Source organism: Streptomyces sp. NPDC001532 (assembly GCF_040298625.1).
GTDB lineage: Bacteria > Actinomycetota > Actinomycetes > Streptomycetales > Streptomycetaceae > Streptomyces.
On sequence record NZ_JBEPAL010000020.1, the window covers coordinates 1 to 55,777 of the forward strand.

A 55,777-nucleotide genomic window follows, 5' to 3' on the forward strand; every position below is an offset into this window, starting at 1 on the left:
CCCGGCCAGGCCCGGCCCGCCCGCCCAGGACCGCAGCGCGGGGCGGCGCCCGCGCGGCGGCCCGCTCCCCCACCGGCGCGGCCGGGCGGACGGCTGCCCGGTCCACGGCTCACCGGTCTGGGCTGCGGGCTGTTCTGCGGGACCCTGATGCTGGTCCTGGGGTTCCTGGACCGGCTGCTCCTCGGCGGCTCGCAGCTGGTGTACGGAGTGCTGTTCCTGCCGGTGTGCGTGGTCACCGCCGCCTGGGTGCGCCGGGGCGACCTGGCGTGCGCGCCGATCGTGGTCCCGATCGCCTTCGCGCTGGGCCTGCTGCCGGTGGTCGAGGCCGACGGACTCGGCTCCCGGCTGATGGCCCTGTTCACGGCCCTGGCGACGCAGGCCGGATGGCTGTACGGCGGAACCCTGCTGACCGGCACGATCGTGATCGTGCGCAGGCTGCGCATGATGGCCCAGCGGGCGGCGGCGGCCCGCCGCCGCGCGCCCGCCGACAGCTGACGATCCGGCCGCTCAGCCCGCGCTGCCGTTCCCGCCGTCCGTCGCCGCGTGCATGGCCGCGCCGACGATGCCCGCGTTGTTCTGGAGCTGGGCCGGCACGATCTCGGCCTTGATGCCCTCGATGTAGTGCAGGAACTTGTGGGCCTTGCGGCTGACGCCGCCGCCGATGATGAACAGCTCCGGGGAGAACAGCATCTCGACGTGCGCGAGGTACTTCTGCACCCGCTGGGACCAGTCCTGCCAGGACAGGTCGTGGTCCTCCTTGGCCTTGCTGGAGGCCCGCTTCTCCGCGTCGTGCCCGTGCAGCTCCAGATGACCGAGCTCGGTGTTGGGCAGCAGCGTCCCGTCGACGAAGACCGCGCTGCCGATGCCGGTGCCGAAGGTCAGCAGGACGACCGTGCCCTTGCGGCCCTTCCCGGCGCCGAAGGCGACCTCGGCGACGCCCGCCGCGTCCGCGTCGTTCACGACGGTCACCGGCAGGCCGCCGAGACGGCTGGAGAACAGCACACGCGCGTCGGTGTCGATCCAGCTCTTGTCGACGTTGGCCGCCGTACGCACCGTCGACCCGCCCGTCACCACGCCCGGGAAGGTCAGCCCGACCGGTCCCGTCCAGCCGAAGTGGTCGACGACCTGCTTGACGCCGTCGGCCACTCCCTCCGGGGTCGCCGGGTGCGGGGTGAGCACCTTGAAGCGCTCCTCCGCGAGCTCGCCCCTGTCCAGGTCCACGGGAGCGCCCTTGATTCCGGATCCACCGATGTCCACGCCGAAGATCTGCATGGCTCTACGTTACGACGGAGGACTGACCGTCACTCCGCGTCGTCGCTCGTCGCACCGGACCCGCCGCGGGCCGCGACCAGCGCCGCCGCCTCCTCGCGCAGGTCGCGGCGCAGCTCCTTGGGTAGCGAGAAGGTGATGGACTCCTCGGCGGCCTTGACGATCTCGACGTCGCCGTAGCCGCGCGCGGCCAGCCACTCCAGGACCTCCTCGACCAGCACCTCCGGCACCGAGGCGCCCGAGGTGACACCGACCGTGGTGACGCCCTCCAGCCAGGCCTCGTCGATCTCGCTGGCGAAGTCCACCAGGTACGCCTCGCGGGAGCCGGCCAGCTTGGCGACCTCGACGAGCCGCTTGGAGTTGGAGGAGTTCCGGGAGCCGACGACGATCACCAGCTCGGCCTCCGCGCCCATCTGCTTCACCGCGAGCTGACGGTTCTGCGTGGCGTAGCAGATGTCGTCGCTGGGCGGGGAGATCAGCTGCGGGAACCGCTCCTTGAGCGCGTCGACGGTCTCCATCGTCTCGTCGACGGAGAGGGTGGTCTGGGACAGCCACACGATCTTCGACGGGTCGCGCACCTCGACCTTCGCCACGTCGGCGGGGCCGTCGACGAGCTGGATGTGGTCCGGGGCCTCGCCGGAGGTGCCGATGACCTCCTCGTGGCCCTCGTGGCCGATCAGGAGGATGTCGTAGTCCTCGTTCGCGAAGCGGACGGCTTCCTTGTGGACCTTGGTGACCAGCGGGCAGGTCGCGTCGATGGTGGCGAGCCGGCCGCGGGCGGCCTCCTCGTGGACGACCGGGGCGACGCCGTGCGCGGAGAACATCACGATGTTGCCCGGCGGCACCTCCTCCGTCCGCTCGACGAAGATCGCGCCCTTCTTCTCCAGGGTCTGCACGACGTACTTGTTGTGGACGATCTCGTGGCGGACGTACACCGGAGCGCCGTACTGCTCCAGGGCTTTCTCGACGGCGATCACGGCGCGGTCCACACCCGCGCAGTAGCCCCGGGGGGCGGCGAGCAGGACACGGCGGCCAGGCGAAGCAGTCATGGCACCCATCGTAAGGCCGCGTCCGGCGCGTCGAAGATCGCCTCCCTGTCGCGTCCCCGGCGACACTGGCCCTGAGCTGGGCGGGGCGGGACGGGAGCCGGGGGCGCGACGCACGGAGGAACTGATGTCCGACACCGGCACGGCGGTCCCCCGGGCCGGCGACCACCGCGAGCTGCGGCGCAGCCTCGGCTTCCGCGACCTCGTCGTCTACGGGCTGCTGTTCATCGCCCCCATGGCCCCGGTGGGGGTCTACGGCACCCTGGACGCCCGCTCGCACGGCGCGGTGGCGCTGGTGTACGTGGTCGCGACGGTGGCGATGGCGTTCACCGCGTTCAGCTACGCCCAGATGGTGCGGGTCGTCCCGCGCGCGGGGTCCGTGTTCGCCTACGCGAGCGCGGCGCTCGGCAGGGGGACGGGTTTCGTCGCCGGCTGGATGGCGATGCTGGACTACCTGCTCATCCCGGCGGTCGCCTACCTGTTCTCCGGGATCGCCATGGAGGCGCTGGTCCCGGAGGTGTCGCGCTGGGTGTGGACGGCGCTCGCGGTGGTCGTCACCACCCTGCTGAACCTGTGGGGCGTACGGGTCGCCGCACGCGTGGGCTTCCTCGTGCTGGCGATGGAGATCGTGGTCCTGCTGGTGTTCACGGTCGCCGCGAGCGTCGTCCTCGCGCGGGACGGCGGCCGGCGGGACTGGCTGTCGCCGCTGTCCGGGGACGGCACCCAGGGCGCCTTCGCGCTGTCGGCGGTGATCGGCGCGGTGTCCGTCGCGGTGCTGTCCTACCTGGGCTTCGACGCGATCGCCTCCTTCGCGGAGGAGGTCACGGGCGGCTCGGCGAAGGTGGCCCGCGCGGTGCTGTTCTGCCTCGCCCTCGCGGGTGTGCTGTTCGTCGCGCAGACGTATCTGGTGTCCCTGCTGGAGCCGCTGTCCTCGGCGGAACTGGCCGCCGACCCGGTCCGCCAGGGCTCCGCCTTCTACGACGCCGTGGACGCCTCGGTCGGGACCTGGCTGCACGATCTGGTGGCCGTCAGCAAGGCGATCGGGGCCGCGTTCGCCGCGCTGGCGGGGCAGGCGGCGGCGGGGCGGCTGCTGTTCGCGATGGGCCGCGACCGGCGCCTGCCGAAGGCGCTGGCGCGGACGGACGCCGGTGTACCGCGGGTGGCGCTGCTGTGCGCGGCGCTCGTCACGCTGGTCGCGGCGGTGTGGGCGGCCCGGCGGGACGACGGCATGGACCATCTGGTGTCGGTCGTGGACATCGGCGCGCTGACCGCGTTCACGCTGCTGCACGCGAGCGTCGTCGGCTGGTTCGCGGTCCGGCGGCGGGGCGGGCCGGTGAGCTGGTGGCGGCACGTTCTGGTGCCGGTGCTGGGCGCGGCGATCACCGTCGCCGTGATCGTGGAGGCGTCCGGGGCCGCGCAGGTCGTGGGCGCGGTGTGGCTGGCCGTCGGCCTGGTGGTGCTGACCGTCCAGCGGAGCCGGGGCTCCGCCGGAACGGACTGAACCGGACGGGGACGGCGCTCAGGCCTGGGTCCGGTCACGGCGCCGGCGGGCCGCCCACACGGTCGCGGCGGCACCGATGCCGGTGAGACCCGCGGCGATCGCCGCGAGCGGGCCCACGGGCAGGTCTTCCCCGGTGTCGGCCAGCTCGGGGCGGTGGTGACCGGGCGGGGAGCTGTGCGGCGGCTCGTGGTGGGAGTAGCCGGGGTGGGGGTGGGAGTCACCGGGGTGCGGGTGGGAGTACGAGGGCGAGGGGTGGGACGGCGAGGAGTGGGACGGCGAGGGCTGGGGGTGCGAGTGGCTCGGGTGCGGGTGGGAGCCGGTGGGCTCGGGCTCGGTCGGCTCGGGCTTCGTGGGCTCGGGCTTGGTGGGGCCGGGGTGGGTCGGCTCCGAATGGCTCGGCTCGGGCTCGCTCGGATGCGGCGAGGTCGGCTCCGAGTGGGAGGGCTCCGGGTGGGAGGGCTCGGGTTCCGAAGGGCCGTAGCCGTCCCCGTACCCCGGGGACTCGTGGCCGTCGTCCGAGGGGCCGTATCCGGACGGCTCGGGGTCGGGAGAGCCGTGGTCCGTCGGCTCCGGGTCCGGGTCGCCGTACCCGCTCGGCTCCTGGTCTTCGTCGCCGTAGCCCGTGGGCTCGGGCTCTTCGTCGCCGTAGCCCGTCGGCTCGGGGTCCTCGTCGCCGTAGCCGGTCGGCTCCGGGTCCTCGTCGCCGTAACCGGTCGGCTCCGGGTCTTCGTCTCCGTAACCCGTCGGCTCGGGGTCCTCGTCGCCGTAACCGGTCGGCTCCGGGTCCTCGTCGCCGTACCCCGTCGGCTCCGGGTCCTCGGGTCCGTACCCCGTCGGCTCCGGGCCCGGGAAGCCGTACGCCGCCGGGGCGACGCCCGGCCGCTCGGCGGCCGCGGGGGCGATTCCCGTGCGGGTGCCCTCGGCGCCGGCACCCAGGGCGCTGCCGGCGGCGACCGTGGCACGCGCGGGGACGGCCGTGGTCGACGTGGGGACGATGGCCAGGGCCGCGCCGGCGAACGTCATGATGCAGGCGGTGCCTGCCAGGGCGGGCCAGGTGGCACGGAGTCGCCCGGCTCCACGCCGATTATTCCGTTTTGCATCTTTTGCCATGATATGGACGTTAGATCGACAACCCCGCCACCGCAGGGCGCCACGCGCGCACGACGCGTCGATGTCAGTCGCGCCGACTACGCTCACCGGCATGGCTGTGAACACGTCCCCGGAATCCCCGCTCCCCGTCGGTGAGGTGTCGCGGCTCATCGGGGGCTGGATCGACCGGCTCGGCGCGGTGTGGGTCGAGGGGCAGATCACCCAGTTGTCGCGGCGTCCGGGGGCCGGTGTGGTCTTCCTGACCCTGCGGGACCCGTCGTACGACATCTCGGTGAGCGTGACCTGCTACCGGCAGGTGTTCGACGCGGTGGCCGACGTGGTGAGCGAGGGCGCCCGCGTGGTCGTCCTCGCCAAGCCCGAGTGGTACGCGCCGCGGGGCCAGCTGTCGCTGCGCGCGGCCGAGATAAAGCCGGTGGGCGTCGGCGAGCTGCTGGCGCGGCTGGAGCAGCTGAAGAAGTCGCTGGCGGCCGAGGGGCTGTTCGCGCCGGAGCGCAAGAAGCCGCTGCCGTTCCTGCCGCAGCTGATCGGCCTGATCTGCGGCCGGGCCTCCGCCGCCGAGCGCGATGTGCTGGAGAACGCCCGGCACCGCTGGCCGGCCGTCCGCTTCGAGGTGCGCAATGTCGCCGTGCAGGGGGTGCACGCCGTCCCGCAGGTCGTCCAGGCGGTGAAGGAGCTGGACGACATCCCCGAGGTCGACGTGATCGTCGTCGCGCGCGGCGGCGGCAGCGTCGAGGATCTGCTGCCGTTCTCCGACGAGCAGCTGGTGCGGGCGGTCGCCGCCTGCCGTACACCGGTGGTGTCGGCCATCGGCCACGAGCCGGACAACCCGCTGCTTGACCATGTCGCCGACCTGCGCGCCTCCACCCCTACGGACGCCGCCAAGAAGGTGGTGCCGGACGTCGGTGAGGAGTTCGAGCGGGTCCGCCAGCTGCGGGGCCGCGCCCGGCGCTGCATGGAGGCGTTCGTCGACCGGGAGGAGCGCGGGCTGGCGCACGCGCTGGCCAGGCCGGCGATGGAGAACCCGCACCGGATGATCGGTGAGCGCGCCGACCAGGTGGACTCGCTGACCGAGCGGAGCCGGCGCTGCCTCGGCCACCTCCTGGACCGCGCCGAGTCGGAGCTGACCCACACCCACGCGCGCGTGGTGGCCCTCTCGCCCGCCGCCACCCTCCAGCGCGGATACGCCGTGCTCCAGAAGGCCGACGGCCATGTGGTCCGCAATCCGGGCGAGGTCACGGCGGCGGAGGAACTGCGCGCGCGGGTGGCCGAGGGCGAGTTCTCCGTACGAGTCGAAAGGGTGAGTGAATGACCAGCAAGGTGGACGAGGCGCTCGGGTACGAGCAGGCCCGCGACGAGCTGATCGAGGTCGTACGACGGCTGGAGGCCGGTGGTACGACGCTGGAGGAGTCCCTGGCGCTCTGGGAGCGCGGCGAGGAGCTGGCGAAGGTGTGCCGGCGCTGGCTGGAGGGCGCGCGGGAGCGGCTGGACGCGGCGCTGGCGGAGGAGGCGGCGGCCGAGGAGGCCGAGGCGGAGGCCGGCGAGCGCTGAGCCGGCGGTGAACCTGTGAAGCGGATCACCACGCCCCACTTTTGGTTGAACGTTGAACTTCACTGGCGTACTGTCGAGATCGTTCAGCACGACGTCCGAAAAGGTTCAGCCATGTCACTCGTTCTTGACCCCGCCGCCCAGGACCTGCTCTTCCGCGAGGCCCGCACCGCGAACACCTTCACCGACGAGCCCGTCACCGACGAGCAGGTCCAGGCGATCTACGACCTGGTCAAGTACGGCCCGACCGCGTTCAACCAGACCCCGCTGCGCATCACCCTGGTCCGCTCCCCCGAGGCCCGCGAGCGCCTGGTGAAGCACATGGCCGAGGGCAACCAGCCCAAGACGGCCGCCGCCCCGCTGGTCGCGATCCTCTCCGCGGACAACGAGTTCCACGAGGAGCTGCCGGCCCTCCTGCCGCACTTCCCGCAGGCCAAGGACCTCTTCTTCGGCGAGCGCCCGGTGCGCGAGAACTCGGCGCTGCTGAACGCCGCGCTCCAGGCCGCGTACTTCATCGTCGGTGTGCGCGCCGCCGGTCTGGCCGCGGGCCCGATGACCGGTCTGGACTTCGAGGGCGTCCGCAAGGAGTTCCTGGACGACGACCACACCCCGCTGATGGTGGTCAACATCGGCAAGCCGGGCGCCGACGCCTGGTTCCCGCGCTCGCCGCGGCTGTCGTACGAGCAGGTCGTCACGACCGTCTGACGGACGCGGCGGCCACGCGGCCACCCGCACGATCACGAGGAAGGGCCCCGGCATCCGCCGGGGCCCTTCCTCGTGATCCTCATGTCCGCCGGGCGGTCCGCGGGACGCTCAGGCCGGCTTCAGCGCCGCCGCCATCCGCGCCAGCTGCTCGAACGAGGCCGTACCGGCCACCACGGTGGTGGAGCCCTTGGCGTCGGCGTCCTGGTTCAGCACCAGCGCGTCGTACCGGCCGCCCGTGTAGCGCGTCCAGGTGCGGCCGCCGATCTCCTCGGCGGTCTTGGTCGCGTGCGAGCCGTGGGTGGTCTCGTCGATGAACTTCGACCGCTGCGCCATGGACTGCTTGACCACCACGTACTCGCCGTCCGGTGCGAGGAAGCCCAGGTGCCAGGTGTCGTTCTCGACACCCTGGAAGCGCACGGACGTCGCCTTCCAGTCCTTCGACAGCCCTTCCGGCGCGGCCACCGGGTAGGACGCCGCGCGACGGGCCGTGATCAGCTCGACCCGGTAGTCGACCGGCTTGACCGCCGGCTCGCTGTCGTCGTGCGGGACGAAGAGGTACATGACCCCGCCCGCGAGCAACGTCACGCCCAGGGAGAGCACCATGCTCCGGGCCGTCTTCTGCTTGCCGTTCGTACCTGCCACGCCCCTATCGTCGCAGGTGCCCTGGTCCGCTCATCCGTGGGGTGCCCTGCTCAATTTGTCACTCTGCCGATAGAGTCATGGCCAACACCCTCATCCGGCCGTCGTCGTATCAGAAAGGTGCGCTCCGATGACCGAGCATCATCTGCCGTCCGAACTCGATGTCCCCTCCGAGGCCCCCGACCGCAACCTCGCCCTGGAACTGGTCCGCGTGACCGAGGCCGCCGCGATGGCCGCCGGCCGCTGGGTGGGGCGCGGTGACAAGAACGGCGCCGACGGTGCCGCGGTGCGCGCCATGCGCACCCTCGTCTCCACCGTCTCCATGAACGGCGTCGTCGTCATCGGGGAGGGCGAGAAGGACGAGGCCCCGATGCTCTTCAACGGAGAGCGGGTCGGCGACGGCACCGGGCCCGAGTGCGACATCGCCGTCGACCCGATCGACGGCACCACCCTCACCGCCAAGGGCATGCCGAACGCCATCGCCGTGCTCGCCGCGGCGGAGCGCGGGTCCATGTTCGACCCGTCCGCCGTGTTCTACATGGACAAGCTGGTCACCGGCCCCGAGGCCGCCGACTTCGTCGACATCGACGCCCCGGTCTCGGTGAACATCCGCCGGGTCGCCAAGGCCAAGCGGGCCACGCCGGAAGACGTCACCGTGGTCATCCTCGACCGGCCGCGGCACGAAGGGATCATCCAGGAGATCCGCGAGACCGGCGCGCGCATCAAGCTGATCTCCGACGGCGACGTCGCGGGATCCATCCTCGCGCTGCGCGAGGGCACCGGCGTCGACCTGCTGCTCGGCATCGGCGGCACGCCGGAGGGCATCATCTCGGCCTGCGCGGTGAAGTGCCTGGGCGGCACCATCCAGGGCAAGCTGTGGCCGAAGGACGACGAGGAGAAGCAGCGGGCGATCGACGCCGGGCACGACCTCGACCGGGTGCTGACCACGGAGGACCTGGTCACCGGGGAGAACGTGTTCTTCGTGGCGACCGGCATCACCGACGGGGAACTGCTGCGGGGTGTGCGGTACCGGTCGGAGACGGCGACGACGGACTCGATCGTCATGCGGTCGAAGTCGGGCACGGTCCGCCGGATCGACTCGGAGCACCGGCTGAGCAAGCTGCGGGCCTACAGCGCGATCGACTTCGACCGGGCCAAGTAGGTCCCGCCCGGCATGACGGAGGGGCGCCTTCCTGTGCGGAGGGGGCGCCCCTTCTGCCTGTCCGCGGTCAGCCCGCCGCCGCTATGCGGCCCGTGGCCCTGGCCGCCTTCTTCAGTTCCAAGTCCCGCCGGCGGCGACGGGCCAGGACCACGCGGCGCTCGGCCGCGGTGAGGCCGCCCCAGACGCCGTACGGCTCGGGCTGGAGCAGCGCGTGCTCACGGCACTCGACCATCACCGGGCAGCGCGCACAGACCCGCTTGGCGGCCTCCTCGCGGGAGAGCCGCGCCGCGGTGGGCTCCTTGGAGGGGGCGAAGAACAGGCCGGCCTCGTCGCGCCGGCACACCGCCTCGGTGTGCCAGGGGGAGTCCTGGTCCCTTTCCCGCGCTGGCACCCGCTGGGCCGGAACGGCAGCTACCTGCAGGGACGAATGCGGCGGTTGCAGCACGGTCTACTCCTGACGACGGCTTCGCGAGCGAGAGACGATGCAGCAAGGTCTACCCGCTGTACGCGCGCCTATGCAGGGAGTCCCCGACCGCTGGACCGGGGCCCGCCGCGAGCGGCGCCGGCCGGGCCGCGCGGGCGGACCGGATCACTCCGGTCGCGGTCGGATTCACAACCGTCAATGCCCCAGGTGCTTGCGCAAACTCCGGTCGACCTTGCGGTGGACGCGGTCGAGGATGTCCGCGACGATCTTGCCGCGCTTGGCGCGCGCCTCCACATTGCCGAGGACCGCCCAGCCGTCGATGAAGACGACCGGCGCGTTCGGATCGCCCGAATCGAGCGGGTCCACCTCGAAGTTGCCGAGGACTCCGCCGCCGGTGCCGCGCAGCGAGACGTTCTCCGGGACGCGGACCTCGACGTTGCCGAAGACCGCGAAGGCCTTCACCACGACCTGCTGGTACTCGAACAGGGCCTCGCTGAGGTCGATCTCCACACTGCCGAAGATCGCGTACGCGTGGATGCGGCGTCCCGCACGCCAGCGGCCCTTGCGCATGGCGCTGCTGAACACCGCGACCACGTTGTCGTCGGGGTCGACCGGGATCGCGCCGGCGGTGGGGCGGCTCGGGGCGTGCGCGGCGGACGGGGTCGCGCGGTGCTGGTGCGCGCCGGGCAGATCGCGGACGAGGGGGTCCAGCTCGCCGACCGTCTTCGCCCGGTACACGTCCTCGACCCGCTCGGCGTGCTCGTCGGCGGTGAGGCGGCCCTCGGCGAGGGCCTCGCGCAGGATGTCCGCGACGCGGTCGCGGTCGGCGTCGGAGGCGCGGAGTTCGGAGGCGCGGAGTTCGGAGGCGGCGGGCGCGCTCGGCTTCTCAAGGTCCACGACGGCAGCGTACCGAAACACGATAGATCGCGATAGCCCCGAAGGAAATCCAACTGAGCCTTACCTCACAGGCTCTCCGTTCCGTACAGGTCCTACGCTGGTGGACGCTGCCAACGGAGGCCAGCCGCTGTCTGTCGTGAGTGAGGAATGGGCGAGATGCCTGAGTTCGCGTACACCGATCTGCTCCCCATGGGAGAGGACACCACCCCGTACCGGCTGGTGACCTCCGAGGGTGTCTCCACCTTCGAGGCCGACGGGCGGACGTTCCTCAAGGTCGAGCCGGAGGCGTTGCGCAAGCTGGCCGAGGAGGCGATCCACGACATCCAGCACTATCTGCGGCCCGCCCACCTGGCGCAGCTGCGGCGCATCATCGACGACCCCGAGGCGTCGAACAACGACAAGTTCGTGGCGCTGGACCTGCTGAAGAACGCCAACATCGCGGCGGCGGGCGTGCTGCCGATGTGCCAGGACACCGGCACCGCGATCGTCATGGGCAAGCGCGGGCAGAACGTGCTGACCGAGGGCGGTGACGAGGAGGCCCTGTCCCGGGGCATCTACGACGCCTACCTGAACCTCAACCTGCGGTACTCGCAGATGGCTCCGCTCACCATGTGGGAGGAGAAGAACACCGGCTCCAACCTCCCGGCGCAGATCGAGCTGTACGCCACGGACGGCGGCGCCTACAAGTTCCTCTTCATGGCCAAGGGCGGCGGCTCGGCCAACAAGTCGTTCCTGTACCAGGAGACGAAGGCCGTCCTGAACGAGGCCTCCATGATGAAGTTCCTGGAGGAGAAGATCCGCTCGCTCGGCACGGCCGCCTGCCCGCCGTACCACCTGGCGATCGTCGTCGGCGGTACGTCCGCCGAGTACGCGCTGAAGACCGCGAAGTACGCCTCCGCGCACTACCTGGACGAGATCCCCGCCGAGGGCTCGCCGCTCGGGCACGGGTTCCGGGACAAGGAGCTGGAGGAGAAGGTCTTCGAGCTGACCCAGAAGATCGGCATCGGCGCGCAGTTCGGCGGCAAGTACTTCTGCCACGACGTGCGGGTGGTGCGGCTGCCGCGGCACGGGGCCTCCTGCCCGGTGGCCATCGCCGTCTCCTGCTCCGCCGACCGCCAGGCCGTCGCGAAGATCACCGCCGAGGGCGTCTTCCTGGAGCAGCTGGAGACGGACCCGGCGCGGTTCCTGCCCGACACCACCGACGAGCACCTGGAGCAGGACGGCGACGTCGTCAAGATCGACCTGAACCAGCCGATGGACGACATCCTGGCCGAGCTGACGAAGTACCCGGTCAAGACCCGGCTCTCGCTCTCCGGCCCGCTGGTCGTCGCCCGTGACATCGCGCACGCCAAGATCAAGGAGCGGCTGGACGCCGGCGAGGAGATGCCGCAGTACCTGAAGGACCACCCGGTGTACTACGCCGGCCCGGCGAAGACCCCCGAGGGGTACGCGTCCGGCTCCTTCGGCCCGACCACGGCCGGCCGTATGGACTCCTACGTCGAGCAGTTCCAGGCGGCGGGCGGCTCCAAGGTGATGCTGGCCAAGGGCAACCGCAGCAAGCAGGTCACCGACGCCTGCGGCACCCACGGCGGCTTCTACCTCGGCTCCATCGGCGGACCCGCCGCGCGGCTCGCCCAGGACTGCATCAAGAAGGTCGAGGTCGTCGAGTACGAGGAGCTCGGCATGGAGGCGGTCTGGAAGATCGAGGTCGAGGACTTCCCCGCGTTCATCGTCGTCGACGACAAGGGCAACGACTTCTTCACTTCGCAGGAACCCGCTCAGCCGACCTTCACCAGCATCCCCGTCCGGGGGCCTGGCCTGGCGTGACGCACCCCTGATGCGTGCAGAGAGCCCCTGGCCGCCGGTCGGGGGCTCTTCCCGTTCCCACCCTTCACGCGGCGCTGTCCAGCACTGCCCGAACCTCTGGTACGTCCGCGTACTCGGCGAGCCGGTCAAGCACGACCCGCACCCGCTCAGCCGTCCGTTCGCTGGCTACGTCCGCCGACAGGCTGATGACCCTCTCGGCCACCTCCGCCGCTTCCTCGGGCTCGTTGGCGTCGGCGTAGGCCACAGCCAGCCAAGAGAGGTAGAGGGCCATTTCGCGAGTATGAGTCGCGTCGTATCCCTTCAGCACTTCTCGCAGCAAAGGAACGGCCCGCAGGGGTCGGCGCAGTTCCGTATAGACGCGGCTTTCCATGACTCGAAGTTCCCCCGCGTCGACCCAATACAGGTAGGTGGGCGATTCCGTGCCGGGGGTGTCTGCGGCCAAGGCTTCCCCGGCCTCTCCGAGTGCGCGCATGGCGGGCTGCGGCTGGTTCGCCTTCGTGTGTGCCCAAGCCACTCGATCGAGGTACAGGGCGCGGGCCTTCGGGGGCGCGTCCGCCGCGTCATGCAGGGCGGCTTGCGCAAGGGTGACCCCTTCGGCTTCCCGGCCCGTGTTGCTGAACTGATAGGCCAGGGAACCGGCGATGTTCCCGGCCAGGGTGAAATCCTCGGCCTGCCTGGCGGCACTGATCCCTAGCCGGTAGATCCGTTCCGCCTCTTCGTGCTGGCCCGCGTCGCTGGCAATCCACCCCGCGATCTGAGCCAACTCGCCGATCTGCCGCAACAGTTCGCGGCCGATCTCGTCGGTGTGCGTGTGTTCCCGGTAGAGCTTCACGGCACGTCGCAGCTCCCGCAGCGCGGGCCGAATGAGATCGCCCCCGGCTAGGAAGTCGTCGGCGAGGCGCAGGCCGTGAATCCGTTGCTGTAGGTCGGTGATCTGCCCCGAACCGATACGGCGACCCTCACGGGCGCTCAGGGGGGCCAGGGGATCACCCTCGGGCAGGAAGTCGGCCAGGGTCGGCAGCGGCGGCTTAGCGGGCGACTCGGAGGCTTTCAGCACGTCCACGGTGACGCCGAGGGCGGCGGCCAGGAACGGGAGCCATTCACGGGGCGTGCGCTTCCCCGTCTCCCATCGACTGATCTCCTGTCGCCCGACTGGTTCCCCCTGGACGCCAGCGGCGCGGCAGACTTCGCCAGCTAAACGCGCCTGGCTCCAGCCGAGCCGTTCGCGCTCCCGTCGGATGTTGGCCCCGATGCTGCTCCCCATAGGGCAAGTCTGGCCGACAGTTGGCCTACAAGAGGCCACTAGTCCGGACTTCCGCACGGCGGGACGATCTCTCTCGACCGAGACGAGGAGACGGCGACGATGGCAAGCCAGACGAGGGCGGGCACCGACGCACGGCAATCCGAGTACGTGACCTACGCGCCCAAGGGCTACCGCTGCCCCGACTGCAAACAGCCGATCAAGAGCCTTGAGCGGGCGATCCGAGGCAGCGCCCCCATGTCGGCCGGTGCGCCCGCCGTGACCTATCGGCACGTTGAGTGTCCCCAGGTGAAACCGTGACGGCCCCAGCAAAGCGCGCGAGTGCCCGCGTGAGCGCCTTACCCGAGCCGGAACTAGTCAGCCTTGTGGATGGCCCCCAGCGGCCCTCAGAGGGTTACTGGTGGACTGAATACGGCGGGACTCATGACCCCGTGTCCGGCGTGATCTCCTTTCCGCCGAATGCGCTGCCTCCGTGCTCGGTACCGAACTGTCAACGCTGCGCCCAGCGGGAGGGGGCGTGAAGGTCGATGGCCAATGGCTCAGGGAACCAAGGGGCGGGCCGGTCGACCCTGGCAGATGCATCGTGTGCGCAACGCTGCAAGGCAGTGCCCGCGCTGCTGCCCGAACAGACGATCTCCAATTGGCCCTGGCCACTGTGTCAGCCATGCGGGTGCACAAGCGGTTCGGTCATCAAGGGTGGGTGCAGGCCCCCAAGGCTGCCGAGCGTCCCGCATGACGCGCTTGTGGCGCCTCGGCGCATTCCTGATCTGGGCGCTCGCCGGCTTCCTGCTGGCCCTGCCTCAATGAACTCCGCCTCTGCCGGATAGATCAATTCCGGCCCCCCTCTCTTGCCGGATGCGACTTCGGCAGGGGCGGTGCAAGACACCGTTTCGCAGACGGCGCGACGGATGAACAGGCACCATCCATTCCATGGGAGGTAACCAAATGCGTAAGCCGTGGCTCACGATGACGGACGGCGGCAACCCGCAGGACGACAGCGACAGCGGCAACAAGCACGGTGGCGGCGGCTCGGATGAGGGCGGAAACACGAACGACGGCCAGGGCCCGGCGGACGGCCGCTGAATGAGCGAGCAGCACGTAGCGGACGCCAGCCCCGAGGGGTTGGCGTCCGCGCTGATGGAGAAGGGCGCGCTTACGTCCGATTGGCTTCCGGCCTTCAGGCGGGCGCCACGGCATATGTTCGTTCCGGATGCCATCTGGCCGGGCATGGCGGGCGGCAACCGCCAACAGAACCGGATCATCCGATCCGAGGAACCCCGCGCATGGCGGGAGGCCGTTTACATGGATGCGCCGATCACGACGCAATGGGATGACGGCGCCTACACCGGTCCGGACAAGGGCAAGATCCCTTCATCTTCGAACTCCATGCCCACCATGGTCTTTTCGATGCTCGCCGCACTGAGCATCCATGAAGGCCATACGGTTATGGAGATCGGAACGGGTACCGGCTGGAATGCCGCGCTTCTCTCGCACCGCGTCGGTCCCGAGAACGTCGTCACAGTGGAAGTGGACGAAGCCGTCTCGGCGGACGCAAGGAAGCGGCTCCAAGACGCGGGCTTCCTGCCCCTAGCCGTAGTCGGCGACGGCGCCGAGGGCTACCCGCCGGGGGCGCCCTATGACCGGGTGATTGCTACCTGTTCGATCGGTCGGGTGCCCTATGCATGGGTTGAGCAGACGAAGCCGGGCGGGATCATCGTGACCCCGTGGGGGCCGACCTACGGCGGGGAAGCCATCTCTCGGCTTACCGTCGGGCCCGACGGCTCGGCGTCGGGGAAGTTTCTCGGTTCCTCGGCATTCATGCGCCTCCGTGATCAGCGTGTGAAACGGAAACACGTCCGCGAATACTTGGACGGCAAGCCGTGGCCAGCCGACGGCGTCAAATCGACCACGGCTCTCTCCCCGGATGACGTGGGCGACTGGCACGTCATGTTCGCGATCGGTGTTCAGGTGCCCGAGGCGTTCCCGTGGATGGAGTCGTACTCGGACGGCTCCTACACCCTGTGGCTCCGGGACACGGCCGTCACGTCCTGGGCCACGGCTGACTTCGAGAAGGGGCGGGCGGAGTTCGAAGTCGTTCAGTCCGGCCCTCGGAAGCTGTGGGATGAAGTCGAAAAGGCGTACGGCTGGTGGGACGCACAAGGGCGCCCCGGATTCGAGAGGTTCGGGCTCACGGTGACCGCCGAGGGCGAAACGGTCTGGCTCGATGAGCCGGCGAATCCCGTTCCGCTGGCTCTCGGCTGAAAACACAAAAGAGGGGCACCCGACATTAGTCGGGTGCCCCTTCAATATGAGATTTTAGCTACTAGCTGGCTGCCGCCTTGATCACCTGCACGGCCGACGGCGAATCGACCACAAGACCCGCGATTCGATAGGTCGCGCGGAAAGCTGTCAGGTCCTGCTTGAATCCATAATCTTCAGAAACAGCGATCCGCACATCTGAACGCACACCGACGTGGATGCGAGTCGGGTCGGCAACAATCACGGTGCGCACGGGCAGGCTCGCGCTGACGTAGATGGGAAGACCGAGGCCGCGAGAGGCGACCGAGTCCGTGACCTGCCCCGCTAGGTAGCCGCCGTTTGTGCCGTTCTCCCGAGCCTTGCGAAGGCCCTTCGCCTGATCCGGCGAGGCCCAGATGACGGCCGGGGCGCCACCTGCACCCTCAATATCCGAATAGGCGTCAATGACGGAATCCCAGGGAACTTGGGTGCTGCCCGAGGGCAGATTCACGGCGGTGCCCACGCCTGCCTTCGTGAGCCCGGAAAGCGAGGCAGTTCCAGTCCCCTGGAAGGCGTCCTTGTCGACCTGTGTGGCGATGTTGCGCAGCATCACCTTAGCGATCAGGTCGCGCATGTCGAAAGCAGCGTCATCCAAGATTTCGTTCGAAGCCTCGTACAGATCCGCATACTTCATAGGCGCGAAGGACAGGGCGCCGAAATTAGCTGTCGCGCCCGGAATCGTTGAACCCTCGGCCACGACACCTGGATTCGTAGTGCTCACGAGATTGGGAAGAACGAAAGTTCCGCCGGTGAACCGATGGATGTTGATTCCCGGAACTCGCTTAAAAACAGACTGCGCACGCAGGAACTCAACGGCTCGGTTGGCTACCTCTGTCGGGACGGCGTACCCGCCCGAGCCGGGCGAGCCCTCCTGCACAAGAGCGCGGTACTCATTAGCCGAAGGCAGAATGGAACGCCAGATGCCTTCCTGAAAGTCAATGGTGCTGCCACTGCGAGGCGTGAGAAGCGAACCGACCTGTGCCGCGTGGCGGCGGGTCTCCGCCTCACGCTCGCCCCGCTCGACCGCGTCTCGCGCCTCGGCCTCTAGCTCGCGCATCTCGCGGTCTATGCGGTCGACGAGGGCATTCCGGGCCTCGGGCTTCAGACTGTTATCGGCTTCAACTCCGCGCAGTTCCTTAACGAGCTTGGCACGCTTTTCTAGCGCGGCCTGTGCTTGCCGTGCGTGAATGTTGTCGCAAGTAGTCGTAAGCATCGCTTTCCTTCGATGATCGGGCCGGAAGCGGCCATGAAAAAACCGCCCTGCACCGATGGGTGGGGCGGTTTGAATTAAGGGCGGCTGTTATTGCTCTTCGGCCAACATGGCGCGAAGGCTTCTGATGTGATCGAGCCATTCAGCTCGGGCCAAGGGATGGCTACAAGAATCGGCTCTTCGTTGGCACTCGGCGATCCGTCTCTCTAGAGCAGATCGCAGATCCTCTGAGTTGAGGATGAGGAAGAAGGAGTAGCCCGAATCGTGAGCCTTGGGCCGCTCACGCTCGAATGCTGTCGTCACCGCCTACCGAGCGACCAAGGGCCTCAGCGCGTGCTGCGCGCTGCTCTTCAATGCGTTGCATAAATCGCAGGCGACGTGCAGTGCGCCGGGCCGCATTCTTACAAGACGGCCCACAGTAACGGCGATATGGGCCGGGGCCGAAAGTGATACTGAACGGCTGTCCGCATGCCCAGCAGTCGATTTCTACGATGCGGTCCACGTCTCATGTCTTTTCGATATGGCTTGCGGGAGCGCACCTTTCAGTGGCGGCGAATTAAGACGGCCCGACCCCACGGCCAGCATTTGGAGAGATGCCGTGAAGCCGGGCCGCCGTCGTTCGCGCCGCCCTGTGGCGCGCCCTCCCCCCGATCCCGCCCTGAAAGGGATCGAAGTTGTTGTTGCATGAGGGAAAGAACTGTTAGATAGCGTGAAACCACACGCGCACTGCGGCGCGAGTTACCGTCCGATGGATGGAGCCTGGGTCGGGATGCAGACCGCATACCTCGCCCACCAATCCCGGCTAATTCGCGCGCGTTCGCATGAAGGGAAGGGCGCAGGTGCGGAGAAGGGCGCTGGGAAAGTTTGAGACTCCCCCTCCCCTTGTGGTCGGGGCTGCCTTGGCCGATAGAAGGGCCGTGAGCGGCCCTGTGGCCGCCGTGGAGATCCATTGAGCTACCTCGGCCCAGAAGGCCGAGAGCGTTCGTCCTACGCCGTTCGGTTGCCTCTGCCGAAGTTGCACGGCCCGCAAGCCGGGCGAAGGTTCTCTATGTTGTTCGTTCCGCCTCGGCTGAGCGGAACAATGTGGTCGGCCGTGGTGGCCGGCCGTGCATTGCAGAGAGAGCAGACAGGGTTAGCCGCGAGGATCGCGGCCCTAGCTTTGAGGTATTCAGTGTTGTATCCACGCGCCCAGGGCGAGGGGCGCGTGTGCTTTCTCTTCTGCTCCCGTCGCCTCGCTCCGGCCAAGGAACACGGCTCGCAGCGCGAGCCGAGCGAATAGAGCCGCTTACAGCGGCTGCACATAGACATAGGCATAGCTACTCCGATAGAGAGCGCCCCTCCGAGGGGGCGCTTCTTAGCTAGAAACAGTTAGGGCACCCTCGACGGGGTGCCCGTAGTAGTACTCTCTGCCTGGCCTCCATTCCTCGGCCAGGGGATGACTTAAAGAGATAGAGAGGCAGCAAAGGTTTCCGCAGGTCAGTGCAGAATGCGTAACCCTCGCAGGGCTACTCGGTAGCCACCACGGGGTTACGCGGCAGTCCGTAGGGAGTGCACGCGGCAGGACGCCGACCCGAGCCCGTTCTTCTGGAAGTGGTGGGACGGCAGGACGAGGCACCGTGCGCCCGACTCAGGGGCGACCAGGCCCATGCCCCTCGCGGCGGCTATGCCCTTCTGTACGGCCTGTCTGGTGAGCGCCTGGCCGTTCTCCCCGGAGAGGATGGAAGCTAGGGCGCCTTCGGCGAATTCGGCGTGCCCCACCTGATTACCCCAGCCGAGGGCGGCGAAGTACACGCGAAACGCGAGCGGCTTGATTAGCGGGCTACGGGCTTTCGCTCGACAGTCGAGCTGAGAAATGGCGCCCCACGGGGCGCCGGGTCCGAATCCAATGGTCACTTGTTCCTTCGGGGCGTTCGGTGATGCAGCGGGGGGGCCTCTGTCTACAGCCGCACCCCTGGCGGAATCAAGGAAGAGCGTTTAAACGGCCAGGGCGAGAGCGTGTAAACGGCGCGCTCTCTGAAGGAACATGAGAATGCCCCGCCGCATCCAACGCGACGGGGGCATTCTGACAACTCTGGAACTTACTTCCGCTTGTACGCCTTGCGCGCCGGAAGAATGAACTCCGACTCGGGGGCGATCAGCCAGTACCCCTCGGGCACATGCAACCCGGTCTCATTGGCGATCTCTGCAAGTTCCGGCATCTTGCACACGACTCGGCGGCTTTGGTCTTCATTGATTCCAACGCTCACCGTTATGCCGTGCCGCTGAAGAAAGACGCGCCTCTGTTCGTCGTCCTTAGCCGCCCATTCCTCGGCATAGGTTCGGCCGGTCTCCTTCCATGCAGGAGCGGCCTCAGCCGCCTTGATTTCCTCACGGAGCCTTTCAACCTTCGCGGACTGGAATTCGTGCTGGCCCCAGTATCGTTCGACCTGAACGTCGGTCTTGAAACGTCCGGCGAGATAATCACGCTCCAGGCGGTCAAGCGTCGACTCAGCCTCGGCAAGCTCCGTCTTGGCTTGACTGATGGAGTTACCGGCACGCTCCATCACGGCGAGCGATCCGAGCGTCACGTTTACGAACGAGCCGACCACCCCGTCTAGGTCATCCCGGCGGATTCGGGCGGGGCTGGTGCACGTTCCCGTGTTCACGTTGTTGCAGGCGTAGTAGTGATGCACTCGGCCGTTCGACTTGACCTTTTTGTTGGAAGACATGCGGCCCTCACACGCCTGGCAGATGGCCACGCCTCCAAGCATGGACCGCGAAGGAGTGGCCCGCCGAGCGGGGCGGTCGCTCTTCATCACCGCAACGAACTCCGACCACTCGGCGAAGTCCATCAAAGGGCTTTCAGTGATCTGAACGTGCTCGCCGTTCTCGTCAACAACGTTCTCACCCTTATGGGTGTAGAGGCCGGCCACCGTGGGGTTCATGACGATGGCCCGAATCGCGTTGGCCGTCCAAGCAACGCCCCTCGGTTCTTCACCCTTCACAATGCGGAGATGATCCCGCCACGTAGGAACACCACGCTTGTTCAAGTCAAGCGCAATTCTGTAAGCCGATCCATCGGCCTTCAGCCGCTCGATAATTTCTCCAAACAGCTTCGCATAGGCAGGGTCTTGAACGAGCTTCTTCCCGCCCCCTTCCTGCCGCTCGAAGTGGTAGCCGAACGGCTCCACTCCGCCAATCCACACACCCTTGGACTTACGCGCAGCCGAGCCGGAAAGAGCGCGGGCGCGAATGGTGTCCAACTCGCCTTCGGCAAAGGCGGCGATGATCTGAGCGAACATCTTGCCCATGGGGGTGGACATGTCGATGCCCTCGGTCACGGAGACGATCGTCTTTCCGTGCTTTTGGCACCACTCGAAAACCTCGGCGAAGTGGCCAGCCTTTCGGCTGAGTCGGTCGAGCTTCCAGACGGCCAATACGTCCCAGTCGTCGGCGCGCTCGTTGAACCAGGGGCCGAGCCCCGGTCTCTTGAAGGGGTGCATGGCGCCGGACACGTCGAGGTCTTCGGCCCAGCCAGCTATCCGGCCGTCGACGGCCGGGCCAGCGGCCCAGTGCTCTACGGCCTGCCTCTGCTTCTCGGGGCTGGTCGTGTCGTCCTTCAGGATCGACAGGCGGACAGCTCCCAGAACCCTCGGATGCGTGATCATGCCGGGGATCGTATGGGGGTCCATGCAAGATGAACAAGCCGAACGACTTCTTCCAGAACCCGGCTCCCGAGCCGACGTTCACGCACATCCCGGTGCGCGGCCCGGGACTGGTCTAGCGGGGCCTTCCGGGGGGCGTGCGGCGCCCCCCGGAACATCACGAAGCCCTCGATCGCTTAAGCGGGTATGAGCGAATACCGCATCGAGCATGACTCCATGGGCGAGGTCCGGGTTCCCGCGGACGCCAAGTGGCGGGCGCAGACGCAGCGGGCGGTGGAGAACTTCCCGATCTCCGGGCAGCGGATCGAGCGGGCGCACATCGAGGCGCTGGCGCGGATCAAGGCGGCGGCGGCGAAGGTGAACGCGCGGCTGGGCGTGCTGGACGAGGACGTCGCCGAGGCGATCCAGGAGGCCGCCGCCGAGGTCGCGGAGGGGCGCTGGGACGAGCACTTCCCGGTGGACGTGTTCCAGACGGGTTCCGGCACCTCGTCCAACATGAACACCAACGAGGTCATCGCCACGCTCGCAAGTGAGCGCCTGGGCCGGAGCGTGCACCCCAACGACCACGTCAACGCCTCGCAGTCCTCCAACGACGTCTTCCCCTCCTCCATCCACATCGCCGCCACCGCCGCCGTCACCCGCGACCTGGTCCCCGCCCTCGACCACCTCGCCGCCGCGCTCTCCCGCAAGGCCGAGGAGTTCGCGGACGTCGTGAAGTCGGGGCGGACGCATCTCATGGACGCCACCCCGGTGACGCTGGGCCAGGAGTTCGCCGGCTACGCCGCCCAGGTGCGGTACGGCGTGGAGCGGCTGGAGGCCTCGCTGCCGCGGCTGGCCGAGCTGCCGCTCGGCGGGACCGCGGTCGGCACCGGCATCAACACGCCGCCCGGCTTCTCCGCCGCCGTCATCGAGGAGGTCGCGCGGACCACCGGGCTGCCGCTCACCGAGGCCCGCGACCACTTCGAGGCGCAGGGCGCCCGCGACGGGATCGTGGAGACCAGCGGACAACTGCGCACGATCGCCGTGTCCCTGACGAAGATCGCCAACGATCTGCGGTGGATGTCCTCCGGCCCCCGCACCGGTCTCGCCGAGATCGCCCTGCCCGACCTCCAGCCCGGCTCCTCGATCATGCCGGGCAAGGTCAACCCGGTCGTCCCGGAGGCCGCCCTCATGGTCGCCGCGCAGGTCGTCGGCAACGACGCGACCATCGCCACCGCGGGCGCGGCCGGCAACTTCGAGCTGAACGTCATGCTGCCGGTCATCGCGAAGAACGTGCTCGAGTCGATCCGGCTGCTCGCCAACGTCTCCCGGCTGCTCGCCGACCGGACCGTCGACGGCATCACCGCGAACCGCGAACGCGCCCGCGAGTACGCCGAGTCGTCCCCCTCCGTCGTCACCCCGCTCAACAAGTACATCGGCTACGAGGAGGCCGCGAAGGTCGCCAAGAAGGCGCTGGCCGAGCGCAGCACCATCCGCCAGGTGGTGCTGGACGGCGGTTACGTGGAGCGCGGCGACCTCACCCTGGAGCAGCTGGACGAGGCCCTGGACGTCCTGCGGATGACGCGCCCGTGACCGGCCGTTCGGCGCGTGTGAACCGTGACGCGCACCGCAGCGTCGTATGACAGTGACACCTAATATCTGTTCATGGCAGACGACGGAGCGGTGAGAGAAGTGGAAGCGGGCGGAGCGACGGCGTTCTGGGCGCCCGGGAGTCAGATCCTGTGGCGGTACCGGGAGAACGCGGGCGACCGCTTCCACATCGTGCGCCCCGTCACCGTCGCGCGGGACGACGAGGACGTGCTGGCCGTCTGGCTGGCCCCCGGCACCGAGTGTGTGAAGCCGGTGCTGGCCGACGGCACGTCCGTGCACCTGGAGCCGCTGGAGACCCGCTACACCAAGCCGCGCACCGTGCAGCGCGACCGCTGGTTCGGCACCGGTGTGCTGAAGCTGGCCCGGCCCGGCGAGCCGTGGTCGGTGTGGCTGTTCTGGGAACCGGGCTGGCGGTTCAAGAACTGGTACGTCAATCTGGAGGAGCCGCTGGCGCGTTGGGAGGGCGGCGTCGACTCCGAGGACCACTTCCTGGACATCTCCGTGCACCCGGACCGCAGTTGGCGCTGGCGCGACGAGGACGAGTTCGCCCAGGCCCAGCGGGACGGCCTGATGGACGCCCGGCTCGCCGAACGGGTGCGGGCGGCGGGGCGGGACGCGGTGGAGGTGATCCGCGCCTGGGGCCCGCCGTTCTCGGACGGCTGGCAGCACTGGCGCCCGGATCCGTCCTGGTCCGTCCCGGCGCTGCCGGAGGACTGGGATCGCACGCCCGCGCACGTGTCCTCATGAGACCCTTGATGCGCCCCCGGGCAAGAAACGTAGGATCGTCCTCCGCAAGGGCGCGCGGCGGCAACTCCCGGGGCGCGCAACGGGCCTGACCACATGTCACCGAGGGGCGGCAGGACGTGAGCGAGGGGTACGAGCGCAACACGCGTGCGGGCCGCGACGGGTCCGCAGGTGGCACAGGAACAACCTCTGACCACGCGGGAAATCCGTTCCCTGGACACGTATTCGGGGTATCGGCCTTCCTGCGGGACGAACTGCAACGGCGCACGCGGTACACGCGGCGCGCAGCCCCGGACGGATGGACTCGACACGCGTGACGGAGCAGCCGACCTCCTTCGAGCGCCCCCAGGCGGGCGCCGACCCCGTGGATCCCCGCGGGGCGCTCCTGCGTTCCCCGGGGCAGCAGCGCGCCACGCCCGGCGGCTCCGGGTTACCCCAGGCCCAGGCCCGTGGCACCGGTGAGACGCCCCCGGGCCCGCCGGTGACCGCCGCCGACGGCACCGGCCCCGAGCACTCCCAGCCGGTCACCGCCGAGCCCGACCCGCACCGCCCGCGCCCCGCGGCGGAGGCCATCCCGGCCCAGCCCGGCCTGGAGCAGGAGCGGCGGACCGGTCAGGGGCTGCCGCTCGGCCGCCCCGCCCCGATGCGCCGGGACGGCGACCGGCTGCGCTTCGTGGGCGCCGCGACCCGGCGGATCGCCCGCGGAATCGACCTGGACGAGATCGTGATGGGGTTGTGCCGGGCGACCGTGCCGACCTTCTCCGACGCGATCCTGGTCTATCTGCGCGACCCGCTGCCGGTCGGCGACGAGCGGCCCACCGGCCCGGTGGTGCTGCGGCTGCGCCGCACCGACCGGATCCCGGAGGAGCGGGACACCGAGGGCGGGTTCCTGCCCGTCTTCCAGCCGGAGCCGTCCGAGCTGGCCGCGCTCACCGCGGAACTGTGCGAGGTGCGCCCCGGCGGCGCCCTCAACGAGGTGCTGCGCGGCGTCCGGCCGGTCTTCGCCGACGCGCCCGCGGCCCGCGCCGCGCTGCCCGAACTCCTGGGCGAGGAGGGCGAGGCGATCATCCCGAACGGCCAGCGGGCCATCCTGGCGCCGCTGCGCGGCCGGCGCCGGGTGATCGGCGCCGCGGTCTTCCTGCGCCGTCCGGAGCGGATCGCCTTCGAGGCCGACGACCTCCTCGTCGCCGCCCAGCTGGCCACCCACAGCGCGCTCGGCATCGACAAGGCGGTGCTGTACGGCCGCGAGGCGTACATCGCCGACGAGTTGCAGCGCACCATGCTCCCCGAGACCCTGCCGCAGCCCACGGGTGTGCGGCTGGCCTCCCGCTATCTGCCGGCCGCCGAGACGGCGCGGGTGGGCGGCGACTGGTACGACGCGATCCCGCTGCCGGGCAGCCGGGTCGCCCTCGTCGTCGGGGACGTCATGGGCCACTCCATGACCTCCGCCGCGATCATGGGCCAGCTGCGGACCACGGCGCAGACCCTCGCCGGGCTGGACCTGCCGCCCCAGGAGGTGCTGCACCACCTCGACGAACAGGCCCAGCGGCTGGGCACCGACCGTATGGCGACCTGCCTCTACGCGGTCTACGACCCGGTCTCGCACCGCATCACCATCGCCAACGCCGGCCATCCGCCGCCCGTGCTGCTGCACCTGGGCGGGCGGGCCGAGGTGCTGCGGGTGCCCGCTGGCGCGCCGATCGGCGTCGGCGGCGTGGACTTCGAGGCCGTGGAGCTGGACGCGCCCGCCGGGGCGACCCTGCTGCTGTACACCGACGGCCTGGTGGAGTCGCGGCTGCGGGACGTGTGGACCGGGATAGAGCAGCTGCGCGAGAAGCTGGCCGCCACCGCGCAGCTGACCGGCCCGGACCATCCGCCGCCGCTGGAGGCGCTCTGCGACGAGGTGCTCGACATGCTCGGGCCGGGCGACCGGGACGACGACATCGCGCTGCTCGCGGCCCGGTTCGACGGGATCGCGCCGAGCGATGTCGCCTACTGGTTCCTGGAGCCGGAGGACGCGGCGCCCGGCCGTGCCCGGCGGCTCGCCCGGCGGGCCCTGGCCCGGTGGGGTCTGGAGGAGCTGACCGATTCGGTGGAGCTGCTGGTCAGCGAGGTCGTCACCAACGCGGTGCGGTATGCCTCGCGGCCCGTCACGCTGCGGCTCTTGCGGACGGATGTGCTGCGCTGCGAGGTCGGGGACGACGTACCGCAGCTGCCGCGGCTGCGGCAGGCGCGGGCCACCGACGAGGGCGGTCGCGGGCTGTATCTCGTCAACCGGATGGCCCGGCGGTGGGGGGCGACGCGGCTCAGCACCGGGAAGGTCGTCTGGTTCGAGCTCAACCGGATATAGCCGAACCGGGTATATCCGAACCGGACACAGCGGCGCACCCGCCGCGGGGGTTCTCCCCGCGGCGGGTGCGGAATCGTCACTGTCGCCCGGTCACTCGTCCTCTTCCGGTTCGAACGGGTTCTCCGGGAGGCCGCCGCCCTCGTCCGCCGGGGGCGTGGTCGTCGGCGTCTGGCTCGGGGTCTGCGTCGGCGTCTGGGTGGGCGTCTGGGTCGGGGTCTCGGTGGGCGTCCGGCTGGGGCTCTCCGTGACCGGCGGGGACGAGGAGGGCTCCTCCGTCGTCGGCTCCTCCGTCGGGGTCCGGGTCACGGTGGGGGTCCAGGTCGGCTCGACCGCGGCGCCCTGGTCGGTGTCCAGGTCGAACTCGGTGACCTTGCCCATCGCGCCGAAGGTGTACTGCGCCCAGATCTGCGCCGGGAAGCCACCGCCGTTGACGCGCGGCTCACCGCCCGCCTTGTACATCGGGACCTGCGGGTGCGGGGCCTTGTCGTCCTCGCCGAACAGGCCGACCGAGGTGACCAGGTCGGGCGTGTAGCCGGTGAACCAGGCCGACTTGTTGTTGTCGGACGTACCGGTCTTGCCGGCGACCTGCTGGCCGTCGCGGTTCGGGTTGTCGCGGACGGAGCGGCGGGCCGTACCGTCGTCGACCACGCCGGTGAGCACCGAGGTGACGGTGTCGGCGGCCTCGCGGCTGATGACCTGCTCGCCGATCGCGTCGGGCAGCTCGACGGTGGTGTCCTTGTGCTCGGCGGAGGCGAGCAGCGTCGGCGTGACCTGCTTGCCGTGGTTGGCGAGGGTGGCGTAGGCCGCGGCCATCTCCAGCGGGCTGGCGCCCATGGAACCCAGGGTCTGCGCGGGCACCGCCTCCAGGCCCTCGGTGTCCATCCCGAGGTCACCCGCGGTGTCCAGCACCTGTTCCATGCCGACGTCCACGCCCAGCTGCGCGAAGACGGAGTTGACGGACTTGTTCATCGCCGTCTGCACGGTGATGTCGCCGTAGTCGACGTCGTCCTCGTTCTCCGGGGCGAAGCCGACGGGCGTGCCGTTGTCCACGACCGGGCGCTTGTTGTCGCCGTCGTAGATCGTGTCGGCGGCGATCGGGGTGCCGTCCTGGGTGGTGGCACCCTCCTCCAGGGCGGCGGCCAGGATCAGCGGCTTGAAGGTGGAGGCGGGCTGGTAGTCGTCGCGGGTGGCGTTGTTCAGGTAGTGCTCGACGTAGTCCACGCCGCCGTACATCGCGAGGACCTTGCCGTTCTTCGGGTTCACCGACACCGCACCGGCCTGCACGTCCGCGTCGACCGAGCGCTTGCCGGGGTCGAGCTTGCTGGTGAGCTGGTCCTTGACGGCCTTCTCCAGCAGCTTCTGCTTCTTGCTGTCGATGTTGACCGTGATGGTCCAGCCGCCCCGGTCGATCTTCTCCAGCGCCTCCTCGGTGTCGGCGGCGGCGCCCTGCTCGACCAGCTGCCGGGCGAGTTCCCGGTTGGCGGCCTGCACGATGTAGCCGTTCTGGCCCTCCATGCCGGGGGCCGCCTTGGGCTCCTTCGGCTCCGGGAACCGCATGCCGGAGCGTTCCCCGGCGTCCAGCCAGCCCTCCTCGACCATGTTGTCGAGGACGTAGTCCCAGCGCTCCCGCACCAGCTTCCGGCCGGTCTCGGAGGCGATGGCCCAGTCGTAGGTGTTGGGCGCCTGGAGCAGGGCGGCCAGGTAGGCGCCCTGTTCGACGCTGAGGTCCTCGGCGTCGACCCGGTAGTAGGCCTGGGCGGCGGCCTGGATGCCGTAGGCGCTGCGGCCGTAGAAGCTGGTGTTGATGTAGCCCGCGAGGATGTCGTCCTTGGACATCTGGCGGTCCACCTTCAGGGAGATGACCAGCTCCTTGAGCTTGCGGCTGACCGTCTGTTCCTGGGTGAGGTAGTAGTTCTTGACGTACTGCTGGGTGATCGTCGAGCCGCCCTGCTTGCCCTTGCCCGCCAGGGTGTTGAGGACACCGCGGGCGGTGCCCTTCAGGTCGACGCCGGAGTCGCTGTAGAAGCTCTTGTTCTCGGCGGCGACGAAGGTGCGCTGGACGGCCTTGGGCACCACGGCGAGATCGACGACCTCGCGGTTGACCTCGCCCTCGCGGGTGAGGGTGGCGCCGTCGCTGTACTTGTAGACGTTGCTCTGCTCCTGGGCGAGCGCGTTCCCCTTCGGGATGTCGATCATCAGGTAGAGCACGACGAACGCGCCGATGACGAGCAGGCACGCCCCGAGGAAGGTGCCGAGGATCTTCTTCCAGGTGAACAGCCGGCGTATGCCGCTCTTGCCGGCCGTGTCCGACGAACGGCGGCGCCGGGGCGCCGCGCGGCGGCCACCGCGCTGTCGCGCTCGTCTCTCTTCCGCTCGTCCCATGAGTCCGTCTGCTCCGCTTCAGTCTCGATTGTCACACAGGTGCGTGGCTCAGGTCAGCTTCGAAAGCTAACACCCCTCTATGTGACCAAGTCGGCTGGTTCCGGTCTTTTGTGGACGTGACAATCAGCACCCGCCCCCATGGAACCGACGCCCGAGGGGGTCCAGGGGTTGCCATGACGCGGTAAAGTGATATCACTTAGCTAGACAGACGCTATGCGAAACGGGGGACCCTCCATGTCCACACACGACACCGCGGCCGTCGCCGACGTGCCCGAGATGCCCGAGCCCCGCGTCCGGGAGTTCACGGCCCAGAGCATCGCGGGCGGACTCGCGCTGCTCCTGGGCCTGGTGGGGCTGCTGGCCGGCGTCGGCCTGGTCGTCGCGGCCACCGCCGTAGCGGCGGCCGGAGCCAAGGCCGCGCTGATCGTCGCCGGCGTCCTGATAGGCGTCTGCGCCTTCGTCGCCATGTGCGGGCTGAACATGGTGGCGCCCGGCGAGGCCCGGGTCGTCCAGCTCTTCGGGCGCTACCGGGGCACGATCCGCCAGGACGGCCTGCGCTGGGTCAACCCCCTCACCTCCCGCACCAAGATCTCCACGCGGGTGCGCAACCACGAGACGGCCGTACTGAAGGTCAACGACGCCTACGGCAACCCGATCGAGCTGGCCGCGGTCGTGGTGTGGAGGGTCGAGGACACCGCGCAGGCCACCTTCGAGGTCGACGACTACATCGAGTTCGTCGCCACCCAGACCGAGGCGGCCGTCCGGCACATCGCCATCGAGTACCCCTACGACGCCCATGACGAGGACGGGCTCTCGCTGCGCGGCAACGCCGAGGAGATCACCGAGAAGCTGGCGATCGAGCTGCACGCCCGGGTGGAGGCGGCCGGCGTGAAGATCATCGAGTCCCGCTTCACGCACCTCGCCTACGCGCCCGAGATCGCCTCGGCGATGCTCCAGCGGCAGCAGGCCGGCGCGGTGGTCGCGGCGCGGCGGCAGATCGTCGACGGCGCGGTCGGCATGGTCGAGGCGGCGCTGGACCGGATCGCCGAACGGGACATCGTGGAACTCGACTCCGAACGGAAGGCGGCAATGGTGTCCAACCTGATGGTGGTGCTGTGCGGGGACCGCGCCGCGCAGCCGGTCCTCAACACCGGAACGCTCTACCAGTGACGGATTCCCCGGAGGGGCCCGCTCCCCGGCGGCGGCCGCAGCAGCAGCGCAAGCAGGTGCTGCTGCGGCTCGACCCGCTGGTCTACGACGCGCTGGCCCGGTGGGCGGGCGACGAGCTGCGGTCGGCCAACGCGCAGATCGAGTTCCTGCTGCGGCGGGCGCTGGCGGAGGCCGGACGCCTGCCCGGCGAGGCCGGACCGATTCCCCGCCGAGGCCGTCCACCAGGAGGTCCGGCACCCGGCCGCGAGGAGTGAACGCGGGCGGGGACCGGAGGCGAGGGCGGGCGACCGGGAACGGGCGGCCGGCGGCAGAGGGCTGGTGGCGGCAGAGGGCTCGTGACAGAGGGCCGGCGGCACAACTCAACACTCGGCGTATACACACCGCGTATACATGGTGTGTAGAGTGGCCGCCATGTCCATCGGTCACACCCTTCTCGGGCTCCTGGAGTCCGGCCCCCGCCACGGCTACGACCTCAAGCGGGCCTTCGACGCGAAGTTCGGTCAGGACCGGCCCCTGCACTACGGCCAGGTCTACTCGACGATGTCCCGCCTGCTGAAGAACGGGCTCGTCGAAGTCGAGGGCATCGAGCCCGGCGGCGGGCCCGAGCGCAAGCGGTACGCGATCACCGACGCCGGCATCACCGACGTCGCGCAGTGGCTCGCCACTCCGGAGAAGCCCGAGCCGTACCTCCAGTCGACGCTCTACACCAAGGTCGTCCTCGCGCTCCTCACCCACCGCGACGCCGCCGACATCCTCGACACCCAGCGCGCCGAACACCTGCGCATGATGCGGATCCTCACCGACCGCAAGCGCCAGGGCGACCTCGCCGACCAGCTGATCTGCGACCACGCGCTGTTCCACCTGGAAGCCGATCTGCGCTGGCTGGAACTGACCGCCGCGCGGCTCGACAAACTGGCCGAGGCGGTGACGTCATGACCGCCCCCGCCGGCTCCCTGCTCACCGCCACCGGACTGCGCAAGGCCTACGGGCCGACCCTGGCGCTGGACGGCGCCGGGTTCTCCATCCACCCGGGCGAGGTCGTCGCCGTGATGGGACCCTCCGGGTCCGGCAAGTCCACGCTGCTGCACTGCCTCGCCGGGATCGTGACGCCCGACGAGGGGTCCATCACCTACGCCGGCCAGGAGATGGCCACCATGAGCGACGCCCGGCGCAGCGCCCTGCGGCGCAGCGAGTTCGGGTTCGTCTTCCAGTTCGGGCAGCTGGTGCCGGAGCTGAGCTGCGTGGAGAACGTGGCGCTCCCGCTGCGGTTGAACGGCACGTCCCGCAAGGCCGCCGAACGGGCCGCCCGGGAGTGGATGGCCCGCCTGGAGGTCGACGACATCGCGGGCAAGCGCCCCGGCGAGGTCTCCGGCGGCCAGGGCCAGCGCGTCGCCGTCGCCCGGGCGCTGGTCACCGGCCCGCGGGTGCTGTTCGCCGACGAGCCGACCGGCGCGCTCGACTCGCTCAACGGCGAGCGCGTGATGGAGCTGCTGACCGACGCGGCCCGGTCGACCAACGCGGCGGTCGTGCTCGTCACCCACGAGGCACGGGTCGCCGCCTACTCCGACCGCGAGATCGTCGTACGCGACGGGAAGTCGCGGGACATGGAGCGCGTCGTATGAGGCTCCGTCAGTGGTTCCGCGACCTGGCCCTGGGGTTCCGGTTCGCGTTCGCCGGCGGGCGGGAGGGGTGGACCCGCACCCTGCTGACCGCCACCGGCGTCGGGCTCGGCGTGGCGCTGCTGCTGCTCACCACCGCCCTCCCGAACGCGCTCGCGGCACGGCACGAGCGGGAGGCCGCCCGCTCCGACATCACCTTCAGCCGCACGGAGGTGAAGCGGGCCGACGACACCGTGCTGGTCGCCATGGCCGACACCACCTTCCGGGAGCGGGACGTGCGCGGCCGGGTGCTCCAGCCCGAGGGGCCGCGCGCCCCGCTGCCGCCGGGTGTGGACGCGTTCCCCGGCGTGGGCGAGATGGTTGTCTCACCGGCGCTGCGGCGGCTGCTCGCCTCGGACGACGGGAAGCTGCTGCGGGAACGGCTGCCGCAGCGGATCGTCGGCACCATCGGCGAGACCGGGCTGATCGGCTCGGCCGAGCTGTCCTTCTACCGCGGCGGCCAGGGGATGGCGGCGCGCCTCGACGACGGCGTGACACGCCTCGACCGGTTCGGTGAGGTCGACCCGGCCCCGGAGCGGATGGACCCGGTGCTGCTCCTGCTGCTGCTGGTGGTCGTGGTGGTGCTGCTGATGCCGGTCGGCGTCTTCATCGCCACCGCCGTACGGTTCGGCGGCGAGCGCCGCGACCGGCGGCTCGCGGCGCTGCGGCTGGTCGGCTCCGACACCCGGATGACCCGGCGGATGGCGGCCGGTGAGGCGATGGCCGGGTCCGTGCTCGGGCTGGTGTTCGGCACCGGCTTCTTCCTCCTCGGCCGCCAGTGGGCGGGCTCGGTGGAGGTGTTCGGGTTCAGCGCGTTCCCGAGCTATCTGGACCCCTCGCCGCTGCTGGTGCTGCTGGTCGCGGTGGCCGTCCCGGCCGCCGCCGTCGTGGTCACCCAGTTCGCGCTGCGCGCAGTGGTGATCGAACCCCTCGGCGTGGTGCGCGCCGCCCGGCCCGCGCGGCGCCGGCTGTGGTGGCGGCTGCTGCTGCCGCTCGCCGGACTGGGACTGCTCTACCCGATGGTCGGCAACGGGCGCGACGAGGGCGAGTTCAACCAGTACCTCGTCACCGGCGGTGTGCTGCTGCTGCTCGTCGGGGTGACCGCGCTGCTGCCGTGGATCGTCGAGGCGGTCGTCGCCCGGCTCGGCGCGGGCGCCGTCTCCTGGCAGCTCGCGGTGCGCAGGCTCCAGCTGAGCAGCGGCACCGCGGCCCGCATGGTCAACGGCATCGCGGTGGCGGTGGCCGGTGCGATCGCCCTGCAGATGCTGTTCACGGGCGTCGAGAGCGACTACACGCAGAGCACGGGCAAGGATCTCAGCCGCGCGCAGATGCAGGTGAGGCTGGCGACCGGGAAACCGCTCGGCCCGGCCGGAGACCGCTTCGAGAGGACGGAGGGCGTACGGCAGGTCCTCGCCTTCTCCGAGGCGTACGCCGGTGACCGGGCCGCGAGTCCGGAGCGGTACGCGCAGCTGACCGTCGGCGACTGCGCGTCGCTGCGGGCCGTGGCGTCGCTGCCGTCCTGCCGCGACGGCGACGTCTTCGTCGTCCGCGGTGGCGAGTACGACACGGCCACGCCCGCGATCGTCAGGCCGGGCCGGTCGCTGTACCTCGACCCGGACGCCGACGGCGAGGGCGCGGCGCCGGTCGCCTGGCCGGTGCCCGCGGACCTTCTTGAGGCCCGCTCGGTCCCGGATCCCACGGGCGTGCGGCGCGGCGGCGTCCTGCTGACGCCGGCCGCGCTGCCCCGCGACCTGGCGGCGGCCCTGACCGGCCAGCTCTATCTGCGGCTCGACGAGTCCGTACCGGATGTGCGGGAGCACGTACGGAACACGGCGGTCCGGATCGATCCGCTGATCGAGCCGATGACCTGGGTCTCCAGTGAGCACAACGACCGTTACGCGGCCATCCGCACCGGTCTGCTCGTCGGCGCGTCCTGTGTGCTCGCGCTGATCGGGGCGAGCCTGCTCGTCTCCCAGCTGGAGCAGCTGCGCGAACGCCGCAAGCTGCTGTCGTCGCTGGTCGCCTTCGGCACCCGGCGCCGCACGCTCGGCCTGTCGGTGCTGTGGCAGACCGCGGTACCGGTCGCCCTCGGCCTCGCTCTGGCCTGCGCCGTCGGACTGATTCTGGGCGCGGTCCTGCTGCGGATGACGGACACCCCGGTCCGGGTGGACTGGGCGAGCGTCCTGTCGATGACCGGCATCGGCGCGGCCGTCGTCTCGGCCGTCACCCTGCTCAGCCTCCCACCCCTCCTGCGCCTGCTGCGCCCGGACGGCCTGCGCACGGAGTAGCCCCGAGCAGACCGCGCGGCCCCGACCCCGCCCCACCGGCCCCGCCGGGCGTTTCACCTTCGGGCGTCGGTCCGGACGGGGGCCTCGGTTCGGGCGAAGGCTTCGGTTCGGGGCGGGGGCCTGGATCCGGGCCGGGGCCTCGGTTCGGGCCGGGGCCTCGGTGCGGGCCGCACGCCTTCGACCGGCCGTGGCCTCGGTTCGGGCGTGGGCCTCGGTTCGGGCCGCGCGCCTTCGACCGGCCGTGGCGTCGGTTCGGGCGTGGGCCTCGGTTCGGGCCGCGCGCCTTCGACCGGCCGTGGCCTCGGTTCGGGCGTGGGCCTCGGTTCGGGCCGCGCGCCTTCGACCGGCCGTGGCGTCGGTTCGGGCAGGGGCCTCAGACCGGGCCGTGCGCCCCGACAGGCCGTGGGGCCTCGGTCCGGGCCGTGGGCCTTGGTCCGGGCGAGGGCTTCAGTCCGGGCCGTGCGCCCCGAACCGGGCTGTGGGGCCTCGGTTCGGGCAGGGGCCTCAGACCGAGCCGTGCGCCCCCGACCGGCCGTGGGCCTCGGTCCGGGCCGTGGGCCTTGGTCCGGGCGGGGGCCTTAGTCCGGGCCGTGCGCCCTGGACCTGGCCGTGGGGCCTCCGTTCGGGCCGCGCGCCTCGATACGGGCGAGGGCCCCAGACCGGGCCATAGGCCTCGGTTCGGGCGGCGGCCTCGATCCGGGCCGTGGGGCCTCAGACCGGGCCGTGCGCCTCAATCCGGGCCGTGGGCCTTGGTCCGGGCCGTGCGCCCCGGACCGGGCCGTGCGCCACAGACCGGGCCGTGCGCCACAGACCGGGCGGGGCCTCAGTCCCCCGCCCCCAGCACCCGCACCGGCAGCGGGCGCAGCGCCTCGCGCAGGGCGGTCGCCAGCTCGGCGTACTCCGCGGCGCGGGCCGCGCCGGTGCGCATGGCGAGGGCGACACGGCGGGTGGGGGCGGGGTCGGCGAAGCCGCCGGTGAGGAGCTGGTTGCTGCGGCTGGTCTCGACCTTGAGCGCGGTGCGCGGCAGCAGGGTGCAGCCGAGGCCGCCGGCGACCAGCTGGACCAGGGTGGACAGGCCCGCGGCCGTGGTGGTGACGGGCGCGTCCTCGCGGCCTGCCTCCCGGCAGATGTCGAGGGCCTGGTCCCGCAGACAGTGGCCCTCGTCGAGGAGCAGCAGGTTCAGCTCCTTCAACGCCTCGCGCGGTATGCCCTCGCGTCCGCCGAGCCAGTGGTCGAGGGGCGTGACGAGCACGAAGTCCTCGTCGAAGAGCGGGAGTTCGGTGACGCCCTGGACGCCGAGGGGCACGGCGAGCAGCAGCAGGTCGAGGCGGCCCGAGGTGAGGCCGTCGAGGAGGTTGGCGGTCTGCTCCTCGTGCACCTGGAGGTCGAGGTCGGGGTAGCGCTCGTGGACCAGCCGCAGGACGGTGGGCAGCAGATAGGGCGCGACGGTCGGGATCACCCCGAGCCGCAGCGCTCCGGTGAACGGCGCCCGCACCGCCTCGGCCTCCTCCAGCAGCGCGCCGACCTCCGCCAGCACCGCCTTCGCGCGGACGGCGAGACGCTCACCGGCGGGCGAGAGCAGCACCTTGCGGGTCGTACGCTCGAGGAGGGTCACCCCGAGGACCTCCTCCAGCGCGGAGACGGCGCCGGAGAGGGCGGGCTGGCTCATGCCTATCGCCGCGGCGGCGTCGCGGAAGTGCAGATGCTCGGCGACGGCGGCGAAGGCCCGGAGCTGGGCGAGGCTGGGCTGGCGGCGCTTGCCGGCATGACTCGTGCTACTGACAGTCACTAATAACTACCTCCGATCAACACGACCGAGTGTAGCTATTTCACTAATCAATGCGCGCTGTGCCACGATCGGCCTCGTCCAACCCAAGGGAAACACCTGCCAAAAGCGGGTGTTTCTTCGCTGCGCTGCAAGGAGAGCTAGTGCTCACTGTCGGTGACAAGTTCCCCGAGTTCGAACTGACCGCCTGCGTCTCGCTGGAGCAGGGCAAGGAGTTCGAGAAGATCAACCACAAGACCTACGAGGGCAAGTGGAAGGTGATCTTCGCTTGGCCCAAGGACTTCACCTTCGTGTGCCCGACGGAGATCGCCGCCTTCGGCAAGCTGAACGACGAGTTCGCCGACCGCGACGCCCAGGTGCTCGGCTTCTCCGGCGACTCCGAGTTCGTCCACCACGCCTGGCGCAAGGACCACGCCGACCTGCGTGACCTGCCGTTCCCGATGATGGCGGACTCCAAGCACGAGCTGATGCGCGACCTCGGCATCGAGGACGAGGACGGCTTCGCCAAGCGCGCGGTCTTCATCGTGGACCAGAACAACGAGATCCAGTTCACCATGGTGACCGCCGGCTCCGTCGGCCGTAACCCCAAGGAGGTCCTGCGGGTCCTCGACGCCCTGCAGACGGACGAGCTGTGCCCCTGCAACTGGAGCAAGGGCGACGAGACCCTGGACCCGGTCAAGCTGCTGGCGGGTGAGTGACCCATGTCGCTCGACACCCTGAAGTCCCGCATACCGGACTACGCCAAGGACCTGAAGCTCAACCTGGGCTCGGTCATCGGCAACTCCGACCTCCCCGCCCAGCAGCTCTGGGGCACCGTGCTGGCGACCGCCATCGCCTCGCGCTCCCCGATCGTGCTGCGTGAGCTGGAGCCGGAGGCGAAGGCGAACCTGTCGCCGGAGGCGTACACGGCCGCCAAGTCCGCGGCCGCCGTCATGGCGATGAACAACGTCTTCTACCGCACCCGCCACCTGCTGTCGGACCACGAGTACGGCAACCTGCGCGCCGGCCTGCGGATGAACGTCATCGGCAACCCCGGTGTCGACAAGGTCGACTTCGAGCTGTGGTCCTTCGCCGTGTCCGCCATCAACGGCTGCGGCATGTGCCTGGACTCGCACGAGCAGGTGCTGCGCAAGGCCGGCATCGACCGCGAGGTCGTCCAGGAGGCGTTCAAGATCGCTTCCGTGGTGCAGGCCGTCGGCGTCACCCTGGACGCCGAGGCGGTCCTCGCCGAGTAGTCCTCGGGCCCACCGCATGTGAAAGGCCCCGTCCACCTGATGGTGGACGGGGCCTTTCGCGTGCGGTCAGGAGGGGCCGTCGTCCGGCGGGATCGCCGGTGCCGAGTCCGTCGACGTGGCACCGTGCGGCGCGGGCGAGTGCCGCAGCGCGGCCTCCTGCGAGTACGCCCGCAGATAACCCACCACCGTGTTCGTCACCGCCACCAGGGGTACGGCGACCACCGCGCCGCCGATCCCGGCCACCATGCCGCCGGCCGCGACGGACAGCACCACGGCGAGCGGATGCACCCGCACCGCCCGGCCGAGGATGAACGGCTGGAGGATGTGCCCCTCGATCTGCTGCACCGCGAGCACCACGACCAGGGTCATCACGGCGGTGAACACGCCCTGCGTGACCAGTGCCACGACGACCGCCAGCGCCCCGGAGACCACCGCGCCGACCAGCGGGATGAAGGCGAACAGGAAGATGAAGACGGCGAGCGGCACGGCCATCGGCACATCGAGGAAGTAGATGCCCAGGCCGATGAAGATCGCGTCGATCAGCGCCACTATGACCGTGCCGCGCACATACGCGGTCAGGGTGCGCCAGGCCCGCGGCCCCGCGCCCGCCACGCCCGGCCGGGCCGCCGCCGGCACCAGCTTCAGCGTCCACTCCCAGATGCGCCGGCCGTCGTAGAGCAGGAAGAGCGTCGAGAAGACGGCGAGCAGGATGCCGGTCAGTGTCTCGACGACGACCGTCACACCCTCCAGACCGGCGGAGGTGATCTGGTCGGTGTTGGCGCCGATCGCCTCACGCAGGTTCTCGGCGATGTCGTTGATCTGCTTGTCGGTGACGTGGAACGGGCTGTCCAGCAGCCAGCGGCGCAGTTCGTCGATGCCGTCCTGGACCTGGTCGGAGAGGTTGTCGATGTTCTCCATGACCTGCCAGGTCACGAACCAGCCGATCAGGCCCATCACCACGAACCCGAGGATCGCGGTGAGCGCGGTGGCCAGCCCGCGCGGCACCCCGCGCCGCTGGAGCCGTGCCACGGTCGGCTGGAGGATCGCGGTGATCAGCAGCGCGGCGACGAACGCCAGCACCACCAGCTGGACGGCGCTGATGACCCGCATCAGCACCCAGACCGTGCCGGCCAGCACCAGCAGCCGCCAGCCGGCCTCGGCGGCGACCCGGACACCCCACGGCACCGCCTGCGCCGGGTCGGGGCGGGTGGCGCCGGCCACCGGGACGTACCCGGCCGGCGGTGGCGCCTGGACGGGCGGGCGGGGCGGTTCGGCCTCGGCCTCCTGCTCCTTCTCCGCCTCCGCGCGGCGCTCCTCCCACTGCCTGCCCATGCGGTTCAGCCCGGCTCCCAACCGGCCGATCCAGCCTGGCACTCGCGACATCTTCCGTCCCTCTCCCCCCGTCGGTCCCCACCACTCCCCCCTGGAGTCGTCCCGACAGACCGTACATGGCGAAAGCCCCTCACCGTAGGACGGCGAGGGGCCTTGCGGGGTTGAGCGACGGCCAGGCCTAGTACCAGTGGTTGGCCTGCCAGAACGACCAGGCGCCGCAAGGGCTGCCGTAGCGCTCGTTCATGTAGTTGAGGCCCCACTTGATCTGGGTGGCGGGGTTGGTCTGCCAGTCGGCGCCGGCGGACACCATCTTGGAGCCCGGCAGCGCCTGGAAGAGACCGTAGGCACCGGAAGAGGGGTTGACCGCCCGGTAGTTCCAGTCGGACTCGTGGTCCACGATGTTGCTGAAGCACTGGAACTGGTCGCCCGGCACCATCTGCGCGGCCATCGACTGGATCTGCGCGATGGAGTACGAGCTCTGGACGGCGAAGGTGGTGGCGTCGGCCCGGGCGGCGTCGCGGCTGGCCTTCTCCTCGGCCTCCTTGCGCTCCTTGGCCTCCTGAGCGGCCTGCTCGGCCTGCTCCTTCTTCGCGATCGCGGTCTCGGCGGCCTGCTTGCGGGCCGCTTCCTCGGCGTCCTTCTTCGCGGTCGCGTCCGCGGCGATGGCCTGCACGTTGGCCTGCTGCGTCAGGGACGCGGTCTGCACCTGGGCCTGCTGGCCCGCGGGGATGTCCGCGAGGAACGTCAGGTCGGCTGCCGCCGCCTCGGCGTCGTTGTTCTGCGCGGTGCTGCCCGAGGCAACGCCGACGACGCTTCCGACAGCGGTGACCGCGGTGGCCGAGGCCACTGCGAATCCCCGGACCGAAATCCGGCTCACACGGTTTTCCTTCCAGCATCGCCCGCTTCGGTGACCCTGGCGGACGCGATCGTGCCCCTGGCACTGGCCTCCCCAACTGCGGGGTCACGGAAGGCGCGGGCCCGGTGGGCAACCCCCCGGTGGGGAGCGCCGCGTGTTTCGCGGGCGGCATACGGCGGTTGCTATGGAGTTAGCGGTGTTGCTGAAGTGGTGCCGTACCGCTGGGGGTACAGGTGTGCCGTATGCGGGGCCTGACAGGAAGGAGACTCTGCCGCACGGCGACGCCGCTAGGCAATTCCGAGTTGCGTGTGAAAGCTCACATCCCGTTTGCCCCTGGGGATTTCATGGTTCCCGCACATGTGAAGGCGCCGCCCGGCTAGGCTCTTCGCCTTTGCGGACGGCGCCAACTGCCGCGTAACCACCCCGAGATGGGGCGACTGGGTCAGAAGTGGGTCATACCTGCACGTCCTCCAGCATCTCGGTCACAAGTGCCGCAATCTGGGACCTCTCGGAGCGAGTGAGGGTGACATGCGCGAAGAGCGGGTGCCCCTTCAGCTTCTCCACGACGGCGACGACACCGTCGTAGCGCCCGACCCGCAGATTGTCCCTTTGCGCGACGTCGTGGGTCAGAACCACCCGGGAATTCGCGCCGATCCGGGACAGAACGGTCAGCAGGACGTTCCGTTCCAGGGACTGCGCCTCGTCCACGATCACGAACGCGTCATGCAGCGAACGTCCGCGGATGTGGGTGAGCGGCAGCACCTCCAGCATGCCGCGCGCGGTGACCTCCTCGATGACCTCGCGGCTGGTGACCGCGGAGAGGGTGTCGAAGACGGCCTGCGCCCAGGGGCTCATCTTCTCGGCCTCGGAGCCGGGCAGATAGCCGAGCTCCTGCCCGCCCACCGCGTACAGCGGACGGAAGACCATCACCTTCTGGTGCTGACGGCGCTCCAGCACCGCCTCCAGGCCCGCGCACAGCGCCAGCGCCGACTTGCCGGTGCCGGCCCGGCCGCCCATGGAGACGATTCCGACGTCCGGGTCGAGGAGCAGATCGAGCGCGATCCGCTGCTCGGCGCTGCGGCCCTTGATGCCGAACGCCTCCCGGTCGCCGCGCACCAGCCGGACGCCGCCGTCCGGCGTCACCCGGCCGAGCGCCCGGCCGCGGTCGGAGTGGATGGTCAGACCGGTGTGGACGGGCAGGTCCGCGGCCTCGGGCACATGGACGTGGCCCTCCTCGAAGAGGATGTCCACCTGCTCCGCGGGCAGGGTCAGTTCGGACATCCCGGTCCAGCCGGAGGAGTCCGTGATGGCGAGCTCCGCGCGGTACTCCTCGGCGAGGAGTCCGACGGAGGAGGCCTTGATCCTGAGCGGCAGGTCCTTCGACACGACGGTGACGTCGAACCCCTCGGCCTGCAGGTTGCGGGCGACCGCGAGGATACGGGAGTCGTTGTCCCCCAAGCGGTAGCCGGTGGGCAGCACGCTGGGGTCCGAGTGGTTGAGCTCGACACGGAGTGTCCCGCCGAGGGTCCCGGTGGGGATGGGGGCATCCAGACGGCCGTACCGCACCCGGTAGTCGTCGAGCAGACGCAGGGCCTGCCGGGCGAAGTAGCCGAGTTCGGGATGGTGCCGCTTGGCCTCCAGCTCGGTCACCACGACGACGGGGAGCACGACCTCGTGCTCGTCGAAGCGGGTGAGAGCGTTCGGGTCGGCCAGCAGGACGCTGGTGTCGAGAACATAGGTGCGCCGGTCTGGCTTTCGGCGCTGTGCGCTGGTCACCACGGAAGGACGTACCCCCTCGGATGAGGTCGGGGAGCGACGGAGTGGAAGCAGGGCCGGGAGGTCGGGAAGACCCGGACCGGTCGGCGGCCCCGATGCACTGGGGGCCGGTGACCGGCCCTCGGCTGCTTCGTCCGTGCCGCGAGCGCACGATCGGGCTGGTGCAAAGGGCCTCCCGGGCGGACGGCTCCCGCGCCGCCCGCTGAGATCCGACACCCGTGGTTCGGGTGTCGACCTGTCTGGTCTATGCCCTCGAACAAGCACCGCCATGCCACGGCATATGACGGCGCGCCGGTGAACTCCTCATGACATGCGCCGTCTTGCGCCGTTTCATCCCCGTCGAACGGGGCACTTGTCGCCCCGCGGGTCGTCCCCTCGGGGGAATGTGTGCGTCAGCCGCCGTAACGCCGGTGGCGGGCCGCGTAGTCGCGCAGGGCCCGCAGGAAGTCGACCTTGCGGAAGGCCGGCCAGAAGACCTCACAGAAGTAGTACTCGGCGTGGGCCGTCTGCCACAGCATGAATCCGGACAGCCGCTGTTCGCCGCTGGTGCGGATCACCAGGTCCGGGTCGGGCTGGTCGCCGGTGTAGAGGTGCCGGCCGATCAGGTCGACGTCGACGGCCTCGGCCAGGTCCTCGATCGAGGTGCCCTTGTCGGCGGCGTCGAGGAGCATCGAGCGGACCGCGTCGGCGATCTCCTGCCGGCCGCCGTAGCCGATGGCGACGTTGACGAGTATCCCGGCGACGTCCGCGGTCGACTCCTCGGCCTCCTTGATGGTGCGCTGCATGCCCTGCGGGAGCAGGTCGAGCGCGCCCACGTGGTGCACGCGCCAGCGGCCGTCGGCGGCGAGGGAGCGGACGGTGTCCTCGATGATCTCGAAGAGCGGGGCGAGCTCCTCCTGCGGCCGGCCGAAGTTGTCGGTGGAGAACAGCCACAGGGTGACGACCTCGACGTCCGTCTCGGTGCACCAGCCGAGGAATTCCTCGATCTTGTCGGCCCCGGCCCGGTGTCCCTGGGCGGTGGTGGAACCCGCGGCCTTCGCCCAGCGCCGGTTGCCGTCCACGATGACGCCGATGTGCTTGGGCACCTGGGCGTGGTCCAGGTGGCCTTCCACCCGGCGTGCGTAGAGCCTGACCAGCAGGCCGCGCAGCTTGTCGCGCAGGTTCACGTGAATGTCAGCCCCTCCGGTGCGGATCGGACAGGGACGGGCACGGCGCGCCTTCGGCGGCTCGGCCGTGGGCGGGTTCGGGTGCTCCCTGTCCGTATGGCGGTCCCCGGGGGCGAAGCCTACCCCCGTGCGGGCGGGGCCGGGTTCCAGGCCCTGCGGGGGCAAGAAAAACGGGCCGGTCCGTGGGGGGGAGACGGACCGGCCCGAGGGGGGGTTTCCACCATAACCCTTCGTGAGGGCCACTGCGCACATCGGCGCACCACAACTACTCTCCGAAGTCGGACGGCGACGCCGCGCTCGGTGCGGAAAGCCCGGGAAAAGCGGGGTTCACAGGGGGTTCATGGCCGGTCCACAGTCCTTCGCCGGCGCTCGGCGGTGTCCCTCTTGCGGGCGACCCCGGCGCACCGGCACCCGCTTGACGCCGATATGACCGCACGGATCTCGAAGAAGGCCGGGCACCGCGCAGCCCCCTCCACTGCGCGGTACCGCCCGCGCAGCTTTGCTGACGCGAATTACCTTGGTCCGAACTTACGCCAGGGACGTAGGTGAAACGGGTGAATTACGGTAACGATGTGAGAACACTGTGAATGAAGGGGCTGGAGTGGGTGCAGACTCAGGGCCGCTTCCGCGCGTCGAACAGGTGGCGGGTGCTGTGGGCGACGAACGGGCCCTCGCTCCGGATCCGTTCGTGCAGGGCCCGCAGCTGTGGCTCGTACGCCTCGACGGTGAAGCCCGGCACCATCCACACCACCTTGCGCAGGAAGTGGACGACGGCCGCGATGTCGTGGAACTCCATCCGCAGCCGCTCCGCCCGCAGCCCGGTCACCTCCAGGCCGGCCGCCTCCGCGTCGGCGCGCTCCCGGTCCGGATGACGGCCGCCACGCACCTCGTCCGGCTGCGGGCCGAGGAAGTACTCGACCAGCTCGAAGACACTGCTCGGACCGACGTGCTGGGCGAAGTACGCGCCGCCCGGCCGGAGCACCCGGACGATCTCCGCCCAGTGCGGCCGTACGGGGTGACGGCTGACGACGAGGTCGAAGGCGCCGTCGGCGAACGGCAGCGGCGCGTCCTCCGGCGCGGCGACCACCGGCACACCGCGCGGACGCAGCAGCGCGGTGGCCTTGGCGACGTTGGGCGGCCAGCCCTCCGTGGCCACGGTCAGCACGGGAGCCGCGGCGGCCCGGCCCAGCGCGAAGTCCAGCACCTCGCCTCCCCCGGTCTGGACGTCCAGTACGGCGCTCGCGGCGGCGAGCCGCCCGGCCAGCGACTCGGCGTACCGCCATGAGGGCCGCGCCTCGGTCGCCCGGCCCTCGAACCAGGAGAAGTCCCAGCCCTCGGTGGGGACGGCGGCGCCTTCGGCGACGAGCTCCTCGAACGTGGGTGGCTGCTCAGGATGGTGCATGGGGTGGTGGCCGCCTCTCGCCTCTCGTCTCTCGTCCTTTCCACTCGTCTCACGGCAGCAGGGGCCGTACCCGCTCCGCCGCGAACCGCACGAAACCCTCCGGGTCGGGCTCGTCCGCCGTCGGCTGGAGTACGACCGTGTCGGCGCCCGCGTCGGCGAGCCGCCGTACCGCCTCGGCGACGGCCGCCGCGTCACCGGCGACTCCGAGGCCGGGCACCTCCGCCAGACCCTCGGCTCTCAGCTCGGCGCGCAGCCGGGCCTCGGCGTCCGGGCCGGTGGTGGTGAGCAGGTAGACGACGACACGGTGCGGGTCGCCGCCGCGCTTCGCGGACTCGCGCCCCTCGTCGATCAGCTCCCGGGCCCGCCGTACGCCGTCCGCTGACGTGGCGATGGTCAGGATGGTGCCGTCGGCGGCCTCACCCGACAGTCGCAGGGAGCGCGGCCCGGTGACGCCGGCCAGCACCTCCACCGGGTCCTGCGGCGGCCAGTCGAGAGCGACACCGTCCAGCTTCACGTACCGCCCCTCGGTGCTGACGCGCTCCCCGCGCAGCAGCGCCCGCAGGGCGAGCAGATACTCCCGCAGCAACGTCACCGGCGACTCGGCCCGCGCCCCGACCTGGCCCATCCAGTCCTGCACACCGTGCCCGACGCCGACGATCGCGCGGCCCGGGAACATACGGTGCAGGGTCGCCGTCTCCATGGCGGTGACGGCGACATTGCGCAGCGGCACGGGCAGCAGACCCACTCCGACCCGCAGCCGTTCCGTCCAGGCGAGCGCGGCGGCCGCCGTGGAGATCCCGCCCTCCAGGAAACAGTCCTCCCACAGCCACAGCTCCTCCAGACCGCTCTCGTCGGCGAGACGGGCGAGGGCCCGCAGCCGCTCGGGCGGGAGTTGGGGACGGAACACGGCGCCGAGTGCAGTCGTCATGAGATCTTCCTAACCGCGCGCGGCGCGCCCCCACAACTTCTTTGATTCCGCCGGCGGGAACGGACCTCCGGAACGGGAATCGCGCCCATCGACGACAGCGGGGTGGGAGGGTGGGCCTCATGGGGCGGCGTTGGAGTGACGGACGAGGACAGCTGGTCGTGCACGCGCCGAGCGGCGAGGTGGTCGTACCGCTGGAACTGGCCACGTCCTACCGGGCCCGGACCCGAGGCCTGCTGGGCCGCGACTCGCTGGAGGGGGCGATGCTGCTGTCCCCGGCGGGCAGCATCCACACCTTCCGGATGCGGATGCCCATCGACGTCGCATACCTCGACCGCCGCCTCCACGTCCTCGCGGTCCGCACCATGCCCCCGGGCCGCCTCGGCCTGCCCCGCCTGCGGGCCCGGCATGTGCTGGAGGCGGAGGCGGGGGTCATGGCGCGGTGGGGGGTGCGGAAGGGGGTGCGGGTGTCGGTGCGGACCGACCCGGCGGGGGAAGCTCCGGCCGATTGACACACCCCGACACGTCCCGCACGGAACGGGCGAGTGTCAGCGATGCCGTCAGCTCTCCCCTCGCGGGAAGGAGACCTCCACCCGTCGGTTCTTCTTGCGGCCCTCCTCCGACGCGTTCGAGGCGATGGGGTAGTCCTCGCCGTAGCCGCGTACCTCGAAGGTGACACCCGGGTCGTTCAGTTCGGCGTCCAGGATGTCGTGGACGGCGTTCGCGCGCTGCCTCGACAGGACGTCACCGTGGGCCGAGGAGCCGAGGTTGTCCGTGAAGCCGAAGACACGGATCCTCGTCGCGTTCTGCGTCTTGATCTCCTGCGCGATCGCCTGGATACGGGCCTTCGCCTCCGAGCCCAGCTTGGCGCTGTCCTTGCCGAACAGCACCTCGGCCTGGAGCGCGAACTTCACGTCCGCGTTGGTGTCCTCGCGGCGTTCGTCGCCGCTCTGGTCCTCCACGACCTGCTTGATGTCCAGCACCTTCGCCTCCGCCAGCGTGGCGCCCTCGGGCAGCTTCAGGTCGGGGTCGTTGGCGTCCAGCTCCACCGGGGCGGCGGCGGTGGCCTCCGTACCCGGCGGGACGCTGGGGCTGTCGTCGGCCTGGGCGGTGGTGGTGTGCAGGGTGGCGAGGAGGAGGGTGGTGGTGAGGGTGAGCGTGAGGCGCGGGGTCGGCGTCATCTGTGGCCTCACCCGGAGATCGCGATGGTGGCGCTGGCGAAGGTGGGGAGTTGGAAGGTGACCTCGGTGGTGTCCGTGGGCGGCGAGGGGAACTGCATGAAGACGGCGACGCTTTCACCCGACCTGATGGTCGACAGGCCGGTGGTGGTCAGCGGACGGCCGTCGGTGTCCCGCAGCACGTAGTACCGCTTCTTGCCCTGCGAGTCGACAAGGGTCGCACCGCCGAGCGACCTGCCGTTCCTGATGATCTCCGTCTCGTTGCCGCTCAGGGAGGCCGGGATGGCGACGCTCTTCGCTCCGTCGTTCTTCAGGTTTCCGTTGACGGTGATGAAGCCGCCGGAATCACGCTCGGCAGAAGTGACTTGGAGCAGTAGCCCGTTGGATCCCTTCAGCTCGGCCAGCGGCTCTTCCGACTGCCCCTCCTGAGCACTCGGCTGGGAGCCGCCGTCTTTGGAGGTGGACGCGGAAGCCTCGGGCTTCTCGTCGTCACCACCACCACTGCAGCCGGCCACCCCGAGGGCCAGTCCGGCCGCAACGGTCACGGCGACCATCCCCCTGCGGGCCTTCGTAGTGAACCGCATGCTCATGCCTCTGCTTCCCTCATCACTCGTCGTCGCTTGTCAGTCGGCCAGGTGAACGTCGAAGAGGTCCTCCGGACCTGGCAGGTCGGTGAGGTCGTCGGGGGACAGCTCCCAGTCCTTGTCCTCACAACTGAGAATCGGCAGTTCCTCGTCGGCCACGTCCCCAGGAGGCAGCTCGCAGCGCGGCTCGATGACTGCGGTGGCGGACTCCTGGGCGTGCATGTCCTCCGTACCGGGAACGATGCTGTCGCCCACGGTGTCGTTGGTCTGGACGTCGACCGTGTAGTCCAGAGGGCCGCCGGAACCGCAGTACGTCACCTGCGCGTCGTTCTGCGCGGCGAGCTGACCCGCACGCTCACACGCACCGAACACCTGCACCTCGCCGTCGAAGATGTCCTGCCAGGTATCCGGCTCGAGCACGTTCTCCAGCCACTTCTCCGTCAGCTGGTCCCGTGTCTCGAGCGCTGCCGCGAGCGCCGCCGCGTCAGCCGCCGTCTGCGCCTCGTTCCTGGTGGCCCCGGCCTGACCGACCGCGAGATAGGCCAACGCGAGAAAGAGCAGGCCCGCCACCACCGTGATGTAGATGGGGAAGGCCTGCCCTGCGTCGTCGCCGTACCTCCGGGACTTCATCAGCCCCCGGTGACCTCGGCGATCTTCGTCGTGATCGCGTCGAAGATCGACTGCCCGATGTCCGTCCCCGTGATGGCCAGCACGATCGCCACCACCACCGCGATGATCCCCAGATACTCCACCGCGGTCTGGCCCTTGTCGTTGCGTGCGGCGCGGGTCTGGAAGTACTCGACCGTGGTGTTGATCCAGTTGCTCATGGTGTTTCCCTCCGGGTGGGCCGCTGTCGATGTCGGGAGGGTATGACGGGGGCGGGGCCGGCGTGGAGGGTCCGTGGGCCCAATTCCGGGCCCATTCGCGGCTCATCGGGGGCCTCGGGTGTCATCGGGGGACGTGCCGAGCCACTTCGCGGTGGCCTCCGCGCGGCTGGTGCTGTGGAGCTTGGCGAAGATGCGGTTGATGTGGTTCTTGACCGTCTTCTCGCTGATGAAGCAGGCGGCGGCGATCTGATGGTTGGTCATGCCGGATGCGATGAGGTCCATGATCTCCGCCTCCCTCGCGCTCAGTCGGTACCGCGACCGGTCCGGAGCGGCCGGCCACCCAGGTGAAGACTGTCCCACAGCCGGTTGCAGATGCGAAAGCGGTTTGCTCGAATTCGGGGCAGCTAGTGCTTCAGGCGGCAGGGTTGGGGCGTTTGCTGCCGTTAGCCTGCTCGTTCCCTGGCGCAACTGCTCCAGTAACGCCCCCGCCGCCGTCGCCGTGAAGTGGGCGCGGCCCTCCCTGATGTCCCGTACCGCCGAGACCAGCTGGTCGGCCGTGAACTCGCCGTGCACCAGGTAACCGCCCGCTCCTCTGCGCAGCGCCTCCTGGACGATCTCCGATTCGCGGCTGTAGGTCAGCATCAGGACCGGGGACAGCGGGACCAGGTGCGGCAGTGCGGACAGGCCGTCCACGCCGGGCATGCGGACGTCCAGGAGGATGACGTCGGGGTGGTGGGCCAGAGCGGCCTCGTAGGCCTCGCGGCCGTCCGCCGCCTCCGCCACGACCGTGATGTCGGCGCGTCCCGACAGCAGCGCGGTCAGGCCCGCCCGGACGACGGGGTTGTCGTCGGCGACCACGACGCGCAGGGCGGCCGGGGGCGCGGGCAGGTCGAAGTGGGGCGGGGGCACAGGGGCGTGGTGGTCCGGCATCCGGGGGCTCCTCATCCTGCTTCGCCGGTGGTCGTCAGGGCCGCCAGGGGCAGGTCCAGGCGGACTTCCGTGCCGTGGGGGTGGGTGCCGCGGCCGATGCGGATGCGGGCGCCCACGGCGGCGGCGCGCTCGACCATGCCGACGAGGCCGAAGTGGCCCGCGCGGTGCAGCTGGTCGAGGGTGGTGCCGGGCGGCAGGCCGCGCCCGTCGTCGTACACGCTGACGCTCAGCCGGTCGCCCTCGACGCCCGCCCTCACCTCCACCCTGGTGGCCGCCGCGTGGCGGTACGCGTTCTCCATGGCCTCCGCGGTGACGGCGAGGAGCTGGCGGGCCACCGCCGGCGGAAGGGCGGGGACGGGGCGGTCGCCGGTGCGGTGGTAGGCGGCCGGGAGGGACGTACGGGCCGTGAAGTCGACGGTACGCGCCGCCAGTTCCGCGTGGAGGTCCGTGGCGTCGCCGGCGTCCGACGCGCGGCGCAGGTCCGTGAGGAGTTCGCGGGACTCGGCGGCTGCTCTGCGGGCCGAGCGGGCCACCAGGTCCGCTTGCCGGCGGAGGGTGGCGGCGTCGGGGTCGGGTGCGCTCGCGGAGGCGGCCAGACCGTCCGCGGCGAGCGCCACGCCGTGCAGGGTCTTCGCCACCGAGTCGTGCAGTTCGCGGGCCATGCGGGCGCGTTCCGCCGCGACCGCCTCGGCGGCCGCCAGCCGGGCCTGGACCGCGGTCAGCGCGTGGGTGGCCTCGCCGAAGCGGAGCATGAGGTTGCGCAGGGTGGAGCCGACGGCTCCGGCGATCACGCACAGGCCGGGCAGGAGCAGGGCCTCGGCGGGTGTCCGGTCCCCGGCCCTCGCCAGGGTCGCCTGGACCAGCAGGAGGATCAGCGCCTGGAGTGAGGCGAAGCAGGCGGCCCCTCGCCAGCTGTAGGCGAGGCCGGCGAGGAGGGGCGTGCAGACGCTGACGTAGGCGAGGGTGGTGTCGGGGCCCGCGGAGATCAGCAGGAGCGAGCCGAAGAGGGTGTCGGCGGCGAGCAGCGCGGGGTGGCGCAGGAGCAGCGGACCGAAGCGCTCCCAGTCGCGGAACAGGGCGTACGACCCCATGAAGGTCACCACGACGGCCGCGCCGACGAGGTACGCGCCGAGGCCCGGTGAGGTGTTGAGGAGGGCGGCCGGCGCGGCCAGCGCGATCATCGCGAGGCGGAAGCCGAAGACCTGGCGGCACAGGGCTTGCAGGGCGTTGATCTGGAGGGAGAGGGCGGGAGCGGGAGCGGGTGCGGGTTCGGGAGCGGGTGCGGTGGGTGTGTGGGTGGCGTCCGCCGGTGGTGCCGGGGTCCGCGGGAAGGGGGCCGAGGCGGCAGAGGCGGCCGAGGCGGTCGCGCCCGTGGCCTCCGCCGTCCCCGCCCCGCCCGCCGTCCCTGCCTGACCCGCCGTCTCCGCCCGGCCCGCCGTCCCTGCCTGACCCGCCGTCTCCGCCGTCCCCGGCGCTTCCCTCGTCCCTGCCTCCTCCGCCCTCGCCCGCTCCCTCCGCCGCCCGCCCCTGCGGCCGAGCAGCGGTCTCACCGCCGCCCGTCCCCTCCACGTCGAGATCGTCGCCATCGTCCGCTCACTCACCGGTGATGGTGCCGAAGTCCGTCCCGGAGCCCAGCAGCAGGCCCGCGCCCAGGAGCAGCATCGTGGCCGGGACCATGAAGGTGGTGATCATCATGGTGGCCTTGGGCACGGCCCGGGCCGCCTTGCGGCGGGCGTTCTGGGCGTCCGTGCGCCGCATGTCCTTGGCCAGCGCGACCAGCGTGTCGACGATCGGCGCGCCCAGCTCCTCGCCCTGCTGCAGTGCCGTCACGAACATGGCGACCTGTTCGGAGTCGTTCCTGCGGCGCAGTTCCGCGAAGGCCTGGCGGCGGCTCATGCCGAGGTCCATCTGGCGCAGGGTGATGCGGATCTCGTCGGCCCAGGGGCCCTCGTACTTGGACGCCACCCGGTCGAGGGCCTGGCGGAAGCCGAGGCCCGCGCTGACCACGACCGCGAGGACGTCGAGGAAGTCGGGGAGGGTGCGTTCGATGACGTCCTTGCGGATACGGATCGCCGACCAGATGCCGACCTCCGTCCAGAACGCGCCGAAGGCGAACAGCAGCAGCGCCATCAGGACGTTGCCCTGGAGCAGGAAGACGAGTCCGCCGACGCCGCCGAGCGCGCCGTAGACCGCGCGGCGGGCGGCGTAGCGGTCGAGGGTGAGGCCGCCGGGGTTGCCCGCCAGGTCGATCTTGCGGCGGTACTTGGCGACCTGCTTGGGGCCCATCATGCGCAGGACGGCGGGCGCGTACCGCATGCCGAGGCGATCGACGAGGGAGTCGACCGCGCCGGTGCGGGTGGCGCCGACCTCCAGGGCGAGGGCCAGGTCGGTGGGGAGCTTGGCCTCGGCGCGGTACATCCGCAGGCCGGCGAAGATCCCCCAGACGGCGATGCCCATCAGCAGGGCGAGCAGCAGTGCCATGTCCTCGTCCCTCCTCTCACACGTCGATGCGGGACATGCGGCGGATCAGTACGAATCCGACGGCGTACAGCGCGAACGCGATGATCACGCAGGCCTGGCCGACCGGGGAGCCGGTCATGCGGTCCAGGGCGCCGTCCTTCACGCCGTTCATCAGGAACAGGGAGCCGATGCCCATGACGGGGACGGCGTACGACGTCATGCTCACCTGGGAGAGCTGGGTGCGGATCTCGCGGCGGGTCTCCTTGCGCTCCTCCAGCGTCTCGGTGAGGTTGCGCAGGGCGCCGACGACCTGGCCGCCCGCCCGGTTGGACAGCACGAGCGTGGTGACGAGGACGACCAGTTCCCGGGACGGGAGCCGTTCGGCGAGTTCGCCGAGGGCGTCGTCCATCGAGGCGCCGACCGCGAGCTGGTTCGCCACCTTGGCCAGCTCCTCGCCGGCCGGGGCCTCCAGTTCCTCCGCCGCCATGCCGATCGCGGTGCGCAGCGCGAGGCCGGCCTGGGTGGCGTTGGCGAGTATGCGGGCGAGTTCGGGGAGTTGGTTGATGAACCGCTCGATGCGTTTCTGGCGCTGCCAGTTGAGGAACTGCACGGCCGCCCAGATGCCCAGCAGACCGGCGATCGGGCCGAAGAAGGGCGCCAGGGTCGCCTGGCCGATCAGCCAGAGTCCGGCGACGGTGGTGAGCATCGCGGCGAAGAACTCGCCGGGCGTGATGTCGAGGCCGGTGGCGGCCAGCCGCAGTTCGAGCCGCCTGCCCAGCTGGGTGCGGCGCAGGCGGCGGTCGAGGGCGGGGAAGCGCTGCCGGCGGCCGGCGAGCGGGATCTGGCCGGTGGCCGACAGCCGGTCGACCAGGGCCTGGCGCTGGGCCTTGCCGGTGGCGTACGCGTGCACGCCGACGACGGCGAGGACGCAGGTCAGCAGGGCGATGCCGGTCGTCAGGGAGACGAGGGTGTTCAGTTCCATGTCGTCCGTTCCATCGGGCGCTTCCTACCGGGCTCTCCGCCCGCTCGACGCTTCCTGCCGGGCTCTCCGCCCACTCGACGCTTCCTGCCGGGATCCGCGTCCGCTCGGCGCATCCTGCCGGGCGCTGCGTCCGCTCGGCGCTTACTGCCGGGTGCTGCGTCCGCTCGGCTCTTCCGGGCGGGCTCCACATCCGCTCGGACGTCCGCTCGGCGCATCCCGCCGCGCTCCACATCCGCTCGGACGCCCGCTCGGCGCATCCCGCCACGCTCCACATCCGCTCGGACGCCCGCTCGGCGCAACCCGCCACGCTCCACATCCGCTCGGCGCATCCCGCCGGGCGCTGCGCCCGCTCGGCGCATCCCGCCGCGCTCCACATCCGCTCGGACGCCCGCTCGGGCGTCCACGCGGTGCTTCCTGCCGGTCTCTGTGTCCACGGGGCGCTTCCTACCGGGCTTCTCGGACGGCGAGCTGGTCCTCGGTGTGGGCGACACCGTAGGCCTGCGGGATCGGCTGGCTCGCCATGAAGAGGCGGTCGGCGGTGCGGCGCGGCAGCGGGAAGTGCTGGAAGGCGCCGTGCACACGGCCGTCGGGCGTCATCGGCCGGGCGGCGAACCTGGCCACGGTGGCCAGCCGGTACGGCTCCGCGCCGTGGCTGTCGAGGACCGCGATCTCGGTGATGCGGCGGGCGCCGTCGGCGAACCGGGTGAGCTGGACGATGACGTCGACGGCGCTGTTGATCTGGTCGTGCAGGGCGATGAAGGGCACCTCGACGTCCGACATGGAGGCGAGGGTCTGGAGCCGCATCAGGGCGTCCTCGGCGCTGTTGGCGTGGACGGTGGCCAGCGAGCCGTCGTGGCCGGTCGACATGGCTTGCAGCATGTCCAGGGACTCGCCGCCGCGGACCTCACCGACCACGATGCGGTCGGGGCGCATGCGGAGGGAGTTGCGGACCAGGTCGCGGATGGTGATCTGGCCCTTGCCCTCGACGTTCGGCGGGCGCGACTCCAGGCGGATGACGTGCTGCTGCTGGAGCTGGAGTTCGGCGGAGTCCTCGATGGTGATGATGCGCTCCGACTCGGGGATGAGGCCGGAGAGGGCGTTGAGCAGGGTGGTCTTTCCGGTGCCGGTGGCGCCGGAGACGATGATGTTGAACCGGGCCTGCACCAGGCCCGCCAGCAGGTAGAGCATGTGCTCGTCGAGGGAGCCGAAGCCGATCAGCTCGTGCAGGGTGAAGGAGCGCGGGAAGCGGCGGATGGTGAGGGTGGGGCCGGTGAGCGAGAGCGGCGGGATGATGACGTTGACGCGCTCGCCGGAGGGCAGGCGGGCATCGACCATCGGGTTGGACTCGTCGACCCGCCGGTTGACGGTGGAGACGATCCGCTCGATGGTCTGCATGAGCTGGTCGTTGGAGGCGAAGCGCAGCGGGAGCTGTTCGACACGGCCGCCGCGCTCGACGAAGATCGCGTCCGGGCCGTTGACCATGATCTCGGTGATGGAGGCGTCCTCCAGCAGCGGTTCCAGGATGCCGAGGCCCAGCGCCTCGTCGACCACCCGGCGGATCAGCTGGGACCGCTCCACGGTGGACAGCACCGGGCCCTCGCGGCTGATGATGTGCCCGAGCACCCGCTCCAGGCGCGCCCGGCGTTCGGCGGCGGCCAGCGCGCTCATCTCCGCGAGGTCGATCTCCTCCAGGAGCTTGGCGCGGTAGGAGGCGACCAGGTGGCCGTCCTCGCCGCGACTGCCGTGCTCCTCGGGGGAGTTGATGCGTGCCCGCAGGCTCATGGCTCCGGTGCTCCTCGGTCAGTGGTCGCGCGGCATGGTGGCGGACTTGCGGGCGGGGTCGAAGTCCCAGCCGGGGACGACGGAGGGGATGTCGACGGTCGCGGTGACCTCCACCTCATCCCCGCCTCCGCCGTCGACGCAGGTCGTGCCGTCGGCCAGCCAGCCGCTGACGGCCGCCTGGCAGTCCGCCTGGTACGGCCCGTCGAGGGAGGCGCTGCGGGCGCCGGCGCGGGCGGCGGTACCGGCCTGCTGGGCGGCGTAGGCGATCAGCCCGAGCTGCACGGCGGCCAGCGCGACGAGGACCAGGATCGGGATGAATCCCAGGTATTCCAGGGCGACCTGACCGCGGTCGCGGGCTCTCCTGTCGTACGGCATCTCAGTCCGTCTCCTCCTCGACGGCGCCGGCGTGGCCCGTCACCTCGAAGGGGAAGTCGACCGTGCCGGGGAAGAGGACGGGCACGCTCAGGGTCACGTCGGCCGTGACGAAGCCGCCTCCGCCGCCGCAGCTCACGCTCGCGCCTCCCTCCCACGCGCCCGGCAGCTTGTCCCGCCCGGCCGCCGCGCAGACGCCCGGGCGTTCGCCGGGCGCCACCTCCGTGGCCGCTCTCACCGCCTCGTCCGCAGCGTTACCCGCGAGCACGTAGGTGTATCCCAGGAGCACGAACTGCCACAGCAGCACCAGCGTGAGCAGGATCAGCGGGGTCATGCCGAGGAACTCGACGGTGACCTGGCCGCGGTCCCGCCGGTGCGGGTCCCGTATCCGTGTGCGCCGCATGGTCAGCTCCCCGAGTCCCGGCGCCGCCGCAGGCTCACCGCGCCGCGGTCGCCGCGGAACCGGCCGCCGGCCCTGCGGTCCGCGGGCGCCGCCTTGACGAGCCCGAGCTCCCCGGCGAGGGCCCACAGGGCCTGCTTGACGGTGCTCTTGGCGTCCAGCTGGTGCAGGCGGCCGGCGTCCACGGCCGCCTGGAGCTCCTTGAAGTGGGCGGGGACGGTGGTCGCGGCCACCGCCGTGCCGGTGATCCTGCGGATGAGGGCGGGCTGGATCTCCGTACCGCGGGTGTGCCGGTTGACGACGACGGTGGTCTCCTCGGCCTTGCGGATCTGGAGCCGGTCCCACATGCGCACCGCGCGTTTGGCGCCGCGTACGGCGACCACGTCCGGGGTGGTCAGCAGCAGGGCGGTGTCGGCCATCTCGACGGCGGCCGCGCCCGCGCCGGTCAGCTGGGTGCCGCAGTCGACGACGACCGTCTCGTAGCGCGAGCGCAGGGCGCTGACGATCTGGCGGGCGGCACGGTCGGTGACCTCCTCGCCGCGTTCGCCCTCGCCGGGGGCGAGCAGCAGGGCGAGGCCGGTGTCGTGGCGGAAGACGGCGTCGGCGAGGACGCGGGGCGATATGTCGGTGATCGCGGCGAGGTCGACGACCGAGCGGCGGAACTGGACGTCCAGGTAGGAGGCGACGTCGCCGGCCTGGAGGTCCAGGTCGACCAGGGCGGTGGCGCGGCCGGAGGCCTGGGAGGCCAGCGCCAGCTGGATGGCGGTGACCGTCGCGCCGACGCCGCCCTTGGCGCCGCTGACCGTGACGACCGTGCCGCCGACGCCGGTGATCACGTCGCCGGTGTGGCCGAGGTGGCGGCGCACGCCGACCGACCACTGGGCGACCGCCTGGACGCGGTTGGCCAGTTCCTCGTAGCCGAGCGGGAGGGTGACCAGGCCTCGGGCGCCGGAGTCCATGGCGGCCTGGAAGAGGCCGGGGCCGGCGTCGGAGGTGATGAGGATGACGCCCGCCGCCGGGAAGCGCAGGGCCACCTCGCGGATGAGCTCCAGGGCGGGGACGGGGCCGATCCGCTCGTGCACGACCACGACTTCGGGGAGTTCGTCGACGGACTCGGCGGCGAGCCGGGCGAGGGTGTCGACGAGCTGGGTGGAGTCCACCACCGGGGCCACCGGCTCGGCGTCCGGGAGCTGGCTGAGCAGGGTCGTGACGGAGCGCGCCGCGTCCGCGTCACCGACCGCCGGGAGGATCCTCGTGGGCATGCGGGCCTCTCACTTGTCCTTCGCGAGTTCGTACGTCCGGTCCTTTTCGGCGACCGAGGAGCCGCTGCCGGGCGCGACCAGGGCGAGCCGGACGCGCTGGGCGAAGGACTCGGCGTAGGTGATGCGCTGCGCGTCGAGCGCGGAGAGCGCGAAGGTGATGGGGACGGCGTCGGTGGGCTCCCGGCCGCGGTCGTTGTCGTCGGGCTGGAGCGGGGTCAGCTCGCCGACGTCGAGGACCTGGGCGTCGGTCACGATGATCTTCGACTGGTCCGGGTCGCCCTCGCGCGCGCCCTCGAAGGTGGCGTAGACGTTGACCCGCGACCCCGGGGTGATCTTGCCCGCGACGCCGGTGGCCGCGTCGATGAGGATGGCGACCTCCTGCTGGCCCGGCCGGAGCGCGGGCTGCGCGACGATCATGTCCGTCTGGAGCAGGGAGCCCTCCTGCAGGGTGGTGACGGCGATCTTTCCCTTGATCTCCGCCAGGTCGCGGACCGCGTTCGGCGACAGCCAGCGCTCGGGCATCGAGATCCGCTCGAACTGGGCCGCGGTGAGCGGTGTGTAGGGCTCCACCTCGGTCTTCAGGCGGTACGCCGTGACCTCGGGACCGACCTTCGACTTCACGTCGTCGACGACGGACAGGACGCCCGCGAACGCGCCGAGGGCGCACAGCACGGACAGGAGGAGCAGTATCACGCCGCGGCGCTGACGGGAGTTCATGAAGCGTGCAACCTCATCGGGGGGTAGCGGGCGGGGCCTGGTGCGCGGCCGGTCAGCCGGAGGTGAGCTGGTGCCGTGGGGCGGAGGGTGGCGCGGTGGCGGAGCAGAAGACACAGCGGTCGCCGATGACGTCGATGCCGCACCAGTGGCAGGAGCCCTGCCGGACCGACCCGACCAGCTGGTAGAGGACCGACAGGTCGGGCAGATAGGAGCAGAACTCGATCAGCCGGCCGGTGCCCCACCAGGCGGCCGACTCGGCGGGCAGCGGCGTCTCCCGCAGCCCCTGGGCCTTCCACGCCGGGGCGAGGGTGCCGGTGACCCAGTCGGACTGGAGCTGGCCCTTGGCGGTGAGCATCCAGGTGGCGAACTCGGGGCCGGTCGGCGCGGCGGCGCCGGGGGCGAGCCGGACGAGCTGCGGCTGCGGATGGGCGACGACGGCGAACTGGCTGCCCGGCACCCAGGACTTGGCGTGCGCCTTGAGGTCGACGGGGACGCGGTCGAGGCGGGCGACGGAGCCGAGCAGGGCGCCGGCGTGGATGTAGTGGGTGAGCAGCCGGCTCGCGGAGGCGAGGATGCCGGGGCTGAGGTCGCAGGAGGCGAGCTGACGCAGCTGCCGGGCGAGGACGGCGAGCCCGAGCGGGGGCAGCTCGGAGCGGAACAGCGCGATCCGGTCGGTCTCCAGCAGGGAGCGGACGGTGTGCAGCCGGCGTTCGACGGCGGCGGGAGCGGCCGCGGAGTGGACGACGATGAGGTGTCCGTGGGCCTCCAGGACGCCCAGCACCTCGGCCAGCACCTCGGCCAGCGGACGCCGGTCCAGGTCTTTCAGGACGACCGCGGGCAGCGTCCGCTCGTCCTGCGGTGGCAGCGCCAGGTCGGCGCTGGTCACGGCAATGGCTGTTGGCACGCGCAGCTCCCCGTCTCCCGCCGGTCGGTCCGCGCGGGTGACTCCGGCGCACCGAGGTGACTTCATTGCGTGACTACCTCAGCACTGTATCCACGCCTCTGTGACCGGAGAACAGCGTTTGTGTAGCTCGCGAGCAACTGTCTGCGCACAAGTGGCGGCAAAACAGGACAGGTTGTGCGCG

General features: G+C 70.6%; 52 protein-coding genes. 20 read left to right on the forward strand and 32 right to left on the reverse strand.

Annotation, left to right across the window (positions count from 1 at the left end):
- Positions 1–495 (forward strand): DUF6542 domain-containing protein (locus ABT232_RS19470; protein WP_351841451.1); only part of this gene is annotated, 495 nt, incomplete at its 5' end.
- A gap of 12 nt (positions 496–507) precedes the next feature.
- Here ABT232_RS19470 and ppgK read toward each other — a convergent pair.
- Positions 508–1,272 (reverse strand): polyphosphate--glucose phosphotransferase, encoded by a 765-nt coding sequence (ppgK, locus tag ABT232_RS19475; RefSeq protein ID WP_351841453.1) that lies wholly within the window; start codon positions 1,270–1,272, stop codon positions 508–510.
- Positions 1,273–1,301: 29 nt separating this feature from the next.
- Positions 1,302–2,327 carry a 4-hydroxy-3-methylbut-2-enyl diphosphate reductase gene (locus ABT232_RS19480; protein ID WP_351841455.1) on the reverse strand — a complete coding sequence of 342 codons (1,026 nt, stop codon included), beginning with the start codon at positions 2,325–2,327 and terminating at the stop codon, positions 1,302–1,304.
- Positions 2,328–2,442: 115 nt separating this feature from the next.
- On the opposite strand from ABT232_RS19480, the gene ABT232_RS19485 reads away from it, so the two are divergent.
- Positions 2,443–3,816, forward strand: a complete 1,374-nt coding sequence (locus ABT232_RS19485) for an APC family permease (protein WP_351841457.1) — start codon at positions 2,443–2,445, stop codon at positions 3,814–3,816.
- 18 nt (positions 3,817–3,834) lie between these two features.
- Here the strand turns inward: ABT232_RS19485 and ABT232_RS19490 are convergent, their stop codons facing one another.
- Positions 3,835–4,839 (reverse strand): chromosomal replication initiator protein DnaA, encoded by a 1,005-nt coding sequence (locus ABT232_RS19490; protein WP_351841459.1) that lies wholly within the window; start codon positions 4,837–4,839, stop codon positions 3,835–3,837.
- Positions 4,840–5,017: 178 nt separating this feature from the next.
- Here ABT232_RS19490 and xseA point away from each other — a divergent pair, with 178 nt between their 5' ends.
- From xseA to ABT232_RS19505, 3 genes are all read left to right on the forward strand, one after another.
- Positions 5,018–6,235 (forward strand): exodeoxyribonuclease VII large subunit, encoded by a 1,218-nt coding sequence (gene xseA, locus ABT232_RS19495; protein WP_351841461.1) that lies wholly within the window; start codon positions 5,018–5,020, stop codon positions 6,233–6,235.
- Positions 6,232–6,474: an exodeoxyribonuclease VII small subunit gene (locus ABT232_RS19500; RefSeq protein WP_351841463.1), complete on the forward strand. Its 243-nt coding sequence runs from the start codon at positions 6,232–6,234 to the stop codon at positions 6,472–6,474. The genes xseA and ABT232_RS19500 overlap by 4 nt, the downstream gene beginning before the upstream one ends.
- A gap of 111 nt (positions 6,475–6,585) precedes the next feature.
- Positions 6,586–7,176, forward strand: coding sequence for a malonic semialdehyde reductase (locus tag ABT232_RS19505; protein ID WP_351841465.1), 591 nt, complete (start codon positions 6,586–6,588; stop codon positions 7,174–7,176).
- A 108-nt stretch (positions 7,177–7,284) separates the two neighbouring features.
- Here the strand turns inward: ABT232_RS19505 and ABT232_RS19510 are convergent, their stop codons facing one another.
- Positions 7,285–7,818: a DUF4245 domain-containing protein gene (locus tag ABT232_RS19510; protein WP_351841467.1), complete on the reverse strand. Its 534-nt coding sequence runs from the start codon at positions 7,816–7,818 to the stop codon at positions 7,285–7,287.
- A gap of 127 nt (positions 7,819–7,945) precedes the next feature.
- Here ABT232_RS19510 and glpX point away from each other — a divergent pair, with 127 nt between their 5' ends.
- Positions 7,946–8,977 (forward strand): class II fructose-bisphosphatase, encoded by a 1,032-nt coding sequence (glpX, locus tag ABT232_RS19515; protein WP_351841469.1) that lies wholly within the window; start codon positions 7,946–7,948, stop codon positions 8,975–8,977.
- A gap of 67 nt (positions 8,978–9,044) precedes the next feature.
- Here the strand turns inward: glpX and ABT232_RS19520 are convergent, their stop codons facing one another.
- Together ABT232_RS19520 and ABT232_RS19525 are read right to left on the reverse strand one after the other, a co-directional pair.
- A complete protein-coding gene (locus ABT232_RS19520) occupies positions 9,045–9,422 on the reverse strand; it encodes a WhiB family transcriptional regulator (RefSeq protein WP_351841471.1) in 378 nt (125 codons plus the stop codon).
- A gap of 174 nt (positions 9,423–9,596) precedes the next feature.
- Positions 9,597–10,298: a DUF1707 SHOCT-like domain-containing protein gene (locus ABT232_RS19525; RefSeq protein WP_351841473.1), complete on the reverse strand. Its 702-nt coding sequence runs from the start codon at positions 10,296–10,298 to the stop codon at positions 9,597–9,599.
- 156 nt (positions 10,299–10,454) lie between these two features.
- On the opposite strand from ABT232_RS19525, the gene ABT232_RS19530 reads away from it, so the two are divergent.
- Positions 10,455–12,125 carry a fumarate hydratase gene (locus ABT232_RS19530; RefSeq protein WP_351841475.1) on the forward strand — a complete coding sequence of 557 codons (1,671 nt, stop codon included), beginning with the start codon at positions 10,455–10,457 and terminating at the stop codon, positions 12,123–12,125.
- Between the two features lie 64 nt (positions 12,126–12,189).
- Here ABT232_RS19530 and ABT232_RS19535 read toward each other — a convergent pair whose 3' ends face one another.
- Positions 12,190–13,389, reverse strand: coding sequence for a helix-turn-helix transcriptional regulator (locus ABT232_RS19535; protein WP_351841477.1), 1,200 nt, complete (start codon positions 13,387–13,389; stop codon positions 12,190–12,192).
- Positions 13,390–14,331: 942 nt separating this feature from the next.
- Here ABT232_RS19535 and ABT232_RS19540 point away from each other — a divergent pair.
- Both ABT232_RS19540 and ABT232_RS19545 read left to right on the forward strand, forming a co-directional pair.
- Entirely contained in the window at positions 14,332–14,469 is a 138-nt protein-coding gene (locus ABT232_RS19540) for a hypothetical protein (RefSeq protein WP_351841479.1), read from the forward strand.
- Complete coding sequence (locus ABT232_RS19545; RefSeq protein WP_351841481.1) at positions 14,470–15,648, forward strand: methyltransferase domain-containing protein; 1,179 nt, start codon at positions 14,470–14,472, stop codon at positions 15,646–15,648.
- Between the two features lie 61 nt (positions 15,649–15,709).
- On the opposite strand, the gene ABT232_RS19550 is transcribed toward ABT232_RS19545, so the two are convergent.
- The 3 genes from ABT232_RS19550 to ABT232_RS19560 all read right to left on the reverse strand — a co-directional run bounded on the left by ABT232_RS19550 (position 15,710) and on the right by ABT232_RS19560 (position 20,541).
- Positions 15,710–16,897, reverse strand: a complete 1,188-nt coding sequence (locus ABT232_RS19550) for a phage major capsid protein (protein ID WP_351841483.1) — start codon at positions 16,895–16,897, stop codon at positions 15,710–15,712.
- A 984-nt stretch (positions 16,898–17,881) separates the two neighbouring features.
- Positions 17,882–18,208, reverse strand: a complete 327-nt coding sequence (locus ABT232_RS19555; RefSeq protein ID WP_351841485.1) for an HNH endonuclease — start codon at positions 18,206–18,208, stop codon at positions 17,882–17,884.
- A gap of 764 nt (positions 18,209–18,972) precedes the next feature.
- Complete coding sequence (locus tag ABT232_RS19560) at positions 18,973–20,541, reverse strand: recombinase family protein (RefSeq protein ID WP_351841487.1); 1,569 nt, start codon at positions 20,539–20,541, stop codon at positions 18,973–18,975.
- Positions 20,542–20,724: 183 nt separating this feature from the next.
- Between ABT232_RS19560 and ABT232_RS19565 the strand changes: the two genes are divergently transcribed.
- The 3 genes from ABT232_RS19565 to ABT232_RS19575 all read left to right on the forward strand — a co-directional run bounded on the left by ABT232_RS19565 (position 20,725) and on the right by ABT232_RS19575 (position 25,222).
- A complete protein-coding gene (locus ABT232_RS19565) occupies positions 20,725–22,110 on the forward strand; it encodes a class II fumarate hydratase (protein ID WP_351841489.1) in 1,386 nt (461 codons plus the stop codon).
- A 72-nt stretch (positions 22,111–22,182) separates the two neighbouring features.
- Positions 22,183–22,875, forward strand: a complete 693-nt coding sequence (gene fomD / locus ABT232_RS19570) for a cytidylyl-2-hydroxypropylphosphonate hydrolase (protein ID WP_351841491.1) — start codon at positions 22,183–22,185, stop codon at positions 22,873–22,875.
- Positions 22,876–23,170: 295 nt separating this feature from the next.
- A complete protein-coding gene (locus tag ABT232_RS19575; protein ID WP_351841493.1) occupies positions 23,171–25,222 on the forward strand; it encodes a SpoIIE family protein phosphatase in 2,052 nt (683 codons plus the stop codon).
- A 90-nt stretch (positions 25,223–25,312) separates the two neighbouring features.
- Here ABT232_RS19575 and ABT232_RS19580 read toward each other — a convergent pair whose 3' ends face one another.
- Positions 25,313–27,604: a transglycosylase domain-containing protein gene (locus tag ABT232_RS19580; protein ID WP_351841495.1), complete on the reverse strand. Its 2,292-nt coding sequence runs from the start codon at positions 27,602–27,604 to the stop codon at positions 25,313–25,315.
- A 234-nt stretch (positions 27,605–27,838) separates the two neighbouring features.
- On the opposite strand from ABT232_RS19580, the gene ABT232_RS19585 reads away from it, so the two are divergent.
- The 5 genes from ABT232_RS19585 (at position 27,839) to ABT232_RS19605 (ending at position 32,720) form a co-directional block, all read left to right on the forward strand.
- The gene (locus ABT232_RS19585) at positions 27,839–28,774 is read left to right on the forward strand and encodes an SPFH domain-containing protein (RefSeq protein WP_351841497.1); all 936 of its coding nucleotides are present in this window, start codon (positions 27,839–27,841) and stop codon (positions 28,772–28,774) included.
- Entirely contained in the window at positions 28,771–29,028 is a 258-nt protein-coding gene (locus tag ABT232_RS19590; protein ID WP_351841499.1) for a type II toxin-antitoxin system antitoxin, read from the forward strand. The genes ABT232_RS19585 and ABT232_RS19590 overlap by 4 nt, the downstream gene beginning before the upstream one ends.
- A gap of 157 nt (positions 29,029–29,185) precedes the next feature.
- On the forward strand, positions 29,186–29,710 hold the full coding sequence (locus ABT232_RS19595) for a PadR family transcriptional regulator (protein ID WP_351841501.1): 525 nt from the start codon (positions 29,186–29,188) through the stop codon (positions 29,708–29,710).
- Complete coding sequence (locus ABT232_RS19600) at positions 29,707–30,396, forward strand: ABC transporter ATP-binding protein (protein WP_351841503.1); 690 nt, start codon at positions 29,707–29,709, stop codon at positions 30,394–30,396. Before ABT232_RS19595 ends, ABT232_RS19600 begins: the two co-directional genes overlap by 4 nt.
- Positions 30,393–32,720 (forward strand): ABC transporter permease, encoded by a 2,328-nt coding sequence (locus tag ABT232_RS19605; protein ID WP_351841504.1) that lies wholly within the window; start codon positions 30,393–30,395, stop codon positions 32,718–32,720. Before ABT232_RS19600 ends, ABT232_RS19605 begins: the two co-directional genes overlap by 4 nt.
- An 823-nt stretch (positions 32,721–33,543) precedes the next feature.
- On the opposite strand, the gene ABT232_RS19610 is transcribed toward ABT232_RS19605, so the two are convergent.
- The gene (locus ABT232_RS19610) at positions 33,544–34,509 is read right to left on the reverse strand and encodes a LysR substrate-binding domain-containing protein (protein WP_351841505.1); all 966 of its coding nucleotides are present in this window, start codon (positions 34,507–34,509) and stop codon (positions 33,544–33,546) included.
- A gap of 140 nt (positions 34,510–34,649) precedes the next feature.
- Here ABT232_RS19610 and ABT232_RS19615 point away from each other — a divergent pair, with 140 nt between their 5' ends.
- Together ABT232_RS19615 and ABT232_RS19620 are read left to right on the forward strand one after the other, a co-directional pair.
- Positions 34,650–35,204 carry a peroxiredoxin gene (locus ABT232_RS19615; protein ID WP_351841507.1) on the forward strand — a complete coding sequence of 185 codons (555 nt, stop codon included), beginning with the start codon at positions 34,650–34,652 and terminating at the stop codon, positions 35,202–35,204.
- A gap of 3 nt (positions 35,205–35,207) precedes the next feature.
- Positions 35,208–35,741, forward strand: coding sequence for an alkyl hydroperoxide reductase (locus tag ABT232_RS19620; protein ID WP_351841509.1), 534 nt, complete (start codon positions 35,208–35,210; stop codon positions 35,739–35,741).
- A 66-nt stretch (positions 35,742–35,807) separates the two neighbouring features.
- Here the strand turns inward: ABT232_RS19620 and ABT232_RS19625 are convergent, their stop codons facing one another.
- The 6 genes from ABT232_RS19625 to ABT232_RS19650 form a co-directional block, all read right to left on the reverse strand.
- Complete coding sequence (locus ABT232_RS19625) at positions 35,808–37,124, reverse strand: AI-2E family transporter (RefSeq protein WP_351841511.1); 1,317 nt, start codon at positions 37,122–37,124, stop codon at positions 35,808–35,810.
- 127 nt (positions 37,125–37,251) lie between these two features.
- The gene (locus ABT232_RS19630; protein WP_351841513.1) at positions 37,252–37,950 is read right to left on the reverse strand and encodes an aggregation-promoting factor C-terminal-like domain-containing protein; all 699 of its coding nucleotides are present in this window, start codon (positions 37,948–37,950) and stop codon (positions 37,252–37,254) included.
- Between the two features lie 432 nt (positions 37,951–38,382).
- Positions 38,383–39,708 (reverse strand): RNA 5'-3' helicase PhoH2, encoded by a 1,326-nt coding sequence (gene phoH2 / locus ABT232_RS19635; RefSeq protein WP_351841515.1) that lies wholly within the window; start codon positions 39,706–39,708, stop codon positions 38,383–38,385.
- Positions 39,709–40,097: 389 nt separating this feature from the next.
- Positions 40,098–40,871, reverse strand: coding sequence for an isoprenyl transferase (locus ABT232_RS19640; RefSeq protein WP_351841517.1), 774 nt, complete (start codon positions 40,869–40,871; stop codon positions 40,098–40,100).
- Between the two features lie 613 nt (positions 40,872–41,484).
- On the reverse strand, positions 41,485–42,273 hold the full coding sequence (locus ABT232_RS19645; RefSeq protein ID WP_351841519.1) for a class I SAM-dependent methyltransferase: 789 nt from the start codon (positions 42,271–42,273) through the stop codon (positions 41,485–41,487).
- A 49-nt stretch (positions 42,274–42,322) separates the two neighbouring features.
- Positions 42,323–43,201, reverse strand: a complete 879-nt coding sequence (locus tag ABT232_RS19650; RefSeq protein WP_351841521.1) for an LLM class flavin-dependent oxidoreductase — start codon at positions 43,199–43,201, stop codon at positions 42,323–42,325.
- A 119-nt stretch (positions 43,202–43,320) separates the two neighbouring features.
- Between ABT232_RS19650 and ABT232_RS19655 the strand changes: the two genes are divergently transcribed.
- Positions 43,321–43,710: a DUF192 domain-containing protein gene (locus tag ABT232_RS19655; protein ID WP_351841523.1), complete on the forward strand. Its 390-nt coding sequence runs from the start codon at positions 43,321–43,323 to the stop codon at positions 43,708–43,710.
- 48 nt (positions 43,711–43,758) lie between these two features.
- Here ABT232_RS19655 and ABT232_RS19660 read toward each other — a convergent pair whose 3' ends face one another.
- From ABT232_RS19660 to ABT232_RS19725, 14 genes are all read right to left on the reverse strand, one after another.
- The gene (locus ABT232_RS19660; RefSeq protein WP_351841525.1) at positions 43,759–44,379 is read right to left on the reverse strand and encodes an OmpA family protein; all 621 of its coding nucleotides are present in this window, start codon (positions 44,377–44,379) and stop codon (positions 43,759–43,761) included.
- Between the two features lie 8 nt (positions 44,380–44,387).
- Positions 44,388–44,966 carry a hypothetical protein gene (locus ABT232_RS19665; RefSeq protein ID WP_351841527.1) on the reverse strand — a complete coding sequence of 193 codons (579 nt, stop codon included), beginning with the start codon at positions 44,964–44,966 and terminating at the stop codon, positions 44,388–44,390.
- Positions 44,967–44,999: 33 nt separating this feature from the next.
- Entirely contained in the window at positions 45,000–45,590 is a 591-nt protein-coding gene (locus tag ABT232_RS19670) for a pilus assembly protein TadG-related protein (protein WP_351841529.1), read from the reverse strand.
- Positions 45,590–45,787, reverse strand: coding sequence for a Flp family type IVb pilin (locus ABT232_RS19675; protein WP_351841531.1), 198 nt, complete (start codon positions 45,785–45,787; stop codon positions 45,590–45,592). The genes ABT232_RS19670 and ABT232_RS19675 overlap by 1 nt, the downstream gene beginning before the upstream one ends.
- 102 nt (positions 45,788–45,889) lie before the next feature.
- The gene (locus tag ABT232_RS19680; protein ID WP_351841533.1) at positions 45,890–46,717 is read right to left on the reverse strand and encodes a response regulator; all 828 of its coding nucleotides are present in this window, start codon (positions 46,715–46,717) and stop codon (positions 45,890–45,892) included.
- Between the two features lie 11 nt (positions 46,718–46,728).
- Positions 46,729–48,303: a sensor histidine kinase gene (locus ABT232_RS19685; RefSeq protein ID WP_351841535.1), complete on the reverse strand. Its 1,575-nt coding sequence runs from the start codon at positions 48,301–48,303 to the stop codon at positions 46,729–46,731.
- A gap of 7 nt (positions 48,304–48,310) precedes the next feature.
- The gene (locus tag ABT232_RS19690) at positions 48,311–49,198 is read right to left on the reverse strand and encodes a DUF5936 domain-containing protein (protein ID WP_351841537.1); all 888 of its coding nucleotides are present in this window, start codon (positions 49,196–49,198) and stop codon (positions 48,311–48,313) included.
- 16 nt (positions 49,199–49,214) lie between these two features.
- Positions 49,215–50,159 (reverse strand): type II secretion system F family protein, encoded by a 945-nt coding sequence (locus ABT232_RS19695; RefSeq protein WP_351841539.1) that lies wholly within the window; start codon positions 50,157–50,159, stop codon positions 49,215–49,217.
- A 444-nt stretch (positions 50,160–50,603) separates the two neighbouring features.
- Positions 50,604–51,941 (reverse strand): TadA family conjugal transfer-associated ATPase, encoded by a 1,338-nt coding sequence (locus ABT232_RS19700; protein ID WP_351841541.1) that lies wholly within the window; start codon positions 51,939–51,941, stop codon positions 50,604–50,606.
- Positions 51,942–51,959: 18 nt separating this feature from the next.
- A complete protein-coding gene (locus tag ABT232_RS19705) occupies positions 51,960–52,316 on the reverse strand; it encodes a TadE/TadG family type IV pilus assembly protein (RefSeq protein ID WP_351841543.1) in 357 nt (118 codons plus the stop codon).
- Position 52,317: 1 nt separating this feature from the next.
- Entirely contained in the window at positions 52,318–52,716 is a 399-nt protein-coding gene (locus ABT232_RS19710; protein ID WP_351841545.1) for a TadE/TadG family type IV pilus assembly protein, read from the reverse strand.
- Between the two features lie 2 nt (positions 52,717–52,718).
- A complete protein-coding gene (locus tag ABT232_RS19715; protein ID WP_351841547.1) occupies positions 52,719–53,975 on the reverse strand; it encodes a CpaE/TadZ family protein in 1,257 nt (418 codons plus the stop codon).
- 9 nt (positions 53,976–53,984) lie between these two features.
- On the reverse strand, positions 53,985–54,692 hold the full coding sequence (cpaB, locus tag ABT232_RS19720; RefSeq protein ID WP_351841549.1) for a Flp pilus assembly protein CpaB: 708 nt from the start codon (positions 54,690–54,692) through the stop codon (positions 53,985–53,987).
- 52 nt (positions 54,693–54,744) lie between these two features.
- Positions 54,745–55,662 (reverse strand): hypothetical protein, encoded by a 918-nt coding sequence (locus tag ABT232_RS19725; protein ID WP_450871701.1) that lies wholly within the window; start codon positions 55,660–55,662, stop codon positions 54,745–54,747.
- Between the last annotated feature and the right edge of the window lie 115 nt (positions 55,663–55,777).

Excerpts from the sequence above, each read along its gene's own strand:
- cpaB (WP_351841549.1), bottom strand. The coding sequence starts at position 54,692 with ATGAACTCCCGTCAGCGCCGCGGCGTGATACTGCTCCTCCTGTCCGTG.
- ABT232_RS19705 (WP_351841543.1), bottom strand. The coding sequence starts at position 52,316 with ATGCCGTACGACAGGAGAGCCCGCGACCGCGGTCAGGTCGCCCTGGAA.
- ABT232_RS19710 (WP_351841545.1), bottom strand. The coding sequence starts at position 52,716 with ATGCGGCGCACACGGATACGGGACCCGCACCGGCGGGACCGCGGCCAG.
- ABT232_RS19560 (WP_351841487.1), bottom strand. The coding sequence starts at position 20,541 with ATGATCACGCATCCGAGGGTTCTGGGAGCTGTCCGCCTGTCGATCCTG.
- ABT232_RS19585 (WP_351841497.1), top strand. The coding sequence starts at position 27,839 with ATGTCCACACACGACACCGCGGCCGTCGCCGACGTGCCCGAGATGCCC.
- ppgK (WP_351841453.1), bottom strand. The coding sequence starts at position 1,272 with ATGCAGATCTTCGGCGTGGACATCGGTGGATCCGGAATCAAGGGCGCT.
- glpX (WP_351841469.1), top strand. The coding sequence starts at position 7,946 with ATGACCGAGCATCATCTGCCGTCCGAACTCGATGTCCCCTCCGAGGCC.
- ABT232_RS19700 (WP_351841541.1), bottom strand. The coding sequence starts at position 51,941 with ATGAGCCTGCGGGCACGCATCAACTCCCCCGAGGAGCACGGCAGTCGC.
- ABT232_RS19715 (WP_351841547.1), bottom strand. The coding sequence starts at position 53,975 with ATGCCCACGAGGATCCTCCCGGCGGTCGGTGACGCGGACGCGGCGCGC.
- ABT232_RS19550 (WP_351841483.1), bottom strand. The coding sequence starts at position 16,897 with ATGCTTACGACTACTTGCGACAACATTCACGCACGGCAAGCACAGGCC.
- fomD (WP_351841491.1), top strand. The coding sequence starts at position 22,183 with ATGGCAGACGACGGAGCGGTGAGAGAAGTGGAAGCGGGCGGAGCGACG.
- ABT232_RS19680 (WP_351841533.1), bottom strand. The coding sequence starts at position 46,717 with ATGCCGGACCACCACGCCCCTGTGCCCCCGCCCCACTTCGACCTGCCC.
- ABT232_RS19675 (WP_351841531.1), bottom strand. The coding sequence starts at position 45,787 with ATGAGCAACTGGATCAACACCACGGTCGAGTACTTCCAGACCCGCGCC.
- ABT232_RS19600 (WP_351841503.1), top strand. The coding sequence starts at position 29,707 with ATGACCGCCCCCGCCGGCTCCCTGCTCACCGCCACCGGACTGCGCAAG.
- ABT232_RS19665 (WP_351841527.1), bottom strand. The coding sequence starts at position 44,966 with ATGAGCATGCGGTTCACTACGAAGGCCCGCAGGGGGATGGTCGCCGTG.
- ABT232_RS19555 (WP_351841485.1), bottom strand. The coding sequence starts at position 18,208 with ATGCCTATGTCTATGTGCAGCCGCTGTAAGCGGCTCTATTCGCTCGGC.
- ABT232_RS19500 (WP_351841463.1), top strand. The coding sequence starts at position 6,232 with ATGACCAGCAAGGTGGACGAGGCGCTCGGGTACGAGCAGGCCCGCGAC.
- ABT232_RS19535 (WP_351841477.1), bottom strand. The coding sequence starts at position 13,389 with ATGGGGAGCAGCATCGGGGCCAACATCCGACGGGAGCGCGAACGGCTC.
- ABT232_RS19685 (WP_351841535.1), bottom strand. The coding sequence starts at position 48,303 with ATGGCGACGATCTCGACGTGGAGGGGACGGGCGGCGGTGAGACCGCTG.
- ABT232_RS19580 (WP_351841495.1), bottom strand. The coding sequence starts at position 27,604 with ATGGGACGAGCGGAAGAGAGACGAGCGCGACAGCGCGGTGGCCGCCGC.
- ABT232_RS19595 (WP_351841501.1), top strand. The coding sequence starts at position 29,186 with ATGTCCATCGGTCACACCCTTCTCGGGCTCCTGGAGTCCGGCCCCCGC.
- ABT232_RS19690 (WP_351841537.1), bottom strand. The coding sequence starts at position 49,198 with ATGGCACTGCTGCTCGCCCTGCTGATGGGCATCGCCGTCTGGGGGATC.
- ABT232_RS19645 (WP_351841519.1), bottom strand. The coding sequence starts at position 42,273 with ATGCACCATCCTGAGCAGCCACCCACGTTCGAGGAGCTCGTCGCCGAA.
- ABT232_RS19605 (WP_351841504.1), top strand. The coding sequence starts at position 30,393 with ATGAGGCTCCGTCAGTGGTTCCGCGACCTGGCCCTGGGGTTCCGGTTC.
- ABT232_RS19725 (WP_450871701.1), bottom strand. The coding sequence starts at position 55,662 with ATGAAGTCACCTCGGTGCGCCGGAGTCACCCGCGCGGACCGACCGGCG.
- ABT232_RS19540 (WP_351841479.1), top strand. The coding sequence starts at position 14,332 with ATGCGTAAGCCGTGGCTCACGATGACGGACGGCGGCAACCCGCAGGAC.
- ABT232_RS19530 (WP_351841475.1), top strand. The coding sequence starts at position 10,455 with ATGCCTGAGTTCGCGTACACCGATCTGCTCCCCATGGGAGAGGACACC.
- ABT232_RS19650 (WP_351841521.1), bottom strand. The coding sequence starts at position 43,201 with ATGACGACTGCACTCGGCGCCGTGTTCCGTCCCCAACTCCCGCCCGAG.
- ABT232_RS19480 (WP_351841455.1), bottom strand. The coding sequence starts at position 2,327 with ATGGGTGCCATGACTGCTTCGCCTGGCCGCCGTGTCCTGCTCGCCGCC.
- ABT232_RS19695 (WP_351841539.1), bottom strand. The coding sequence starts at position 50,159 with ATGGAACTGAACACCCTCGTCTCCCTGACGACCGGCATCGCCCTGCTG.
- ABT232_RS19620 (WP_351841509.1), top strand. The coding sequence starts at position 35,208 with ATGTCGCTCGACACCCTGAAGTCCCGCATACCGGACTACGCCAAGGAC.
- ABT232_RS19545 (WP_351841481.1), top strand. The coding sequence starts at position 14,470 with ATGAGCGAGCAGCACGTAGCGGACGCCAGCCCCGAGGGGTTGGCGTCC.
- xseA (WP_351841461.1), top strand. The coding sequence starts at position 5,018 with ATGGCTGTGAACACGTCCCCGGAATCCCCGCTCCCCGTCGGTGAGGTG.
- ABT232_RS19485 (WP_351841457.1), top strand. The coding sequence starts at position 2,443 with ATGTCCGACACCGGCACGGCGGTCCCCCGGGCCGGCGACCACCGCGAG.
- ABT232_RS19490 (WP_351841459.1), bottom strand. The coding sequence starts at position 4,839 with ATGACGTTCGCCGGCGCGGCCCTGGCCATCGTCCCCACGTCGACCACG.
- ABT232_RS19565 (WP_351841489.1), top strand. The coding sequence starts at position 20,725 with ATGAGCGAATACCGCATCGAGCATGACTCCATGGGCGAGGTCCGGGTT.
- ABT232_RS19660 (WP_351841525.1), bottom strand. The coding sequence starts at position 44,379 with ATGACGCCGACCCCGCGCCTCACGCTCACCCTCACCACCACCCTCCTC.
- ABT232_RS19670 (WP_351841529.1), bottom strand. The coding sequence starts at position 45,590 with ATGAAGTCCCGGAGGTACGGCGACGACGCAGGGCAGGCCTTCCCCATC.
- ABT232_RS19505 (WP_351841465.1), top strand. The coding sequence starts at position 6,586 with ATGTCACTCGTTCTTGACCCCGCCGCCCAGGACCTGCTCTTCCGCGAG.
- ABT232_RS19575 (WP_351841493.1), top strand. The coding sequence starts at position 23,171 with ATGGACTCGACACGCGTGACGGAGCAGCCGACCTCCTTCGAGCGCCCC.
- ABT232_RS19655 (WP_351841523.1), top strand. The coding sequence starts at position 43,321 with ATGGGGCGGCGTTGGAGTGACGGACGAGGACAGCTGGTCGTGCACGCG.
- ABT232_RS19625 (WP_351841511.1), bottom strand. The coding sequence starts at position 37,124 with ATGTCGCGAGTGCCAGGCTGGATCGGCCGGTTGGGAGCCGGGCTGAAC.